The organism is Amycolatopsis ruanii (assembly GCF_003385175.1).
Taxonomy (GTDB): Bacteria; Actinomycetota; Actinomycetes; order Mycobacteriales; family Pseudonocardiaceae; genus Amycolatopsis_E; species Amycolatopsis_E thermalba.
Genome location: NZ_PQHY01000008.1, coordinates 1 through 57,671 on the forward strand (window position 1 = coordinate 1; position 57,671 = coordinate 57,671).

Annotated in this window: 36 protein-coding genes (1 of these 36 running past the window's edge); 12 read left to right on the forward strand and 24 right to left on the reverse strand. The window is 72.5% G+C overall.

The window, feature by feature from the left end:
• Both D0D28_RS06205 and D0D28_RS06210 read right to left on the reverse strand, forming a co-directional pair.
• Nucleotides 1–2,816: AfsR/SARP family transcriptional regulator (locus tag D0D28_RS06205; RefSeq protein WP_240323107.1), on the reverse strand; the 2,816-nt coding region annotated here is incomplete at its 3' end.
• A gap of 77 nt (nt 2,817–2,893) precedes the next feature.
• The gene (locus D0D28_RS06210) at nt 2,894–3,796 is read right to left on the reverse strand and encodes an SseB family protein (protein ID WP_158224412.1); all 903 of its coding nucleotides are present in this window, start codon (nt 3,794–3,796) and stop codon (nt 2,894–2,896) included.
• Nucleotides 3,797–3,860: 64 nt separating this feature from the next.
• On the opposite strand from D0D28_RS06210, the gene D0D28_RS06215 reads away from it, so the two are divergent.
• Complete coding sequence (locus D0D28_RS06215; protein WP_116110029.1) at nt 3,861–5,543, forward strand: right-handed parallel beta-helix repeat-containing protein; 1,683 nt, start codon at nt 3,861–3,863, stop codon at nt 5,541–5,543.
• Nucleotides 5,544–5,639: 96 nt separating this feature from the next.
• On the opposite strand, the gene D0D28_RS06220 is transcribed toward D0D28_RS06215, so the two are convergent.
• From D0D28_RS06220 to D0D28_RS06235, 4 genes are all read right to left on the reverse strand, one after another.
• The gene (locus tag D0D28_RS06220) at nt 5,640–6,158 is read right to left on the reverse strand and encodes a DUF6529 family protein (RefSeq protein ID WP_240323108.1); all 519 of its coding nucleotides are present in this window, start codon (nt 6,156–6,158) and stop codon (nt 5,640–5,642) included.
• 128 nt (nt 6,159–6,286) lie between these two features.
• The gene (locus D0D28_RS06225; protein WP_116110031.1) at nt 6,287–6,988 is read right to left on the reverse strand and encodes a hypothetical protein; all 702 of its coding nucleotides are present in this window, start codon (nt 6,986–6,988) and stop codon (nt 6,287–6,289) included.
• 36 nt (nt 6,989–7,024) lie between these two features.
• Nucleotides 7,025–7,441 carry a cupredoxin domain-containing protein gene (locus D0D28_RS06230; RefSeq protein ID WP_116110032.1) on the reverse strand — a complete coding sequence of 139 codons (417 nt, stop codon included), beginning with the start codon at nt 7,439–7,441 and terminating at the stop codon, nt 7,025–7,027.
• A 27-nt stretch (nt 7,442–7,468) separates the two neighbouring features.
• Nucleotides 7,469–7,915: a hypothetical protein gene (locus D0D28_RS06235; RefSeq protein WP_198958185.1), complete on the reverse strand. Its 447-nt coding sequence runs from the start codon at nt 7,913–7,915 to the stop codon at nt 7,469–7,471.
• A 262-nt stretch (nt 7,916–8,177) separates the two neighbouring features.
• On the opposite strand from D0D28_RS06235, the gene D0D28_RS06240 reads away from it, so the two are divergent.
• The 3 genes from D0D28_RS06240 (at nt 8,178) to D0D28_RS06250 (ending at nt 11,568) form a co-directional block, all read left to right on the forward strand.
• On the forward strand, nt 8,178–9,608 hold the full coding sequence (locus tag D0D28_RS06240) for an APC family permease (RefSeq protein ID WP_116110033.1): 1,431 nt from the start codon (nt 8,178–8,180) through the stop codon (nt 9,606–9,608).
• A 45-nt stretch (nt 9,609–9,653) separates the two neighbouring features.
• Complete coding sequence (locus D0D28_RS06245) at nt 9,654–10,139, forward strand: Lrp/AsnC family transcriptional regulator (RefSeq protein WP_094004934.1); 486 nt, start codon at nt 9,654–9,656, stop codon at nt 10,137–10,139.
• Nucleotides 10,140–10,215: 76 nt separating this feature from the next.
• Nucleotides 10,216–11,568: an aspartate aminotransferase family protein gene (locus tag D0D28_RS06250; protein ID WP_094004933.1), complete on the forward strand. Its 1,353-nt coding sequence runs from the start codon at nt 10,216–10,218 to the stop codon at nt 11,566–11,568.
• An 84-nt stretch (nt 11,569–11,652) separates the two neighbouring features.
• On the opposite strand, the gene D0D28_RS06255 is transcribed toward D0D28_RS06250, so the two are convergent.
• From D0D28_RS06255 to D0D28_RS06295, 9 genes are read right to left on the reverse strand one after another with little or no spacing between them, the layout of a single operon-like run.
• Nucleotides 11,653–13,050: an NAD(P)/FAD-dependent oxidoreductase gene (locus D0D28_RS06255; RefSeq protein ID WP_116110034.1), complete on the reverse strand. Its 1,398-nt coding sequence runs from the start codon at nt 13,048–13,050 to the stop codon at nt 11,653–11,655.
• The gene (locus D0D28_RS06260) at nt 13,040–14,686 is read right to left on the reverse strand and encodes an amidohydrolase (protein WP_094004931.1); all 1,647 of its coding nucleotides are present in this window, start codon (nt 14,684–14,686) and stop codon (nt 13,040–13,042) included. The genes D0D28_RS06255 and D0D28_RS06260 overlap by 11 nt, the downstream gene beginning before the upstream one ends.
• On the reverse strand, nt 14,683–16,368 hold the full coding sequence (locus D0D28_RS06265; RefSeq protein ID WP_116110035.1) for a CocE/NonD family hydrolase: 1,686 nt from the start codon (nt 16,366–16,368) through the stop codon (nt 14,683–14,685). The genes D0D28_RS06260 and D0D28_RS06265 overlap by 4 nt, the downstream gene beginning before the upstream one ends.
• Nucleotides 16,369–16,370: 2 nt before the next feature.
• Nucleotides 16,371–16,841 carry a DUF3237 domain-containing protein gene (locus D0D28_RS06270; protein WP_094004929.1) on the reverse strand — a complete coding sequence of 157 codons (471 nt, stop codon included), beginning with the start codon at nt 16,839–16,841 and terminating at the stop codon, nt 16,371–16,373.
• A 38-nt stretch (nt 16,842–16,879) separates the two neighbouring features.
• The gene (locus D0D28_RS06275; RefSeq protein WP_116110036.1) at nt 16,880–17,683 is read right to left on the reverse strand and encodes an ABC transporter ATP-binding protein; all 804 of its coding nucleotides are present in this window, start codon (nt 17,681–17,683) and stop codon (nt 16,880–16,882) included.
• Nucleotides 17,680–18,657, reverse strand: a complete 978-nt coding sequence (locus D0D28_RS06280) for an ABC transporter ATP-binding protein (protein WP_094004927.1) — start codon at nt 18,655–18,657, stop codon at nt 17,680–17,682. Before D0D28_RS06280 ends, D0D28_RS06275 begins: the two co-directional genes overlap by 4 nt.
• Nucleotides 18,654–19,553: an ABC transporter permease gene (locus tag D0D28_RS06285; protein WP_094005001.1), complete on the reverse strand. Its 900-nt coding sequence runs from the start codon at nt 19,551–19,553 to the stop codon at nt 18,654–18,656. The genes D0D28_RS06280 and D0D28_RS06285 overlap by 4 nt, the downstream gene beginning before the upstream one ends.
• Nucleotides 19,554–19,558: 5 nt before the next feature.
• Nucleotides 19,559–20,512, reverse strand: a complete 954-nt coding sequence (locus D0D28_RS06290) for an ABC transporter permease (protein ID WP_116110037.1) — start codon at nt 20,510–20,512, stop codon at nt 19,559–19,561.
• Complete coding sequence (locus D0D28_RS06295; RefSeq protein WP_162830991.1) at nt 20,512–22,161, reverse strand: ABC transporter substrate-binding protein; 1,650 nt, start codon at nt 22,159–22,161, stop codon at nt 20,512–20,514. Before D0D28_RS06295 ends, D0D28_RS06290 begins: the two co-directional genes overlap by 1 nt.
• A gap of 196 nt (nt 22,162–22,357) precedes the next feature.
• On the opposite strand from D0D28_RS06295, the gene D0D28_RS06300 reads away from it, so the two are divergent.
• A complete protein-coding gene (locus tag D0D28_RS06300; RefSeq protein ID WP_094004924.1) occupies nt 22,358–22,966 on the forward strand; it encodes a TetR/AcrR family transcriptional regulator in 609 nt (202 codons plus the stop codon).
• A gap of 239 nt (nt 22,967–23,205) precedes the next feature.
• On the opposite strand, the gene D0D28_RS06305 is transcribed toward D0D28_RS06300, so the two are convergent.
• The 4 genes from D0D28_RS06305 to D0D28_RS06320 all read right to left on the reverse strand — a co-directional run bounded on the left by D0D28_RS06305 (nt 23,206) and on the right by D0D28_RS06320 (nt 28,548).
• Nucleotides 23,206–24,636: a gamma-aminobutyraldehyde dehydrogenase gene (locus D0D28_RS06305; RefSeq protein ID WP_116110039.1), complete on the reverse strand. Its 1,431-nt coding sequence runs from the start codon at nt 24,634–24,636 to the stop codon at nt 23,206–23,208.
• A gap of 565 nt (nt 24,637–25,201) precedes the next feature.
• The gene (locus D0D28_RS06310; RefSeq protein ID WP_275895888.1) at nt 25,202–26,845 is read right to left on the reverse strand and encodes an MFS transporter; all 1,644 of its coding nucleotides are present in this window, start codon (nt 26,843–26,845) and stop codon (nt 25,202–25,204) included.
• Nucleotides 26,842–27,621, reverse strand: a complete 780-nt coding sequence (locus D0D28_RS06315) for an SDR family NAD(P)-dependent oxidoreductase (protein ID WP_116110041.1) — start codon at nt 27,619–27,621, stop codon at nt 26,842–26,844. The genes D0D28_RS06310 and D0D28_RS06315 overlap by 4 nt, the downstream gene beginning before the upstream one ends.
• 69 nt (nt 27,622–27,690) lie before the next feature.
• Complete coding sequence (locus tag D0D28_RS06320; protein WP_116110042.1) at nt 27,691–28,548, reverse strand: helix-turn-helix transcriptional regulator; 858 nt, start codon at nt 28,546–28,548, stop codon at nt 27,691–27,693.
• A gap of 268 nt (nt 28,549–28,816) precedes the next feature.
• Here D0D28_RS06320 and D0D28_RS06325 point away from each other — a divergent pair, with 268 nt between their 5' ends.
• Nucleotides 28,817–29,113 carry an alkyl sulfatase dimerization domain-containing protein gene (locus tag D0D28_RS06325; protein ID WP_143266171.1) on the forward strand — a complete coding sequence of 99 codons (297 nt, stop codon included), beginning with the start codon at nt 28,817–28,819 and terminating at the stop codon, nt 29,111–29,113.
• A gap of 162 nt (nt 29,114–29,275) precedes the next feature.
• On the opposite strand, the gene D0D28_RS06330 is transcribed toward D0D28_RS06325, so the two are convergent.
• Complete coding sequence (locus D0D28_RS06330; RefSeq protein WP_094004918.1) at nt 29,276–29,485, reverse strand: CsbD family protein; 210 nt, start codon at nt 29,483–29,485, stop codon at nt 29,276–29,278.
• 201 nt (nt 29,486–29,686) lie between these two features.
• On the opposite strand from D0D28_RS06330, the gene D0D28_RS06335 reads away from it, so the two are divergent.
• The 6 genes from D0D28_RS06335 to D0D28_RS06355 are packed head-to-tail and all read left to right on the forward strand — an operon-like array spanning nt 29,687 to nt 32,126.
• Nucleotides 29,687–30,157: an Asp23/Gls24 family envelope stress response protein gene (locus tag D0D28_RS06335; protein WP_094004917.1), complete on the forward strand. Its 471-nt coding sequence runs from the start codon at nt 29,687–29,689 to the stop codon at nt 30,155–30,157.
• Complete coding sequence (locus tag D0D28_RS36570; RefSeq protein ID WP_233157194.1) at nt 30,154–30,474, forward strand: hypothetical protein; 321 nt, start codon at nt 30,154–30,156, stop codon at nt 30,472–30,474. Before D0D28_RS06335 ends, D0D28_RS36570 begins: the two co-directional genes overlap by 4 nt.
• Nucleotides 30,471–30,647, forward strand: coding sequence for a hypothetical protein (locus D0D28_RS36035; protein WP_094004916.1), 177 nt, complete (start codon nt 30,471–30,473; stop codon nt 30,645–30,647). Before D0D28_RS36570 ends, D0D28_RS36035 begins: the two co-directional genes overlap by 4 nt.
• A gap of 5 nt (nt 30,648–30,652) precedes the next feature.
• Nucleotides 30,653–31,027, forward strand: coding sequence for an Asp23/Gls24 family envelope stress response protein (locus D0D28_RS06345; protein WP_116110043.1), 375 nt, complete (start codon nt 30,653–30,655; stop codon nt 31,025–31,027).
• Nucleotides 31,024–31,557: a DUF6286 domain-containing protein gene (locus tag D0D28_RS06350; RefSeq protein ID WP_116110044.1), complete on the forward strand. Its 534-nt coding sequence runs from the start codon at nt 31,024–31,026 to the stop codon at nt 31,555–31,557. Before D0D28_RS06345 ends, D0D28_RS06350 begins: the two co-directional genes overlap by 4 nt.
• The gene (locus D0D28_RS06355; RefSeq protein ID WP_116110045.1) at nt 31,554–32,126 is read left to right on the forward strand and encodes an alkaline shock response membrane anchor protein AmaP; all 573 of its coding nucleotides are present in this window, start codon (nt 31,554–31,556) and stop codon (nt 32,124–32,126) included. Before D0D28_RS06350 ends, D0D28_RS06355 begins: the two co-directional genes overlap by 4 nt.
• 1 nt (nt 32,127) lies before the next feature.
• Here the strand turns inward: D0D28_RS06355 and D0D28_RS06360 are convergent, their stop codons facing one another.
• From D0D28_RS06360 to D0D28_RS06375, 4 genes are all read right to left on the reverse strand, one after another.
• Complete coding sequence (locus tag D0D28_RS06360; RefSeq protein WP_240323109.1) at nt 32,128–32,496, reverse strand: MerR family transcriptional regulator; 369 nt, start codon at nt 32,494–32,496, stop codon at nt 32,128–32,130.
• A 385-nt stretch (nt 32,497–32,881) separates the two neighbouring features.
• Complete coding sequence (locus tag D0D28_RS06365; protein WP_116110046.1) at nt 32,882–33,808, reverse strand: SseB family protein; 927 nt, start codon at nt 33,806–33,808, stop codon at nt 32,882–32,884.
• A gap of 32 nt (nt 33,809–33,840) precedes the next feature.
• Nucleotides 33,841–34,182, reverse strand: coding sequence for a hypothetical protein (locus tag D0D28_RS06370; RefSeq protein ID WP_094004911.1), 342 nt, complete (start codon nt 34,180–34,182; stop codon nt 33,841–33,843).
• A protein-coding gene (locus D0D28_RS06375; RefSeq protein WP_116110047.1) for a toxin glutamine deamidase domain-containing protein crosses the window boundary here: on the reverse strand, nt 34,182–57,671 show its 3' portion. The gene runs 8,259 nt beyond the window's last position; the window shows 23,490 of its 31,749 coding nt (coding positions 8,260–31,749); its start codon lies off the right edge, out of view — the gene reads right to left on this strand; the stop codon is at nt 34,182–34,184. The genes D0D28_RS06370 and D0D28_RS06375 overlap by 1 nt, the downstream gene beginning before the upstream one ends.

Genomic DNA, 57,671 nt, shown 5'->3' on the forward strand with positions numbered 1-57,671 from the left:
GACGAAGCCCCACCAACGACCGCCGCCCCACCAACGACCGCCGCCCCGCCGACGACCGCCGCTCCGCCGAGCTTCGCTCGGATTTGGCCTCCGTCCGGTGAACCGAGCTCCTCCAGCAAGTCCAGCGCCGCCTGCCAGGCGCGCCTCGCGGCGGCGCCGTCGCCCCGGGTCAGGTGGGCGTCGCCCAGGCGGTTCAGTGTTCGGCTTTCGTAGTAGCGGCTTCCGTGGCGCCGGTAGAGCCCCACGGCGACCTCGTAGCAGCGCACCGCCTCGTCCAGGTTTCCCAGCGACTGCTGCGCGTACCCGACGCTGTCCCACGCATTGGCCTCCCCCACCAGGTTTCCCAGCTCGGCCTGCACCGCGATCGACTCCTTGCAGTACGCCAGCGCCTGCTCGTGATCCCCCAAGCGCGCGCAGCTCCAGCCCATGTTGTTCAGCGCGCTGGCCGCCCCGGACCGGTTCCCCGCCGCCTGGAACAGCTCCAGCGCCCGCCGCGCGTGGTGGAACTCCTCGGCGTAGTCCCCGAGCCGATCGCAAACCCACGTCAGCCCTTGCCGCACATCCGCCTGGTACCCGAGATCCCCCAGCTCCTCGAACAGATCCAGCGCCCGGTCCAGCTGCTCCCGCGCCTCCACGTCCCGGCCGAGCGCCGTCAGGATCACCGCCAGCCCCCGATGACTGTGCGCCAGCGCCACCGGGTCCCCGAGCCGCGTGGCCGCCTCCAGCGCCACCTGGTACGTCCGCGGCTCCCCCAGCCAGTGCCTGCCCTGCCGCACGAACGTGTGGCTCAACGCGCACGCCAGCTGCCACGCATGCGTGTCGAACCCGGTCGCCGCCGCCCGGTCGATCGCCGCCAGCAGCACCGGGTGCTCGGCCGCGAACCAGGCCCCCGCGTCGTCGGGCGGATCGGCCACCACGTCCGGCGCCGGCGGGTCCAGCACCAGCGGCTCGCGTTGCGGGCTCAACCCCGCCGCGCCCGCGTGCGCCGTGTGCACGTAGTGGTCGAGCATCCGCCGCACCGCCGCGGTCCGCTCCGCCTCCGAGTCCTCCTCGTGCGTCAGCTCGATCGCGTACGCGCGCAGCAGATCGTGGAACGCGTACCGCCCGGGCGCGCGCTCGGTGACCAGGTGCGCCCGCGACAGCTCGGCCAGCAGCGGCTTCACCCGCGGCACCCCGAGGAGGCTCGCCGCGGCCGCGACCGTCACGTGCGGCCCGGGGTGCAGCCCCAGGAACCGGAACAACCGCGCCGCCTCCGGGCTGATCGCGTGGTACGACCACGAGAACACCGCCCGCACGTCGGACGTCGCGTCATCGCCCTCGAACGCGTCCAGCCCGCCGCGCGCGGCGCGGCGATCGCCGGCCAGCTCCGCCAGCGTGAACCCCGGGTTCGTCGCGGCCCGCGCGGCGACGATCGCCAGCGCCAGCGGCAGCCGCGCGCACAGCGTGTTGATCGCCGCGACCGCCTCCGGCTCCGCCGCGACCCGGTCCGCACCCAGCCGCCGCGCGAGCAGCTCGCGGGCATCCGCGTCGGACAGCAGATCCAGGCTCACCGGCGCGGCGCCCTCCACCGCGACCAGGCTGGACAACTGGTTCCGGCTCGTCACCAGCGTGAAGCTGCCGGGCGCGCCGGGCAGCAGCGGGCGCACCTGGCCGGCGTCGCGCGCGTTGTCCAGCACCACCAGCACCCGCTTGTCCGCCAGGAGACTGCGGTACAGGCTGACCTGCGCCTCGACGCTCACCGGGATCCGTTGCGCCGGAACGGCGAGCGCGTCGAGGAACCGCCGCACCGCCTCCGCCGCGCTCATCGCGCACGCACCGGGATCGAAGCCGCGCAGGTTGACGTACAGCTGCCCGTCCGGGAACCGCTCCCGCACGCGGTGCGCCCAGTGCACCGCGAAAGCCGACTTGCCGACACCCGCGCCGCCGCTGACCACCGCCACCGACACCGACGGCCGCCCGCCGCTGCCGTCCAGCGGCAGCAGCGCGTCCAGCCGCGCCAGGTCGCGCATCCGCCCCGCGAACTGCGGCACGTCACCGGGCAGCTGCCGCGGCACCGGCCCCTCCTCGGGTTCGTCGCGCAGCAGCCGCACCTGGGTGTCCCGCAGCAACGGCCCCGGCTCGACGCCGAGTTCCTCGATGAGCCGGGACCGGACCGCGGTGTAGACCTCCAGCGCCTCGGGCGTCCGCCCGCACTTGTGCAGCGCCAGCATCAGCAGGGCCTGCAGGCGCTCCCGGAACGGGTTGGCCTCGGCCTCCTGCCGCAGCTCGGTGACCACCGCGCGGTGCCGCCCGGCGGCGAGTTCGGCGTCGAAGTAGTCCTCCAGCGCGCTCAGCCGCTTCTCGGCCAGCGCCGGGCCTTCCCGGTCCAGCAGCGATTGCGTGACCCCGCCCAGCGCCGGTCCCTGCCACAGGTCGAGGGCCGCGCGCAGCCGGCGGGCCGCCTCACCGACGCGGCCGGCGTCGAGGTCGTCCCGCGCCCTGGCGACGGCGTCGTCGAACTCGTGCAGGTCCAGCTCCCCCGGCCCGACCTCGATCACGTACCCCGGCGCGCGCCGGCTGATCACGTCGGCGCCGATCAGCTTGCGCAGCTCGGAGACGTACACCTGCACCTGTCCACGCACCGTCGCCGGCGGCGCGGCACCCCAGACCAGGGAGAACAGCTGCTCGTCGGGCACCACGCGCCCGGCGGCGAGCAGCACCGCCGCGAGCACCGACCGCTGCTTCGGCCCGCCCAGCCGCACCGGCCCGTCCGGTCCCGATACCTCGATCGGGCCCAGCAGCCGGTACCGCACCGGGCGGGACGGGGTCTCGGGCACAGCTCGTCATCACCTTTCCGCACGCGGGCCACCGCCCGGGTCATGGCTGCAAACAACCAGAAGACGCACCCGGACCGCTAGGAACCACCACCATCGGATGACAGGTCCGTCGCGATCAGGTCGGTGATCTCCAGCACCGCCTGTCCGGACAGGACCATCTCCGTCTCGGCGCCCGGGTTGACGCACAGGACGTGGCGCTCGTCCGGCCACCGGATGAACACGTTGAACAGCAGGTCGGTCGTGTAGTGCTGGTCCTTGCCCGCGACCTCCTCCAGCATGGCCACCGAGGAGAACACGGTGATCACCGGGATCTCGTCGGTGCCGGCGAGCCGCCACGGCAGCGGCGGGATGCCCGGAAGGTCGTTGGCCGGCACCGGTCCCGTGGTCGGGACCACCACCTCCCCGCTCACCAGCGCCCGCATGTACGCTTCCTCGTTCCGCTCCGCCAGCGCCGCGGCCAGCGCGTGTTCCAGAGCGTTGGACGGTGGCAGGTCGGTGCGCGGTTCCCGGTCGCCGGCGAATTCCGCGAGCGACAGCAACGGGACGAGACGGCGCACCTCGTCGCGGACGACGTCGCGCAGCTCCGACACCGGCGCGGTCGCCTGCCGTCCCTCGGCCAGTTCGGGCACCACGGCCGGGGGCAGGACCGCGGTGATGGGCAGGCCCGGATCGATGATGAACCGGGCCTCCTCCGCCGCCCCGGCGGTCAGCTCGGCGAACGTCGCCGTGGTGTGGCCGCGGGCGTCGGGTCCGAGGAACCGCCCGAGCACGGCGGGCGAGGTGAAGACCAGGATGTCGTGCTCGCTCAGGCCGAGTTGACGTGTCACCTCTTCTCGTTCGGGGGTGCCGGGATCGGGGAGCACCGGCACGTAGAAGGTCGCGTCCAGCACCAGCCGCGCGTAGCGCTGGGGGTCCCCCTCCTCGATCGCCGCCATCAGCGCGTGCTCGAGGTCATTGCCCGGCTGCCAGGAAGGTTCCACGCGTGCTTGCCTCTCTGGGGTACCTTTTGTCCTGCAAACCCTAGTCGGCCGAACCACGGAAGCCATGCCACGCACCCTCTTCGTCGCCCCTGACCAGCGCGGCGCCCTGCCCACCATCCGCGACGCGCTCGAGGCGGCCGACGACGGTGCGGTGATCTCGATCGCGCCCGGGGACTACCCCGAGCCGATCTCGATCAACCGGCAGCACGTGACCCTGTCGGCGCGCGAGGCGGGCAGCGTGACCATCAGCTCGCCGTTCCCGGACCAGCCGGTCGTGTCGCTGACCGACGCCCGGGTCGAGCTGATCGGGCTGAAGTTCGCCTCCGAGGAGCACTCCTCGGTCCGGGTGCGCGGCGGCGAGGTGAAGATCGTCGACTGCACCGCCACCGCGGGGTTCGCGCCGGGCATCGACGTCGCCGGCGCCGACCGCATCGAGGTCCGCAACACCCACGTGACGGGCGCGCAGTACGGGATCGTCGTCGAGGAGTCCGACGGGGTGATCGACCGCTGCGAGATCCGCGAGATCGCCGACGACGGCGTCATCCTGCGGCTCGGCGCGCGGGTGAAGGTGCAGCACACGACGATCGCCGGGTGCGGGTTCCGCGGGGTGTACATGTACCAGGCCGGCGACTCCGGCCTGGACCGCTGCGACATCTCGCAGACGGGCGACGCCGGGGTCGCGGTGGCGGACCAGAGTTCGCCCACGATCAGCACCTGCTGGGTGCACGACACGCAGGGCGCCGGGATCAGCGTCGGCCGCGGCTGCGGTGGCGTGATCGAGGACTGCCGCGTGGAGAACACCGCCGTGCCGGGCATCCACCTCGCCGACGGCGCGCGCACGGAGATCCGCGAAGGCGACCCGTCGCGCGGCAAGGTCCCGGTCGGCGCGGTCGCGACCACCGGCAACCACCAGGACCTGGAGACCGTCGACAAGCTGCTCGGCGAGCTCGACGGCATGATCGGCCTGGCGAGCGTCAAGGCCGAGGTGCGCGGCCTGATCGACGAGATCCAGGTCAACGAGTGGCGCCGCAGCGAGGGGCTGTCCGTCGGCACGGTGAGCAACCACCTGGTGTTCGCCGGCGCGCCCGGTACCGGTAAGACCACCGTCGCGCGCATCTACGGCCAGCTGCTCAAGGCGCTGGGGATCCTGCCAAACGGGCGGTTCAAGGAAGTCTCGCGGCGGGATCTGGTGGGCCAGTACATCGGTCACACGGCGGAGAAGGCGGCGTCGGCGTTCGACGAGGCACGCGGTGGCGTGCTGTTCATCGACGAGGCCTACACGCTGTCCCGCTCCAGCGGCAGTGGCGCGGACTTCGGCCAGGAGGCCATCGACACGCTGGTGAAGCTGATGGAGGACCACCGGGACGAGGTCGCGGTGATCGTGGCGGGGTACACCGGCGAGATGGGCGAGTTCCTCGACGCCAACCCGGGTCTGGCGTCCCGGTTCGGCAAGACGCTGGAGTTCGAGAACTACAGCCCCGAGGAACTGGTGTCGATCAGCCTGCACATGGCCCGCAACGACGACTACCTGCTCGGCGAGGACCTCGACGTGGCGCTGCTGGAGTGGTTCGCGCAGATGGAGCGGGACCAGAACTTCGGCAACGCGCGTGAGGCGCGCAAGCTGCTGGAGCGGATGCGCAAGGCCCAGTCGACGCGGCTGCGCTCGCTGGGCCACCGCCCCACCCGCGACGACCTGCGGACCCTCACGCTGGACGACCTGCGCGAGGCGGTCCGCGGCACGGGCTGACCGGGCAGCTGCCGCTCACGAGCGGGTCGCCGGCGGCCCCGGCCGCGCGGGCACGCCAGGTTTTCCCTCCTGATCGGACAGTCGAGCGGCCCGTGGTCACGTCGTCAGCCCGGTTTGCCGGAACCACCACGCCGCGCCGAGCGTCCAGGCGAGGACGAAGAGCGTGAAGGTCGCCCCGCCGGCGAGCGGCAGGACGAGCCGGGGCAGCCGTTTGCCGCGTAGCGCGAGCATCTTCGTGGTGAACGCCCCGTAGAACAGGCATCCGGCGAGCGAGTGCATCAGCGTGCGTGGCGTGGTGGCGTCGAACCCGAAGCCGTAGAGGCAGTAGAACGCGACCGGGAGGCCGGCCAGGAACGCGGCGGTGCCGGTGATCCGGTGCAGCAGGTGCGCCCACCGCGGTGCCGGTCGCCGGCCCGGCAGCTTCTGGTAGATCGACAGCGCGGTGACGAGCTGGGCGAGCACCTGCACGAGCACCGCGCCGGCCAGCCACGCCTTGAACGTTTGCACACTGGAGAAGCCCCACGTGGGCAGGCTGCGGGGTTCGCCGAGTGCGGCGCCGAGCAGGCCGAGGGTGAGGGAAACGGCCGCTCCGGCGAACAGCACTGCCACCAGCACCACGGCCGGTGTGCGGGACTGCCGGCTCCGCGGTGGTGTTGGGCCGGTGTTCATGGGATCTCCCGAGTGAGGTGTCAAGACCGGCCGGCCGGTCGGGTGACCGAGCCGGCCGGCCTTGGCCGACGGGACTAGCTGAGCTTCTTGTTCTCGGCGATGCCACCGGCGAGGGTGGCCGCGGTCATCGGCATGTGCTCGGCCGCGGTGCGCAGCTTGGCGAAGGCCTGGCCGTCACCGGCCACCACGGAGTCGATGGCGTCGAAGAGGCTCTGCACGTGGGGTTGCAGTTCCTGGGCGACGGCGCCGGCCGGCAGTTCCGGCACCACGGAATTGATGAGCTGCCCGAACGAGGTCCGGTAGCCGTCGAGATCGGTCTTGGCCTTGTCCACCTTGGCCTGATCGTCGGTCGCCTTGCCCAGGGTGTAGTCGACGAAGAAACCGATGTGCTGACGCCACGACTCCAGGAACGGCTGCTCGGCATCGGGATACGCCGAACCGACGGCCTTGGACAGCGCCACCGAGTTCGCATCCAGGGCCTCGACCGCGGCCTTCACCGTCGCGTCGTTCATGTCGCCGCCCTTGGACACCGCAGTCGTGACGGCGATCCCGGCGGCGTAGACGTGTTCGGTCAGCAGGTACGTCAGGCCGGAACGCAACTCCGCCGCGGCAGTCGTCGTGGCGGCCTTACCGGTGGCCGCGGTGGCCGCAGGCGCCGATGTCGGCGACGGTGGCGAAGGCGGCGGCGCCTGGGACTCTTCGCCCGAGCTGCACCCGGCGAGCACGAGCAGTCCCGCAGCGAGTAGTGCCGCCCCCCTGGGGAGTGGGTGTTTCATGATCTTACCCTTCCGTTGTTCCGGGTTGTGCTGCTGTCAAGGGGTGACGGTGACTTCACCGTTCATTCCTTTGTGGATCGAGCAGTAGTAGGTGTAGGTGCCGGGCTTGCCGAAGGTGAACGACACCTCCTCGTCCTTGGTCAGCGGCATGTCGATCAACCCATCGGGGTTTTCCGACGTGCGGAGGTTGTTGCCGCCGACGCTGAAGGTGCCGGTGGTGACGGTGTGCCCGAGCTGGTCGCTGACCTTCCACACCACGGTGGTTCCGGCTTTGACCGTGAGCTTCTCCGGGTCGAACTTCAGCAGCTTGGTCATCACCGTCGACCCGGGTGCCGGCTCGGCCTGCCCGGGTGCGGCCGGGGACGCGGGCGGCGCCGGGGATTCCGATCCTCCGCCGCACCCGGACAGGGCGAGGATCACCACCGGCACCACTGCGATCAACACTGTGCGCATTTCTCTTCTCTTTCCTGTTCGACGCAGTCAGGCGGCGCGGCCGGATCGGCGCTTGGCGAGCACGAGGAGTGCTGCGGCACCGGCCACCGCCACCACTTCGGCCACGGCGGTCAGCGTCTTGTCCGGGTACCAGACCGGCTCGTACATGTTCGGTATCGGACCGAGTTCGCCCACATCGACGTAGCGGTACAGCAAAACCGGCACCAGGGCGCCGGCCGCGACCAGGAGCGCGAACGCGGGGGCCCAGACGCGGTTGACCAGCAGCACCAGCAACCCGGCTACCACGGCGAGTACGGCGGTGACGCGGAACAACGTGCCCTGGCTGATCACGTCGGCGACGGTGTCGTATGTGGACGCCAGGTCGAAGTGCACGTACGCGTCCATCGCCAGCGCCGCCGCGGTGATCAGTCGCAGCGCGACGGTGAGAATTCTTCGGCCGGGCGCCGCATCCACCGGCGATGCTCTCAGTTTCACGATGCCTCCCGGGTGAGCGCGGTTCCACCGGGGGCTGGAGCGGTACGGATGATTCGACGCAGTCCCGCGTGCGGGATTGCGGCTATACCGATTCGTGACAATCCGGGCGCCGGCGCCGGGCGCCCTCACCCAGGCAAGCCGACAACGATATCAAGCGCCCCCTCAGCTCGGTAACACGAATTTAGTCGCCCAAAGGCTTGACGGCTTCGGTATCAGAACCTTCAATGGGGCAACGCTTCTCCTCACCTCACGGAGGCCGCGCATGACCGAAGGACATTCCCCAGGGCTTCGCGCCAACGCACTCGGCGCGGCGGACACCGCGATGATGGCCGTGGCCGGCAGCGCCCCCGCCTATTCGATCGCCGCCACCACCGCGACTCTCGTCGCGGCCGCGGGCCTCGCCAGCCCGGCCGCGCTGTTGTACTGCGGCATCCCGATGCTCGGTATCGCCTGGGCGTTCAGCTACCTCGGCCGGGCCGAGGTCAACGCGGGGGCGAGCTACGCGTGGGTCGGCCGGGCCCTGCACCCGGCACTCGGGTTCCTGTCCGGGTGGGCACTGGTGGTGTCGGCGACCTTGTTCATGGTCGCCGGGTCGCTGCCGGCCGGCGCGCTGACGCTGTCGCTGTTCAACCCGGACCTCGCCGGCAACACCGCGCTGGTCACGGTGGTCGGCGCGGGGTGGTTCCTCGTGATGGCGATCGTGGTGCTGCTCGGCGCCCACGTCACGGCCCGCGTCCAGTGGATCATGACCGGGGTCGAGGTGGCGATCCTGGCCGGCTTCGTCGTCGCCGGTTTCGCCAGGGCGCCGCAGATCGCGGTGCAGTCCTTCTCCTGGTCCTGGCTGGGCTTCGGCCACTTCGACGGGTTCGGCGGGTTCGCCGCCGCGGCGCTGGTCGCCGCGTTCTACTACTGGGGCTGGGACGTCAGCGCGAACCTCAACGAGGAGACGAAATCCGCGCGGCGCGCCGCCGGCGCCGGGGGTATCACCGGCGTGCTCGTGGTGCTCGGCCTGTTCCTGGCGTTCACGGTGATGGTGAACATGCTGCTGTCCGCGGACACCATCGCCGCCGACAGCGGCAACCTGCTCGACGTGCTGGGGCAGGCGATCTGGCCGGGGGCCGGCGGCAAGATCCTGTCGCTGGCGGTGATGCTGTCCACGATCGCCACGCTGGAGACGACGCTGGTCCAGGTCACGCGCACGATGTTCGCGATGGGCCGGGACCGCACCCTGCCCGCCGCGCTCGGGCGGACGCATCCGAAGTGGCGCACCCCCTGGCTGGCCACGGTGATCGTCGCCGCCGTGGCGCTGGCGCTGTTCGTGCTGTCCAACTTCCTCGGCTCGGTCGGGACCATCCTGACCGCCGCGATCAGCGCGATCGGCCTGCAGATCGCCTTCTACTACGGGCTGGCCGGGCTCGCGGTGGTGATCACGTATCGCCGCGAGCTGCTCAAGTCCGTCCGGAACCTGGTGTTCGTCGGGCTGTGGCCGCTGCTCGGCGCGGCGTTCCTGCTGTGGATCTTCATCCAGGCGGTGCTCACCAACGACGCCGAGGTGAACGCGATCGGGCTCGGCGCGCTGGCGCTGGGCCTGGTGCCGATGACGATCGCCTGGGTGCGGCGCTCGCCGTACTTCACGCGGCACCGCGAGCCCGTCGCGGACCCGGCTCCGGTGGCGGTGCCGGCCGACACGTAAGCCCCGGTTGTTGCCGCGCTCCGGCGGCGCGGCGATGATGCGGCCGTGCGCAAGAACTCAACCACGCCCGAGCCGTCCGTCGCCGCGCCGCTGGACGACGTGTCGAAGAAGATCATCGAGCAGCTGCAGGAGGACGGCCGGCGACCCTACGGGGCCATCGGCAAGGCGGTCGGGCTGTCCGAGGCCGCGGTGCGGCAGCGGGTCGCGCGGCTGACCCAGAGCGGGGTCGTCCAGATCGTCGCGGTCACCGATCCCATGCAGGTGGGGCTGTTCCGGCAGGCGATGATCATGCTCAAGGTCGACGGCCCGCTGGAGCCGGTCGCCGACGCGCTCGCCGAGCTCGACCACATCGACTACGTGGTGATCTGCGCCGGCAAGTACGACCTGCTGTGCGAGGCGGTGTGCCCCGACGACGACCGGCTGCTCGACCTGCTCTCCAACCGGATCCGGACCATCCCCGGGGTGCGTGACATCGAGACGCTGACCTACCTCAAGCTACGGAAACAGTCGTATCAGTGGGGTACACGGTAGTTTTTAGTTGCCTCCAGGGTCTTGATGTGCGATAAACGTAGGGGAAGGTACAGCCCGAAGCCCTGCGAGGACACTCATGACCCCGACCGCCGCACGCGACCACCTCTGGCTCCACTTCAGCCGGCTGTCCGCCTACGACAAGGACGAGGTCCCGCTGATCGTCCGCGGCGAGGGGGCCTACATCTGGGACGACCGCGGCCGCCGCTACCTCGACGGGCTCGCCGGGCTCTTCGCGGTGCAGGCCGGCCACGGCCGGCGTGAACTGGCCGAGGCGGCGGCCAAGCAGGCCGCGGAGCTGGCCTACTTCCCGCTGTGGTCCTACGTCCACCCGACCGCCGTCGAGCTGGCCGAACGGCTCGCCGGCGAGGCGCCGGGCGAGTTGAACCGCGTGTTCTTCACCGTCAGCGGCGGCGAGTCCGTCGAGACCGCGTGGAAGCTGGCCAAGCAGTACTTCAAGCTCACCGGGAAACCCGGCAAGCACAAGGTGATCAGCCGCCACCTCGCCTACCACGGCACGTCCCAGGGCGCCCTGTCCATCACCGGGATCCCCGGCGCGAAGCAGGACTTCGAGCCCCTCGTGCCCAGTGGGTTGCGGGTGCCGAACACGAACTTCTACCGCGCGCCGGAGCACGCCGACGACTACCAGGCCTACGGGCGGTGGGCGGCCGACCAGATCGCGCAGGCGATCGAGTTCGAGGGACCGGACACGGTGGCCGCGGTGTTCCTGGAGCCGGTGCAGAACACCGGCGGGTGTTTCCCGCCGCCTCCCGGCTACTTCGAGCGGGTCCGGGAGATCTGCGACACCTACGACGTGCTGCTGGTGTCGGACGAGGTGATCTGCGCGTTCGGCCGGCTCGGGCACGCCTTCGGCGCGCAGCGATACGGCTACCAGCCGGACATCATCACCACCGCCAAGGGACTGACCTCCGGGTACGCGCCGCTGGGGGCCGTGCTGATCAGCGACCGGCTGGCCGAGCCGTTCCGCCACGGCGACACGACGTTCATGCACGGCTCGACCTACGGCGGGCACCCGGTGTCCTGCGCGGTCGCGCTGGCCAACCTGGACCTCTTCGAGCGCGACGGTCTCTACGAGCACGTGCGCGCGAACGAGCAGGCGTTCAAGTCCACCTTGGACAAGCTCCGCGATCTCCCGATCGTCGGCGACGTGCGGGGCGCCGGCTTCTTCTACGGCATCGAACTGGTCAAGGACAAGGCGACCAAGGAGACCTTCACCGCCGAGGAGAGCGAACGGGTCCTGCGTGGCTACCTGTCGACGGCGCTGTTCGAGGGCGGCCTCTACTGCCGGGCCGACGACCGCGGCGAGCCCGTCGTGCAGGTGTCACCGCCGCTGATCTGCGGGCAGCAGCAGTTCGACGAGATCGAGCAGATCCTGCGGACCGCCTTCACCGAGGCGTGGTCGCGGCTCTGACCCATCCGGCCGGACCGGGTGGCCCGCGGAGGCCACCCGGTCCGGCCGGAAACCCCTCAACCTTCGGCAGCCGCCCCTCGCGGTTCACGAATCGAACCCGACCCCCAGCCGGTCCAAGGTGCGCAACCACAGGTTTCGCTGCCCGCCGCCCCGGTCCGCCCGGCCCAGCGACCACCGGGTCAACTGGATCCCGGCGTAGCGGAACGGCTCCGGCGGGAACGGCACCGGCTTCCGGCGCACCATCTCCAGCGACGTCAGCTCCAGGTCACGGCCGTAGAGCAAGCCCAGCATCACCTGTGCCCCGAACCGCGTGGCTCCGACGCCGAGCCCGGTGTACCCGGCCGAGTAGGCGACCCGGCCGCCACAAGCCCTGCCGAAGAACGGGCTGAACCGCGTGCAGGTGTCGATCACCCCGCCCCAGGTGTGCGTGAACCGGATCCCCGCCAGCTGGGGAAAGGTGACGAAGAAGTTCCGGGCGAGCTGGCGGCGGGTCCGGTCGCGCTGCTCCAGATCGGGCGCGATCCGGCTGCCGTAGTGGTAGATCGCGTCGTAGCCGCCCCAGAGGATCCGGTCGTCCGCGGTGAGCCGGTAGTAGTGGAACTGGTTTCCCGCGTCGCTCATCCCCTGCCGCCTGGCCCAGCCGATCGCGGCGAGCCGGTCCGCCGTCAGGGGTTCGGTGACCAGCGCGTGGTCGTACACCGGAGCCAGGTACCAGCGCAGGCGCTTCAGCAGCGGCCCGAACACGCCCGCGCACAACGCCACCTTCCCGGCACGCAGCACCCCGGTCGCGGTCACGATCCGCATGCCGGCCCCGTCCCGCTCGATCCGGTCGGCCCTGGTGCCCTCGTGGATGCGCACCCCGAGGGCCTGGCACGCGTTCTGCAGCCCCCGCGCCAGCCGGGCGGGGTCGACCAGCGCCACCCCGTCCGGGTCCGCCAGTCCCGCGAGGTAGGTGGGTGAGTCGACCTCGGCCCGCACCTCGTCCCGGTCCAGCAGGCGCAACTCGGTGCCGTGCCGCGCGGCGAGCGCCCGGGTTCCGGCGAGTTCGTCGACCTGCCAGGGCTGGGTCGCCACCGTCAGCTCGCCGGTGCGCTGCCAGTCGCAGTCGATGGCGTACCGGTGCACCGCGGACTCGATCGCGTCGAGGTTGGCCCGCCCCAGCTGCTCCAGCCGCTCGATCTCGGCCGGGAACCGCTGGACGCCGTTGGCGAGACCGTGGGTGAGGCTGGCGGCGCAGAACCCGCCGTTGCGCCCGGACGCCGCCCAGCCGATCTGGTGCGCTTCGAGCAGGACGACGTCGATCCCCGGGTCGCGTTCCTTCGCCAGCAGGGCCGTCCACAGGCCCGCGTACCCACCGCCGATGACGACGAGGTCACAGCGATCGGTCCCGAGCAGTGGTTCGCTGGGCGGGCGCCGCCAGTCCGGCTGGTCGAGCCAGAACGGCAGTTCCCGCGCGTCGCGCAGGGCGGAGTCAGCGTTCATCGTGCACGAGCCGCCCGTCGATGTAGGTGCGGGCCACCCTCGCGGCGCCGATCTCGCCGACCGGCCCGTCGAAGGGGTCCCGGTCGAGGACCACGAGGTCGGCGGGCCTGCCGACGGCGATCGTGCCCGTGTCCACACGAGACACCCACGCCGAACCCGCGGTGTAGGCGGCGAGCGCCACGGGCAGCGGCAACGCCTGGTGCGCGCCGAGCGGCGGCGTCCCGGCCGGCGCGTCGTAGCCGACGCGGTTCACCGCGACGTGCACCGCGGCCAGCGGATCGGGCGAGCTCACCGGCCAGTCGCTGCCCATCGCCAGCGTCGCGCCGCCGCGGAACAGATCACCGAACGGGTACTGCCGGGCCGCGCGCTCGTCGCCGAGGAACGGGATGGTCAGCTCGTCCATCTGCGGCTCGTGCGTCGCCCACAACGCCTGCAGGTTCGCGGTCGCACCGAGCCGCCGGAACCGCGGGACGTCGTCGGGGTGCACCACCTGCAGGTGCGCGAGCTGGTGCCGCCGGCCGGACGATCCGTTGGCGGCACGGGCCGCCGCGATGGCGTCCAGCGCGTCGCGCACCGCGCGGTCCCCGAGGGCGTGGAAGTGCACCTGGAAGCCGGCCGCGTCGAGCGCGATCGTCACCGCCTTCGCCAGCTCCGCGTCGAGGAAGCTCAGCCCGCGGTTGCCGGTGGGGTGCCCGCACCGGTCCAGGTAGGGCTCCAGCATGGCGGCGGTGAACGTCTCCGCGACCCCGTCCAGCATCACCTTCACGGTGCCGACGTCGTACCGGCCGCCGAGCCGGGCGGTCTCCTCGCGCAGCTTCACCAGTGCGGCGACCTGGTCGGCGACGCCGTCGGGCGGGCACGCGCGGTCCCACCACAACGCACCCGTCACCCGGGCCGTCAAAGTGCCCTCCCGCTGCGCCCGCAGATAGGCCGCATGGACCGACGCGCCCGGACCGTCCACTTCGACCAGTGCGTCCTGCCAGCCGACGACGCCGAGCGAGTGCAGGTGGCGCTGGGCCTCCCGCAGCCCCGCGTCGAAGTCGGCCTGCGCCGGGGCGGGCACCAGCCGTTCGACGAGCGCCATCGCGCCCTCGTGCAGCGTGCCGGTGGGCAGGCCGTGCTCGTCCCGCTCGATCCGGCCGTCGGCGGGGTCCGGCGTGTCCGCGGAGATGCCCGCCAGTTCCAGTGCCGGGGTGTTCACCCAGGCCGAGTGGTGGTCGCGGTTGGGCAGGAAGACCGGCCGGTCCGGCACCGTCCGGTCGAGGACCGCCGCGGTCGGGCAGCCGCGCGGGAACGCGCTCATCGACCAGCCGCCGCCGAGGATCCACGCCCGATCGGGATGAGCCGCCGCGTAGCCGCCGATGGCGGCCAGGTACTCGTCCGCGGTCGCCAGCCCGCTCAGGTCGCACCGCAGCCGCTCCAGCCCGCCCATCACCGGGTGGACGTGCGCGTCGACGAAACCCGGCAGCAGCAGCCGGCCGTGGAGATCGACCACGTCGCCGGCCCGGATCGAGGCGACCTCCGCATCCCCGCCCACCGCGACGATCACGCCGTCCCGCACGGCGACCGCGCTGGCCACCGATCGCGCCGCGTCCGCGCAGAAGACAGCGCCGTTCCGGAAGACCGTCGTGCTCATGAGCCGGTCCCCCGGTGGACGGTGAGGCTGAGCGCGGCACCGGACGGGCCGCCGAGCGTGATCGACTGCGTCGTCACCGACGCCGTGGTCTGGGCCCAGCGGTTGCCCTCCTGGCCCCAGAACGGCACGAACTCGGGCGCGTCGCTGCCGGCGATCGCCAGGCCCAGCGCGTGCCCGGCGGGCAGCCGGTAGCCGGCGTGCCCCAGGTCGACCTCGACATCCCGGTCGTACCCGGCGGCGAGCACGGTGACCTGGCCGCGCGCGATCAGGTGCGCCGAGCCGTCGGGTGCCACGTCGAACAGCTTCGCGAACAGGTCCAGCTCCGGGCCGTCGGCGCGGACCTGGGCCCGCAACGACACCGGACCCACGAGGTCCAGGGGCTCCGCCAGCGGCGGCCCGCCGAACACCAGCACGTCGGGCCGGTCCAGGTTGCCCCGCTGATCGGGGTGGAACAGCAGGTACGCGAAGGGATCGGGAGCCAGTGACGGCACCGGGCCGGTGGGATCGTGCTTCCAGGTCGCCTCCACGCCCGCGGCCGGGCGATCGGGACCCAGGACGCCACCAGGCGCCTTCCCGCGCGCCGCGGTGGCGTCCGACGGGTAGAGGGTGATCGTCGTGGTCTCCGGCGGCGGCCAGGTTTCGCTCACCCGGAACGACGGATCGGCGTTGGCGAGCTGCCAGCGCACCCGCGGGATGTCGGCCGGCTTTCCGGCACCGCGCAGGAAGACGTCGAAGAACTCGACCGCCGGGCCGAGGTACCGCGGCAGCGTCGCGCGTCGCTCCTCCGGCGTCGGCCGCGCGCCGCCGCCGAGCCAGGGCCGGTCGAAGTGCGAGTTGCTCTCGTGGTCGATGGCCTCGATCAGCAGGTACTCGTTGATCGCCCAGTGCGGGCGCCGCTGGATCTCCCGGTGGTCCTGCCACTGCCAAGGCGCGCAGTTGTCCCACCAGCCGATCGTCATCAGCACCGGGACGGCCGGGGCGTCGAACGGGCTGCCGTGGCGGAACCGGCGCAGCCGCACCGGGTTCGGGTACCACACGTCGTAGGACGCCGACCGGCTGCCGACCTGGGCGAAGAACTTCTCCACGGTGTCGTGGTAGGGCAACGTGGTCCAGTCCATCTGCCACATCAGCATGTCCTGGTCGTGGAACATGGTGAGCGGGTACATCCGGTGCACGCCCATCTCCACCTCGCGGGTGTGCGTGCCCGGGATGGGCGCGGCCAGTTCACCGAGCCGGGTGCCGGTGACCCGTGGGGCGATCGCCCGCAGCGCGGGGTGCGCGGTGGACACGGCCGCCCACTGGGTGAAGCCGTAGTAGGAGTCGCCCCACATGCCCACGATTCCATTGGACCACGGCTGCTTGGTGATCCAGTCGATCGTGTCGTAGCCGTCGTCGGCCTCGTTGACGAACAGCAGCCGCTCGCCCTCGGAGCGGAACTTGCCGCGCACGTCCTGGACCACCATGCGGTAGCCGAACCGCAGGAAGTACTCGGCCACCTCGGGCAGCGCGGTGTACCCGCCGTTCTTGTCGTAGGGCAGCCGGGTCAGGATCACCGGGCCCGGCGTGGTGTCGCCGCCGGGGAGGTAGACGTCGGTGGCGAGCCGGACCCCGTCGCGCATGGGCACCATCACCTCGGTGGCCAGGGGGCTGCGCTCGGCCGGGCCGATGCGTTCGATGTGCATGTTCAGTCCAATGCGAAGAAGCGGATGCGAACCTGGTCGATGGCTTCGGCGCGGGCCATGCCGACGAACACCGTCGAGTTGAGCCACGCGTGAGCCGGGGCGTCCGTCCGGAACACCGGGAAGGTGCGGTAGTAGTACTCGGCCTCGCTGACGTCCTCACCGGCCCGGAGCCGCTTTTCGACGTCGGGCCCGGCGCGGTACCAGCCGCGGTTGTGGATGTCGATGGTGCCGCCGTCGTCGGCCCGCAGCAGGTACCGCGCGTCGAGTTCGGTTTCCTTGCCCTTGCCGCGGGTGGTCGACCAGTCGCCGCCGTAGGGGAGCACCACGCCGGTCAGCCGCGGCCCGGACACGGTCCCGCCCGTGATGGGCGTGAACATCACCTCTTCCTCGGATGCCCGCCCGACCCACAGCGGCTCGGCGATGTCGACGCGTGCCTCGAAAGCGAACTGCAACGTCGGCTCGATCAACGGCATGGTGGCAACTCCTCTGGTGGGGACGAACGAAAAACGGGTCACGCCGGCCGCAGGGTGGGCCGCCAGCCGGGGCGCGGAACGGAGTCGAGCAGGCGGCGGGTGTAGGGGTCCCGGGGTGCGTCGAGAACGGTGGCGGCGGGGCCGTGCTCGACGATCGCGCCGTGGTGCATGACCGCGACCTCGTCGGCGATCTGCCGCACCACGCCGAGGTCGTGCGAAATGAACAGCAACGCCACGCCGGTCTGCTCGCGGGCGTCGGCGAGCAGGTTGAGGATCTGCGCCTGGATCGACACGTCGAGCGCGGCGACCGCCTCGTCCAGGATCAGCAGCCGGGGTTCGCTGGCCAGCGCCCGCGCGATCGCGACGCGCTGGCGTTGGCCGCCGGAGAGCAGCCGCGGGCGGGCCCGGGCGTGGTCGGCGGTCAGCCCGACGAGGTCGAGCAGGGCGGCCACCCGGGCGCTCCGCTCGTCGCCGGTCAGGTCGAAGTGCAGCCGGAGGCTCTCCTCGAGGCAGCCGCCGACCGTCTGCCGGCGGTCCAGTGACTGGTAGGGGTCCTGGAACACCATCTGCACGATCCGGGCGCGGCGGCGGCGTTCCCGGGTGCCCGGCCGCCCGGTGTGCCACGCGTCCCCGTCCACGGCCACGGTGCCCGCGGTGGCGCGCTCCAACCCCGCGATGATCCGGGCGCAGGTGGACTTGCCGGACCCCGACTCGCCGACGATCGCCAGGCAGGTCCGGGGCTGCACGGCGAAGCTGACGTCGTCGACGGCCACCAGCTCGCCGCGGCGCGGGCCCGGATAGACCTTGCGCAGGTTCCGCACGTCGAGGAGGGGGACGCTCATACCGGGGCTCCCACCTGCGCGTGGTGGCAGGCGACGACGCTGTCCCCCACGGTCCGCGACGCCGGATCGTCCTGCCGGCACCGCTCCGTCGCGAGTGGACAGCGGGGTGCGAAGGCGCAGCCGCCCGGCACCTCCCACGCCGCGGACGGGCGACCCGGGACGGTCGCCAGCCGCGCACGCCGCTCCCCCGTCGTGGGCCGCGCGGACAGCAGGGCCCGGGTGTAGGGGTGGGTGGCGCGGGCGTGGAGGTCGCCGGTGGCCGCGGTCTCCACGATCCGGCCCGCGTACATGACGGCGGTCCGGTCGCAGACGGCGGCGGCCAGATCCAGGTCGTGCGTGATGAACAGCAGGGCCAGGTCGCGCTGGCGCCGCTGCTGGTCGAGGATCGCCATGACCTCCTCCTGCGTGGTCACGTCCAGCGCGGTCGTCGGCTCGTCGGCGAGGATCAGCCGCGGCTCGATCGCCAGCGCGGCCGCGATCATCACCCGCTGCAGCAGTCCGCCGGACAGCTCGTACGGATGCTGGCGCAGGCGCCGGTCCGCGTCCGGGATCCACACGTCGGTGAGCAGCTGCCGGGCCCGCCGCAGCGCGTCCCTGCGGCGGACGCCCCGGGTGAGCACGAGACCCTCGCAGAGGAAGTCGCCGACCGTGCGCACCGGGTTGATGTGCGCCCGCGGGTCCTGGAAGATCATCGCGATCGAGTGGCTGCGCATCCGCCGCAGACCGGCCGGGGTCAGGCCGGTGACCGAGTCGCCGTCGAACGTGATCTCACCACTGGTCTCGGCGTTGCCGGGCAGCAGCCGGATGATGGACCGGGCGGTCATCGACTTGCCCGAGCCGGACTCGCCGACCAGGCCCACCGCCTCCCCGGCCCGGATGTCGAAGCTCACGCCCCGGATGATCGGCCGGACGTCCGTCGTGGACCGCCGGATCGACACCCGCAGGTCGGAGACCCGCAGCAACGGCGCTGTCATGATGACTCACCAATCTCGTAGTGGACCGCCAGCCGCTCCCCCACGAGGTTCACGGCCACCACGGCGACGACGATGACGATCGCGGCGTACAGGGACTGCTCCGGGTGCCCGCCGAGGATCGCGGACTTGCCGTTGGCGACCATGACGCCCCAGCTCGGGTCCGGCGGCTGCGGGCCGAGCCCGAGGAACGAGATCGCGGCCAGGTCGAGCATCGCGTAGCCGAACCCGACGGTGGCCTGCACCAGCAGCAACGGCATCAGGTTGGGCACCAGGTGCCGGACGCAGATCGCCAGGCCGGACACGCCCTGCAGGTGCAGCGCCTCGATGTAGGGCAGGTTCCGCTCGCGCAGCGCGGCCGAGCGCATGACCCGCGCGGTGACCGGCAGGAACGCGAGGGACAGCGCGATCACCGGAGCGAGGAACCCGGCACCGAAGATCGCCGCGGCCAGGATCGCCAGCACCACGCCGGGGAAGGCGAACAGCACGTCGAACACCCGGGACAGGACCGCGTCCAGCCACCCGCGGCGCCATGCGGACAACACCCCCAGGATCGTCCCCAGCGTCGCCGCGATGACCGTCACCAGCAACGGCCCGAGCAGGCTCAGCCGCGAACCGTGGATGAGCCGGGACAGCAGGTCCCGCCCGGTGTCGTCGGTGCCGAGCGGGTGCGCCGCCGACGGTGGCGCGAACACGTTGCTCGCGTCCACGGCGTTCGGGTCGTGCGGCGCGATCCACGGCGCCAGCACGGCGGCGGCGACGAGCAGCAGGCACACCGCGGCCGCCACCGTCCCGATCGGACCGACCGCCGCGACCGACCGGAGCCGGCCGAAGCCACGGCGGCGCGGGACGCCGGCCGCCGGGACGGCCTCGGCCGCCAGCAGAGGGGTTTCGGGCATCCCGGTCACACCCCCGTCCGCAGCAGGCGCCGGTCCAGCACCGCGCTCACCAGGTCGACGACCGTGTTCACCACGACGAACGCGGCCACCATGAGCAGGGCGATGTCCTGCACGACGACGAAGTCCTGCTTCTGCGCGGCGAGCACCAGCAGCGACCCGATGCCGCTGACACCGAAGGCCTGCTCGACCACGACCGTCCCGGCGATCAGCCCGGCGACGGTGAGTCCCGAGACGGTCAGCACCGGCGCCGCCGCGTTGCGCAGCACGTGCCTGCGCACGATCGACGGCATCCGGACCCCACGGCTGCGAGCGGTCTCCACGTGCTCCCCGTGCAGCTCCGACGACAGCGCCGACCGGATCACCCGGCTCACGTAGGCGATGTAGGACGCGGTCAGCGCCAGCGCGGGCAGGGTCAGGTGCTCGATCCGGTCGCCGAAACCCGTCCCCGACCCGAACACCGGCAGCCAGTTCAGCTTGGTGGCGAACAACCAGATCAACACGATCGCCGCGACGAACGTCGGCACCGCCATCAGCAGGCTGGTGGTCGTCGTGATGACGGTGTTGACCGCCTTCCCGGCGAGCGCGCCGGCGATGCCGGTGGCCAGACCGAAGAAGATGATCAGCAGTGCCGCGTACCCGACGAGGAACAGCGTGTTCGTCAGCCGGGCGGAGATCAGGTTCGACACCTGGTCGCCGAACGACATCGACTTGCCCAGATCCCACTGGAACACGCCGGACAGCCAATGCCAGTACCGGGCCCAGAACGGGTCGTCGAGGTGGTACTCCGCGCGGATCGCGGCCAGCGTTTCCGGGCTGGGGTTGCGGCCACCCGCCAGCAGTGCGGCGGGGTCGCCGGGGCTGAGGTGGAGCGCGCCGTAGATGATCAGGCTGGCGGCCAGCAGGGTCACCACCAGCGCGCCCAGGCGCCGGGCGACGAACCGGCCGATCTGGGCGCCCATCAGGCTTTCCCGACGGCCGCGGCCCAGGCCGAGCCGATGTAGGCGAACGACGCGGGCGCGCCGGTGATGGTGTTGCTCATATACAGCCGCTCGTGCAGCTGGGCCAGGCTGATCTGCAGCCGCGCCGGGGCGAAGACCTTCTGCGCGGCCACGAACTTCTCCGCCGCCACCTGCGGGTCGGCGGCCTGCTGCCCCTCGGTCATCAGCCTCTCGACCTCGGCGTCGCGCCAGCCCGTCCAGTTGAACACGCCGCCGGGGAGGACGAACCCGGGCGAGTAGTAGTAGACCCCCGGCACCTCGATGTAGCCCTGCGCGATCACCAGGTCGACGGTCTGGCGCTTGGCCGGGTCGTAGAACAGCTCGCTGAACTCGGTGGGTTGCATCTGCCGGATGTCCAGGGTGAGGCCGATCTGCTTCGCCGCGGCCTGGACGATCGTCGCGGTCTGCAGGCCGGTCTGGTCGCCGGACGGGATGGCCAGCGTCAGGGGTTCCGCGGCGGGCGCGGCCTCCCTGATGAGCGCCTGCGCCCGGGCGAGGTCGGGCTTGGAGGTGTCGGGCAGGGCGGCGTAGCCGGCGTCGAACACCGGCTTGGCCGGGTCGCCCGCCCACGACAGCGGCGGCGTGAACGTCTTCAGCGGCGCGCCGGCGCCGTGCAGCACGTTGCCGATCAGGCTGGTCTTGTCGATCGCCAAGTCCAGCGCCTCCCGCACCCGCGGGTCGGCGGCCGGGCCGGTGGTGGTCGCCGGGCAGATGCTCAGCGACTGGGTCGACGGTCCGAAGTAGAGCTTCCCGCCGGGCGAGCCGCGCAGGGTGTCGAGGCTGCCGATGGGCGCCTCGTAGGTCCCGTCGATCTGACCGGCGACCAGCGCGGTGGTCAGGGTGCTGTCGTCGGTGAAGAAGACGAAGTCGAACTCCTTCGCCTTCGCCTTGGTCCCCCAGTACTCGTCGTTGCGGGTCACCACGACGCGCTCGCCAGGGACCCAGCGGCCGAACCGGAACGGCCCCGTGCACATCACGCCGACGCTGGGGGTGCCGTAGCCGTCCCCGGCTCTCTCCACAAAGGACTTTTCGCTGACCGCGCTCACCGAACCGGCCATGCTGTCCAGGAACTGCTCGTCGGGTCTGGTGAAGGTGACGGTCACCTGCATCGGCCCGCTCTGGACGATGTCGGCGACGTGCTTGAAGACGTCGGCGTGGGCGGGCCGGTTTCCCGGGTCGAGGTTGCGCCGCAGGCTGTGCACGACGTCCGCCGCGGTGAGCGGGTTGCCGTTCCAGAACTTCACGCCCGGCCGGATGGTGAACACCAGAGTCGTGGGGTCCGGCCGCGTCACGCTCTCGGCCAGACCCGGTTCGACGGAGAAGTCCGGGGTGAGCCGCATCAGCGGCTCGCACAGGTTGCTCACCACCGTGTTGGGCGAGTAATCCCCGGCCTTCACCGGATCCACCGTCGCCGGCTCGCCCATCGGCAGGGCCCAGGAGACCTTGTCGATCTCGCCGGCGGCGGGCGGGGTCGAGACCACGAGGTCGGCGGGGGTGACGGACCCGCTCGTGCCACCGCCTCCGCAGCCCGTGGTGACCGCGAGGGCGCCGGCCGACACGAGCACCGCGGCACGACGGATCCGGCGGCGCGAAAGATGCTTTCTGGTCACGGGAATCTCCCTCCGAGGCGGTGCCCGGGTCCACGTCGATCCGGTCGCCCTCGGTCGAGGATGAGTGGCATCATTCTGTGCCCCCGGCCATAGTTAGTCAATACCGACTAACAAAAACTCGTCCAGCGCTCCGGACGCGCCACGGCGGCCGGATATCCTCTACCGTGCAGACGAGGGACCGGGAAGGGAGAGCACGGTGGGCCGGAGCAGTCTCGCCGCCGAACGCAAGGAGCAGATCCTGAGCGCGTTCGCCCGCTGCGTCGCGCGGTCGGGGTTCGCCCGCACGTCACTGGAGGACGTGGCGGCGGAATCCGGGCTGGCACGCGGGCACGTGCGGCACTACCTGGGCAACCGGCACGACCAGGTGGCCGCGCTCGCCGAGTGGATCAACGCGCCCGGACGGGAGGCCTTCGACCGGGTGCGCGGGATCGACGACGACCGGAAACGGGCCGACGGCGTGCTGGACTACCTGTTCCACCCGGGGTTCTACGGACCCAGCGACGAGCTGGCCGTCTTCCTGGCGCTGTTCGAGGAAGCCCGCCGCACGGAGGACCTGCGCAAGAAGTTCGTGGACGAGTACCACGACATCCTCGACACGCTGACCGGCGCGCTGATGGGCGGCCACGCCCTGCCCAAACGCGAGGCGAGCGACATCGCGTACCTGATGCTGTGCGCGGCGGTCGGCAACGCGCACCTGTCGGAGACCGGCGTCAGCCCGGTCCGGGCGCGGCGGGTGGGCGGGCTGTGCCGCCGGGTGTTGCGCATGCTGCTGCCCGCGAACGGGAAGTCCGCCGCGGGCAGCTGAGGGGTCGTAACAGAATGATCTTGGTGTGTTTTGATGTCTCCCGCTGTCGATCTTGTGGTGGGAGGCCAAGCTGAACGCGGCCGGACTGATCGACTGGTCCCGCGCCGCGATCGACGACTCGCATGTCCGGGCGCTAAAAGGAGACCGAAAACCGGGACGAGCCCGGTCGATCGAGCCCGCACCGGCTCAAGAAACACTCAATCCGTTAGGACCTCTGAGGGGAGCGAGCGCCTGAGGGGTCAGCCGATCGCGCTCATGACGTGCTTGACGCGCGTGTAGTCCTCCAGGCCGTACATCGACAGGTCCTTGCCGTAGCCGGAGTGCTTGAACCCGCCGTGCGGCATCTCGGCCACGATCGGGATGTGGGTGTTGATCCACACGCAACCGAAGTCCAGCCGCTTGGCCATCCGCATCGCGCGGCCGTGGTCCCGGGTCCACACCGACGACGCCAGCCCGTAGCGGACGGAGTTGGCGTGCCGGATCGCCTCCTGCTCGTCGCCGACCCGCTGGACCGTGATGACCGGGCCGAACACCTCGTCGGTGACGATCTCGTCGCCCTGCCGCAGCCCGGCCACCACCGTCGGGGCGTGGAAGAACCCGGCGTCGCCGACGCGCGACCCTCCACTGTGGACGCGGGCGTGATCCGGGAGCCGGTCGAGGAACCCGGCGACCTTGTCCAGCTGCGCCTGGCTGTTCAGCGGCCCGTACGCGACGTCGGGGTCGTCGGGGCGCCCGGTGCGGGTGGCCTTGGCCTGCTCGGTCAGCGCGGCCAGGAACTCGTCGTGCACCGCGTCGTGCACCAGCACGCGGGTGGCCGCCGTGCAGTCCTGGCCCGCGTTGAAGAACCCGGCGGCGGCGATCCCCTCGGCCGCGGCCGGGATGTCGGCGTCGTCGAACACCACGACCGGCGCCTTGCCGCCCAGCTCCAGGTGAACCCGCTTCAGGCCGGCCGCGGCGGCGCCGGCGACCTCCATGCCCGCCCGCTCCGAGCCGGTGACCGACACCATCGCCGGGGCCGGGTGCGCGACCAGCGCGCGGCCGGTGTCGCGGTCCCCGCACACGACGTTGAGCACGCCGGGCGGCAGGAACTCGGCGGCGAGCTCGGCCAGCAGCACCGTGCTGCCCGGCGTCGTCTCCGCGGGCTTGAGCACGACGGTGTTGCCCGCCGCGAGCGCCGGGGCGATCTTCCACACCGCCATCATCAGCGGGTAGTTCCACGGGGTGACCTGAGCGCACACGCCCACCGGCTCCCGCCGGACGAACGAGGTGTGGCCCGCCAGGTACTCGGCGGCGGCCTTGCCCTCCAGGACCCGGGCGGCGCCGGCGAAGAAGCGGATCTGGTCGACCGCGGGCGGCAGCTCCTCGTCGCGGGTGAGCGCGAGCGGTTTGCCCGTGTCGGCCGATTCGCACCGGACGAACTCGTCCGCGCGCTGCTCCAGCGCGTCGGCGATCCGCAGCAGCGCGCGTTGCCGCTCCGCCGGGGTGGTCTCCGACCAGGTCTCGAAGGCCCTCGCGGCGGCGTCGAACGCGGCGTCCACGTCGGCGGGCCCGGACAGCGCGGACGTGGCGTGGACGGCGCCGGTCACCGGGTCGACCAGGTCCAGGGTCCGACCGTCAGCGGCGTCGACCGCCTTGCCGTCGACGAAGTTGCGGATGTGCTGCGTGTCCATGTGACGCATGGAACACCACTAATTCAGCGGAGTCAACGCCTTTCGGCAACTAAATTCGTTGCGGTGGGCTGGGACCTCGAGCCGACCGAGATCGAAGACGAGTGGCCGCGGCGACGGCCGCGAGGGTGTGGTCGGCACGGACTTCGTGCCCGGGCAGACCAGCGGCTGGGGGTCAGAACGCGCATCGGCGGTCACCCGCCCAGCGGTACCCCGACCTGCCCGAGCATGAGCTGGTGAGCGAGCCCGGCGGCCGCGGCCGATTCGCCGGCCAGGTGGCCGAGGAGAACGTGGTGTGCCGCAGCTGCGATCGCGCCGACGCCACGGTACCGGGGCCCGCAGCACGGCCTGGTAGACCAGGACGGCCGCGAGCACACCGGTTGGTGAGTGACGCTTGGGTGTCACTCCAGCCGGGGCGGTGCGCACCGCAAAGACAACGACCCCTCCCGCACCCGGAAACCAGCTCCGCCAACCGCCACAAGCTGCCGAACAACCCAACGCCGAGATCCCGTCCGATCACCACGCTCGGACGGGATCTCGTCAACCGCTCACCGCATCATGGAGGCCGTCAGGGTTCCGGAGTTCGTTCCGCGGCAGGTCGAGGACCGCTTCCCACGCGGCCCGCCGGGTGGGGCGCCCGATGGTCCCGGCGCGGCTCGGCGCCTGCCGCGGCACGCGACTGTCCGCGCCTCGGTCCGGCGAGCATGACGTAGATCAGAACGGACAGCACCGCACAGATGGCGGCGCTTGCCCACAGCACCGTCTGCCACGCGCCGGTGAGCCCGCTGGTGACGAAGTCGGAGAACTCCGGCCGGATTTCGGCCGGCACCTCGGACAGCGGGCCGGTGAGGTCGCCGGCGTTCACGCTGTCGGCCAACTCGCCGGCCCTTCCGCGATAGGCGGGAAAGCCGCCCAGGCCGTCACCCAGCGAACCTTGCACGAGGTCGACCAGCACCGTGCCGACCACCGCGATGGCGATGGCCTCGCTGCCCAGCCGCAGCACGTTGAGCAAGCCCGCCGCGGTGCCGGTGGCCTCGGGCGCCACCACGGTCAGTGCCGCACCGTCGATCAGCCCGAAGTTGAGGCCGAGCCCGACCCCGAGTGTGATCAGCGGGCCGGACAGCGCCGTGAGGCTCATGCCGGCCTGCAGGACCGCTGCGAGCCAGGTGACCCCGCCGGTCAGGCACACCAAGCTGAGGCCGAGCACGTGCCGCGTGGTCAACCCCCACCGGATCAGCTTCGCGGCGAGGAGCGGGGTGACCAGGATCGGCAGCGTCATCAGCAGCATCGTGGCGCCGGCCGTCTTGCTGGAGGCGCCGTTCGCGGCCACCAGGTAGTTCGGCAGGAGCGGCAGCAGGATCACGAACGAGAAGGAGACGACCACCGGGATCAGGCACAGCGCCATGAACTTGGCGTTGCGCAGCAGTCTCAGATCGAGCATCGGATGCCGGGCGCGTCGCTCCACCAGGACGAACGCCACCATCAACACCACCGAACCGGCCAGCAGCCCCACGACGCCGGCACTGCCCCACCCCCACCGCGGGCCCTCGACCACACCGAGCATGAGGAGGAAGAGGCTGGTGACGAACGTCGCGGTGCCCACCGAGTCCACCCGGGCCGTCACCGCGCCCCGCGATTCGGGCAGGAACGGGACGGCGAGCAACACCAGCAGCATCAGCAGCGCGTGCAGCCCGAAGAACCAGCGCCACCCCAGGGCGTCCGCCAGCGTGCCCGCGGCCATGGCTCCCATGGCCAGCCCGCCACCCGTCACGATGCCGACGGCGGCGAACGCCCGGGTACGCGCCGCGCCGTCGAAGCTCGTGGCCAGGATGGCACTGCCGCTGGTCAGCAATGCGGCGGCACCGACACCGGCGAGGCCGCGCATCACGTCGAGCAGCAGGATGTCGCTCGTGGCCGCGCTCACCAGCGACGCCACGGTGAACAGCACCGCGCCCCCAATGAACACGCGGCGCCGGCCGAACCGGTCGGCCAGCGAGCCACAAGCGAGCATGAAGCTCGCGAAGGTCAGGTTGTAGCCGTGCACGACCCACTGCAGGGCGTCCAGTGACGCACCGGTATCGCGCCGGATGTGCGGGAGCGCCACCCCCGACCCCGTCACCGAAGTCGGAAGGATCAGCAGAACCAGGAGTATGGCGGTGCAGGTGATCGCGGGCCGTGCGCTGCCCGTCCGTCCGCCCGTGGGCAGCCTCACGCCGGCACACTCCGCGGTGACGCCACGGGCACGGCGCCGACGAGGCCGTCGGCGATGACGAGGTCCTGGCCGGTGATGTAGGAGGCGTCCTCGGATGCCAGGAACGCCACGGCCGCCGCCACGTCGTCCGGGTGCCCGAGGCCGCCGAGAGCCACCTCAGCGGCATTCCGGGCTTCGGCGCCGGGCTCCGGGTTGGCGTCGCGGTACATCGCCGTGTCGATGTAGCCGGGGCTGACCGAGTTGACCCGGATGCCGCGTGGCGCGAGGTCGGCTGCCAGGGTCCGGGCGAGGTTGTGTGCGGCGGCCTTGCTCGCGGAGTAGACGGAGGCGATGGGCAGCCCGCGGTAGAGGGTCCACGACGCGTTGATGACCACGGCACCGCCGTCCCGCATCAGGGGCAGCATCGTCTGGACGGTGAGGAAGACGCCCTTGAAGTTGACACCGACCACGTGGTCGAAGTCGTCGTCGGTGATCTCGGTGGTGGTCTTGAAGATTCCGACACCCGCGTTGGCGAAGATCGCATCCAGGCTGCCGCGCCACGTCTCGACGCGCCGCATGAGGTGACGGAGGTCGGCGCGGGAGGCCACATCGGCCGCGACTGCGAGCACCCGCTCGGGCTCGGTGTGCAGGCGGGCGGCGGCCTCCGCCACGCGCCCCTGGTCGCGTCCGGTGATGACGACGTAGGCGCCTTCGTCGAGGAGCCGGCGCGCGGTGGCGAACCCCATGCCTCTGGTACCGCCGGTGACCAGGACCGTCTTGTTGGTGAACCGCTTCATACGCCGATCGTCGACCGGCCGCCGCGCGCCTGGGAGTGCCGGTCGGACCTGGGTCTGCCACCACCACCCTCAGCGCTCGGTCTGCTTCTGCGCGGCCAGCAGGGCGGCAAGCCGGGCCTGGGTGCCGGTGTCCGGTGCCGGCGTGTACAGCAGCAGCCGGTGACCGGGCAGGCCGGAAAGCGGCAGCGCAGTGTACTCGAAGACGAGCTCGCCGGACTCCGCGTGCCGGACGGTCTTGATGCCCTCGGTCGCGCTACCGACCGGGTGCTCCGCCCAGATGTCGGCGAAGGCAGGGCTCGCCGCGCACATGTCGGCCGCAAGCCGGCCGAACTCCGGATCGTCCGGATAACGGGCCGCGTCCGCCCGGAACTGGCCGACGATCGCCCGCGCACCATCTTCCCAGTGGCACAGCGACGCGCGGAAGGCCGCATTGGTGAAGAAACTCACCAGGCAGCTGTAGTCGTCTTCGCCGTACCCGAACACCAGATTCGCGGCGCGGTTGACGGCGACGAAGTTCCAGTGCCGGTCGATCACGTAGGCGGGGCGTGGCAGCCAGCCGTCGATCAGCCGCCGAAGCGCGGGAGAGACCTCGCGGTTCGCTTGCCGGTGCGGCGGCGGGTTGAGCCCAGCCAGGAGATACAGGTGTTCGCGCTCCTCGTCGTCGAGGCGCAGGACCCGGGCGATGGCGTCCAGGACATCCGCCGAAATGTTGATCTCGCGGCCCTGTTCGAGCCAGGTGTACCAGGAGACTCCGACACCGGCGAGCACTGCCACCTCTTCACGGCGCAGCCCCGGCGTACGCCGCGCGCCGCCCGCGGGCATCCCGACATCCTCGGGCGCCAACCGGGCCCGCCGCGAGCGCAGGAACGCGCGAATCTCGGCGCTGCGTCGCTGTCGTGCGTCTGCGGGGAGCCGGGAAACGTCCATTCCTCCATGGTAGAAGCCACCGCGCTCGCCGAGATCCCGTCCGGTCAATCCGACCGGACGGGAGCTCGCCAACCAGTCATACCTGGTCGTCAAGGCCCGGTAATCCGAGCTGTCTCGAGAACGGCCGGCGAGTGGTTCCACCAGCCATTCGGCCGTGCAGTCCCGATCCCGAGGGGGGAGGTTGACGGAGACGGTGAACTCCTCGCGTTCGCGGAGGGCGTCGTCCGAACAGGTCGAGGGCGGTGGCGCTGGCCGGTGGAGGGTGCGGATGGCAGCCGCGGGCGCCGGCCATGCTCGCCTCCGGGCGCTCGAACTCCTCGCTTGCGGGGAACACCGGCTGGCCGGACATTTCGCCCAGATGGCGGTGGACGCCGGCCCGGACGGCACGGAGGCGCACCGCGTCCGGGCCGAGGTGTTCCACGCGCTGGAGAAGACCGCGACCTCCACCATGGCCAAGGGCGTCTACGGCTGGACGGTCGCCGAATCGACCGCGGTCCTCGACGGCGCCTGCCGCGACGAGGAACTGCGCACCCGGACCAGCGGCCGCACCCAGTGGGCGTTCTGAGCACGTTCGCAGCGCACTTCCCGCGCCGTTGAGGCGCGCGGATCTGGTCTACCTCGCCGGGTGGCGGCTGTTGCTGGTCACGGTGTCGAGCGGGCCAGACGGGCGCAACGGCCGCGGGAGGACCGGTGGCCGCCCTGTGCGTGCCACCGGTCCGCCCCTCGGTCAGGCCTTGCCGACGGCGCCCCGGATCTTGTCGGCCACGTCGCCCGCCGCGTCCTTCACCTTCTCGACCGCGCCCTTGGCCGCGGCCTTGACCTGGTCGGTCTTGCCTTCGGCCTGCAGCTGCTCGTCGCCACTGAGCCGGCCCGCGGTCTCCTTGGCCTTCCCGCCCAGGTCCTCGGCCTTGGCCTCGAACTTGTCGCCCAACGACATGGGGTTCTCCCTTCCTCGGTATCCGTACGCCCCGAAGGACAGCGGCCGCGCGGATCCGTCACGGGCGCACCGGTGCACCTCACACCGGAGATCCAAACCACACGATCGGGTCGTGACGTTCTTCCCGCCGTGGGTTCTCTCCAGTGTGGACATCGCGACGACGTCCACCGAGACCCACCGGACTTGCCGAAGGAGAAGGACATGACCAACGCCACCGCCACCACGACCGCGAAGCACTCGGGTGGGGATGTGGAGAAGTCCGGCACCAGCGCGCTGGTGACCAAGCAGGGCACCACGACCATCGCCGACACCGTGGTGCAGAAGATCGCCGGCCTGGCCACCCGCGAGGTTTCCGGCGTGCACGACCTCGGCGGCGGAGCCGCGCGGGCGTTCAACGCCCTCCGCGAGCGCATCCCGGGTGCCTCCGCCTCGGCCGGGCAGGGGGTGTCGGTCGAGGTCGGTGAAAAGCAGGCCGCCGTGGACCTGCAGATCCTGGTCGAGTACGGCGTGTCGATCGCCGACCTGTCCCGCGCGGTGCGCCGCAACGTGATCACCGCGGTGGAGCGGATGACCGGCCTGGAGGTCGTCGAGGTCAACATCAACGTCAGCGACGTGCACCTGCCCAGCGACGACGAGGGCGACGACCAGGCCGACACCGGCCGCGTCCAGTGACCGCCGGCGTCGGGATCGACGCCGACCGCATCGCCACCGCCGTGCAGGCCCAGCCCACCGTGGCGGATCTGCACGGCGGCCGGTTCGGCGAGATCGCCACCTACCTGCCGCACCGCCGCGTCCGTGGCATCCGGATCCGGCCCGGCGAGATCACCGTCGGCGTCATCGGCCGCTACCCCGCGACCGCCGACCGGATCGGCGACGACGTCCGCACCGCCGTCACCGCGCAGCCCGGCACGGCGGGCCACGCGGTCCACGTGCACATCGCCGACCTCCTGCCACAGGACAACGGCCCAGCTGAAGGGACACTGCCATGAGCACCACCCACATCGGACTGCTGACCGGGCTCGTGCTCGGTCTCGCCGGAGCCTTCGGCGGGTTCGGCGCCTTCCTCGTCGTCCTCGTCCTCGGCGCGCTGGGCCTGCTGGCCGGGCGTTATCTCGACGGCAAGCTCGACCTGTCCCAGCTCACCGGCCGCGACCGGGGGTGAGACCGATGACCACCACGACCCCGGTCGAGGAGCGCGGGCAGACCGTCCTGTCCGAACGCGCGGTCGAGCGCATCGCCACCATGGCGCTGACCGAAGTGGACGGTGTCGGCGGCGCCGCCCGCCGGGTACTCGGCATCGCCGTCGACGGTGAAGACCTCGACCGTGACGCGCAGGTCACCGCCCGCGTGCGGGGCGACGAGATCACGCTGCAGGCCCGGCTGTCGGTCGCCTACCCCGCGCCGGTCACGGCGACGACCGAAGCCGCGCGACTGCACCTGGTGCGGCGGGTGGGTGAGCTGACCGGCCGCACAGTGTCGCGTGTGGACATCACGATCACCGCCCTGCACTCCGACGTCAGCGCCCGTAGGAGGGTCCAGTGAAACGCCGTCCCCGCCGCAGCCTGCCCGCGGCACTGGTCGCCGTGATCCTGCTCGCCGCGGGCGCGCTGGTCGCGGTCACCGCCGTGCAGATGCTCCTGAACGAACCCACCTGGATCAGCTACGACCAGGCAGCCCGCACTCTGCACGGTCTGCTGTGGACGGACACCCCGGTGCTCGCCGCCGGCATCGTCGCCGCCGCACTGGGTGTGCTCCTGCTGCTGTGCGCGGTCGTCCCCGGCGCCCGCACCGTGCTGCCGCTGGCCGCCGGCGACACCGCCATCGACTCCGGCGCCTCCCGCCACAGCTACCGCGGCACCCTGCGCGCCGCCGCCGACGTGGACGGCGTCGACGGGGTGAAGCTGAAAGTGCGCGGCCGGTCGCTCACGGCGCGAGTGCGCACCGAGCGCACCAACACCACCGGGCTGGCCGAAGCCGTGGAGCACTCCCTCGCGCACCGGCTCGACCAGATCGCGCCCGCGCGCCGGCCCGCCGTGAAGATCAAGCTCAAGGCCGCGAGGAGCCAGTCATGACCAGCCTCAACCGCCCCGCCCGCCTCAACCGCACCCTGCTCGCCCTCTGCGGGCTGGTCCTGCTCGCCGCCGGCGCGTTCACCCTGGGCACCCACTTCCGCCTCCTCACCGTGCTCGCGCCGGACTCCCCACTGGTGCCCGGCACCGCATCGCCACCCACGTGGGCGCTCTACGCCGCCGCCGCGGCGGGGATCGTGGTGGCGCTGCTCGCGCTGCGCTGGCTGCTGGCACAACTCGCCCACCGGCCCAAGACGACCACGTGGCGCTTCGAACAGAACCCGGACACCGGCCGGACCGAACTGGGCGCGAGCACCGCCATCGCCCCGCTGCTGGCCGAAGTCGAGACCTACCCCGGAGTCCACTCGGCCCGCGGCACCCTCGCCGGGCAGCAGGACAACCCCACCCTGGCGCTGGTCGTCACGGTCGAGCAGGACGGCGATCCCACCCACATCCGCCACCGGCTCGACACCGACGGCCTCCCCCGGCTGCGCCAGGCCCTCGACCTGGAGGCCCTGCCCACCACGGTCGAGTTCCGGTTCAGCACCAAGACGGTGAGCCGCATCCAGTGATTCAGCGGACCGGGCACAGTGCTGGGGGTTGAGGTCTCTCGTCATGGGATGCCGGTGCCGGGCAGCAGGAGCCGGTCGCCGTCGGCGGGCTGTCGCAGTGCGTCGCGCCGGCGATCAGGTCGGCGATCCGCTCGGTGATGCGCCGTCCGACACCGTCGAGTGCGGCGGCAAGCTGCTCGGCCTCGGCGTCGACCAGGGACCCGGCTTCGGCCAGCGGTACGCCGGCCTCGGCCGGGGTCCGGACCTGGACCAGCCGCAGCAGGTCGGCGGATCCGTAGCGCCGGTAGCCGGAGCTGTCGCGTGGTGATTCGTCGAGCAGCCTTTGCCGGTGCCACACGGTCTTCACCGTGGCCCCGGTGAAGGCCGCCACCTGGCCGGCGGAAACTCCGTCACCAGGTCGGTTTCCGCCGCCGGTCAGCGAGTTTGCTGCCATCGGGCGTGCTGACGGCAACACCACTGACTACGGTGCATTGATGTACTGCGCGGCTCCTTGGCGTCGGCTCGTCTTCAGCGACAAGCTGAGGCCAGACTGACCTGCTGCCGCTCCGGGCGGTCCTGCTGGGCGGCGCTGGCCACCCCGGGGCGACCGCCCCGGCCACCAGCGCGACAGCCGGCGCCGTGACCGCCACCCGACGGGAGACCAGCGGCGTTCGTGCCCTCTGCTGGAACCCGGCGACCGCCGAAGCGGGACGAGCCGTGGGCGTGATGTTCTTCGTCAGGCGGCCAGGCGTGGGTCGAGCAACGCCAGGACCACATCAGGCTCCCGGCGCGGCACCGTTTCCGGACTGGCCGTCCGCGGGACCACCGGCCGCCGCCGCTTCGGCGATCGCCGATACCAGTTCCGGCACGCTGCTCCCGGGGAGCGTCAGCTCCATGCTCGTGCCCGGGTTGAAGCACAGCACGTGATCCTCGCCCGGCCAGTTCAACAGCACGTCCAAAAAGGACACGGTCGCGAGCGGGGCGCCGCCCGGCGCGACCGCGTCGAGCACCTGCTCGGAGCTGAACACCGGCACCACCGGCGTCTCGTCGTCGCCGAGGATCCGCCACGGGAACCCGCCGGTCTCGATCACCGCCGGGTCGGGGACCGGCTCGGCGGCCGGCAGCACCACGTCGGAGCCGATGAGCGCGAGCAGGAACGCGTCGAAGTCCAGTTCGGACACCGCGTCGCGCAGCCGCTCCTCCAGCTCGTTGATCGGCTGCAGCGCCGCGGCGGCCTCGGCGTCCCCGCCCAGCTCCTCCAGCACCAGGCGACGGACCTCGGAGAGCACCTCGTCGACCATCGCGTCCTGCACGTCCTCCACCGGGACCAGCTCCTGCCGCCCCTCGGCCAGGTCCTCGACCTCGCCGAGCACCAGGTACACGCCGATCGGGATGCCCGGGTTCACCACGAGCTGGGCGTGGTCGGGGTGGATCTCGCGCAACCCCGCGATGGTCGTCTCCCGCCAGCTGTCCACCACGCCGCCGAGCGCCCAGTCCAGCGACTCCTCCGAGGTGAAGACGATGACGTGGTTGCCCTCGGGCATCGGCAGGCTCGTCGGCCACGGGTCGCCCGGCTCCGGCGTGGCCGGCACGTACAGCGGGGCCTCGCGCAGCAACTGGGCGTAGCGCCGGCTGTCACTGTCCTGCAGCGCGGCCAGCATGCCGCTCTCGACCTCGTTGGCCGGGCGCCACTGAAAGTCCACTCCAGACACTTCCTCTTCGTCGTGTTCCGCCGTCAGAACCGGACTTCTTCGATGTCGCCGTCCGCGTCCTCGGGCGGATGGACGAGGGTGAAGTCTGGCAGCCGCGCGTCGAGCTCCTCGACAGGGGTGTCGATCGGGAGGAACTCCACCCCATCGGGCACCCACGTGCGCGAGACGTGGATGCCGAAACCACAGTGCCCGCAGGAGAACTGCGCGTACCCGATCCGTTCGGTCGCGTCGGCGACGAACACCAGGCGCAGCTCGTGGTGCCCGCAGTTCGGGCACGCCAGGTCGGGCCGGTCCGGCAGCGACTCGTAGTAGTCCCCGTAGGCGCGCTGCCAGTCCGCGTAGGACGCGTGCTGCTCGACGGCCATCAGCCTTCCCGTTCCTGGTTGAGCGTGTGGTCCTGCCACCACTGCCGGTCGGCGGCGTGTGCGTCGTCCTCCCACGCCCGCCACTCCGCGGCGGTTTCCTGGCGGCGCCAGCCCGCGCGTTCCATCTGGACCACGTGGACGTTCTCATGGTACAGAGTGCGCGCGAGGACCTCCTCGTTGACGAAGGCCGCCGGCGTGATCTCGATCCGCGCGCCCCGCCCGGCGAGCAGGGTCTCGCCGTACATGCCGCGTTTGGCCTTGTTGATCGTCACCTTGGCCTTCGGGTGCACCTGGATGCCGTACTTCTGCGCGACCAGCCGGATGTTGTCCGGCGTGACCTTCAGCTTGCCGCTCTCCCAGTAGTCGAACCGCGGGTCCAGCCGCTCGGCGGGCCACGGCTTCGGCTTGGTGTCGCCGTCCTCGAAGCGCAGCAGCCGGTCCTCGGGCCGGGTCGTGGTGCTCGGACCGGGCTCCCGGCCGGGTTCAGCGGTGTCCGGCAGCGGCGAGACCCCGTGCACCAGCGGCGCCCCGGGAGCGAGCATCCGCTCGAACACGGGAATGGTGGGCTTGACGGTCAGGCCCGGGATGACCAGCCGGATCTCGCCGTTGTCCCACACCGGCGTGGCCGCCACGTACACGTCGTGCTTGACCTGCGGCATCGACGCCAGCAGCGGCATCTTCGCGTCCGCGAGCGCGGGCAGCAGGTTCTCCAGCGCGCGCACCGCGGCACCCTGGCCGGGCAGGGACTGGGTCACCGGCAGGCCGGACACGGCCGCCAGGACCCGCTGCACGTGATCGGCGTTGCCGTGGTACCCGGCGGTCATCAGGCCCAGGTGGATGAGCGCGTTCTCCACGGTCCGCATCCACCGGGCGGCGTGCTGCGAGGGCATCCACGGGAACGAGTTCGGCACGGCCACCTCACGCACCACGCCGTCGACGAGCAACCGGACGAGGACGTGATCCGAGTCCGGCAGCGGGCGGACCAGCTGCTGCCGGACGTGGTCCGGTCGCGCGGCCGCCACCGCGCGCAGCACCTCGAAGGCCACTTCCGTCTGCATCCCGGCCCGGCTGAGCCGGCTCGCGTCCAGCGTCTCGAAGAGCGGGCGGTCGTCGGGCACCCACGGCATTTCCCGCAGCTCACCGGTCATCGTGGGGGCCAGCGGGTGGTGCGCGACGGGATAGGGGCTGGCCGGGTGCCGCGGGTCCTGGCGCGAGTACACGGAGTCCAGCAGGTTCCCGAACGCGCGGTGCACCAGCACCATCCCGCTCTTGTCCGGGTCGTAGAAGAACTCGTGGTCGGTCAGCAGGTCCAGCGCCGCGGGATCGTCCCGGTACGCGGCGGCGAACGCGGCCCGCGCCGCTTCCCGGTCCTGGGCCAGCCGCTCGGCGGGGTCCTCGGCGGTGCTCCGGCCGAAGGAGGGCACCGAGACCGCGCCGGGCTGGTAGCGCCGGAGGTCGATCACGTTCTCCTCGGCCAGGCGCAGCCCGTGCTTGCGGAGGAGCTCGGCGAGCACGGGCTGCTGCTTCGCGAACTCACGCAGCGCGTCCTCCCCCGGCGACACGAACGCTTGCTGCAGGCTGACGGGCGTCAGGTCGCGCGGCGCGGCGTACCGCGTGGCGCCGGGAGCCAGCCCGTCCGGGACGAGCGCGCCCAGTCCCCGGTCCCACTCCGCCGCCAGCGCCTCCTCGACCGCCGTCTCCGGCGGCAGGTCCGGGTGCGCGTCGACCGCGCGGGCCCGGAAGGTGTGGAGGCCGCGCCGCATCAGGGCCTGGTCGCCGCCCACCGCCTGGAACCAGGCGACCAGCTGGCGCCGGGCCCGCGGATCGGTCAGGTTCCGGTAGGTCTCGCCCAGTTCGCCCAGGTGCTCGGGATCGGCCTCGGAGGTGGTCAGCCCGACGGCCCGGGTGACCCACTCCGCCAGCTCGTGGTCCTCGGCCGCCCGGACGTACTCGGCGGTCGGCGGGAGCTGGCTGACCGGGCTGCGGGTCGTGCCGGGCAGCGGCACCGGCTTGCCGTCGCGGTCGATCATCAGCACGTCGGTCCCGAATCGCATCGGGTAGCCGGGGCGGCGTGTCATCCGCTCCTGGGGCAGCATCTTCCGTGGCTGGAACCGCGAGCTCTCCGCGGCCGTCACGGCGGACTGAGCGGCATTCGCGACGCGTGCGGCCCCGTCGACCACCTGGCCGGCGACCTTGCGGACCCCACGCCGCCGGAACGACGGGCGCTTGCCACTGATCACCTCGTCGGTCAGCCAGTACAGGGTGCCTTCGTGGTTGATCACGATGACCCCCGCGTGCGGGCCGTGCGGGTGGTCGGTGAGCCGGTGCAGCATCAGGGCCATCGCACCCGGCCTGTCCCGGAGGGCGAACTCGACCGCACCCTGGGCGTGGATCCCCGGGTCCCCGCCGGGATAGGTGCGGAACCGCGCGCCGATGACCTGTTCCACCCGGCCCGCGGCGCCCAGCTCGGAGCCGAACGGCTCGCCGTCCCGGATCCCCCGGAAGGCGGCCATCGCGGGGAGCTTGGGGATGCCGAGGTGGTAGATCGACCGGGCGGCGAGGAAGGCCTCGAAGGCCGAGATCCCCGGCCGCCACAACAGGGGGGCCCACTTCTTCGGGTGAATCCCCGCCAGGAAGGCGCCCGTCTCGTCGCGCATGATCTCCTGCAGCTTCTCGAGCATCCGGTGGATCACCGCCCGCAACCCGTCCGGCTCCTCGTAGGGCGCGCCGACCTCGGCGCTGGTGTCCGTGGCGCCGTGCGTGGAGTTCAGCGCGGCGGCCAGATCGGGCCGGACCTCGGCGAGGCGGAGCTGCTGGGCACGCGTCAGCTTCTCGGCGTCGATCGTCTTCAGGACGCGGTTGATCCACTCCTCGTCCGTGATCCCGCTCTCCGGGTACCGGACCGGTCGCGCGAGGACCGCCTGGGAGGTGAAGAAATCGAGCTCGTTCTCCCACATCCTGGTGAGCAGCTCGGCCACGGGGACGCCCTGCCACTCGGCGGTGTTCTGCATGCTCCGGACCGCCCTCGCGAACGCGGCCGGTTCGCGGGTCGTGTGCGCGAGGGCCCGCAGCTGCAGCCGGGCCAGCCGGTCGTTGACGAGCGAGTTGTAGAGGGAGGCGACCTCGGGCGGGAACGACGTGGGGTACGCCGCGACGTCCTCGTTGAGCAGCTCGGCGAGGTGGATCTGCTCGGCCAGGCTCTTCCAGGCGGCGCGATCGGTCTTCGGGATCGCCTCGAGGTAGCTCCGGGTGGGCGGGCGGGAGCTGATCTCGGACAGCTCCAGCCCGTTGATCGGCACGGCCGCGGCCACCGCCGAGGACCTGCTCGGTCCGCTGTGGACGATGACGTCGAGGGCGTACACGCCGTCCTCGTGCCCGTAGAGCGGTTGCGACGCGGCCCTGCCGTGCGCGGGGTCGAGGAACACGGGTGACTGTCCGTCGCGGGCGGCGACGGCGGTGACGTGGGGTTCGGCGCCGTCGCGGTGCACGACCACGTAGGCGAACGCGTTGCCACCGGTGCGGGCCAGGGCGTTGACGACCGTCTGGTACGCGGCGGCGATCACCTCCGCGCGCTGGGCCTCCGGCACCTGCCGGAAGTCGGCGAGGCGCTGGAACCGGCCGCCCCGGTCCTCGATGCGGCCCACCTGCTCACCGCCCAGCGGCTTGCCGGGGTCGCCGTCGGCGAACCCGTCGAACGTCCGCCGCGCGGCCACATCGATGTCGAGGCCGATCCAGTAGTCGTGGAGCACCATCGCGGCGTCCGGGTGCGCCAGCGGCCCGGCCGGGTCGGCCGGCCAGGGCGCGAGCAGCCGCACCGCGCGTGCCAGGTCGTCCGCGGTGCGCTCGCCGTTCTCGCCGAGCATCGCCTGGGCGATCGCCAGCCGGGCCCCGGGTGAGGGCACCAGGCCGGCGCGCTCACCGAGCACCCGCGACGCGCGCGCCGGCGGGAACGGCGATTCGCGCGTCATTCCACGGACCTCGCCGCGGACGACGTTGTGCACCGCCCACTCCGGCTCCGGGAGGCTGAGTTGCTCCTCCGCGGGCAGCTGACGCAGTTCCTCGCGGGTGGCGAGGTCGAGGAGGTGGTCCCGCTCGGCGAGCAGGGCGCGGGTCAGCGGCTGCAGGTGTGCCTGGGCGATGGCGTCGAAATCGCGGCCCTCGGGCAGCGAGATCGCGATGTCCCCGGCCTGTTCGCCCAGCTCGCCGCTCACCGCGGAATCCCCGTGCTCGGCGACGGCTTCGGCCTGCTGGAGCGCGAGCACGTCCAGGGTGAGGAGCCGTCCGGCCAGCGGGGCGTCGACCGCGGTCGCCTCACCGGGGCCACCCGGTTTGCCGCGGCGCAACCGCTGGAACCGGGTCTCCGGGCGCAGCTCGTGCCGGACCCGGCCGAGCCGGTCCGCGAGGTCCCGCATGGCCTGGTCCCGCCCGGTCCCGGGCTCCAGCCGGAGCCGGATCGTGCCGGTCGGCCTGGCGGGCCCGCCGGCGAATGCCGGCATCAGCCGCGGGCCGCGCCGGGTCGCGGCGTCGGTGTAGTCGACCGCGATCGGCACGCCCGACAGGTCGGCCTGCACCTGTCCGTCCACGACGGACACGTTCAGTTCGGGCAGCACCCGGGCGAGTCCGGTCAGTGCGAGGTGGAGCTGCTCGCGGTCGTGCCGGACTCGCTGCTCAGGGTCGTCCCCACGGCCGGTGCCGGTTCCCCCGTGCGTTCCACCAGCAGCGTCGTCCACCCGTTGCGGCGCGCCAGCGGCGTCGGGAACTCCACCGACAGGACCGGCCAGGCGCGGCCCGTCACCGGGTCGGTCAGGGTCAGCCCCGGCTCGATCGGGTCCCCCTCTTCCCGCCCCAGCAGCCGGATCCCCGGAAACACCGCCAGATCGTCCATCTTGGTCACCTGGAACGTCGTCAACGCTGTCTCCTCCTGTGTCGAACAAGTACGGTACGACGTCGCGGTGCGTCATCGGGACCGGAACGTAGTGGTCCGGGTCGGGCAGCAGCAACGGGCGGGGCCCGGTCCGGAGGTTCTGGACCGCGATCGCGCTGTTGCGCAGCGCGAGCTCCTCCAGGCCCGCCACGTGCCGCTTGAGCGGCGCGATACCCAGCCGGAGCTGGGCGAGGTGGGTCTGCTCGTGTCCCAGGACCTCCGCCAGCTTCGCCTCCGTCCGGAACGCGGCCGGGCTGAACCAGATCGCCCGTTCGGCGGTCACGGTCAGGGCGCTGGCCCCCTCGGCGGCGAGCAGCGCCAGGAACTCCGGATCGTCCTTGATCACGATCTCGGCGCCGGTCAGGTCCGCCCCGACCCGCGCGGCGACCCGCCGCACGGTCTCCACCGTGGCGGGCAGCGGTCCGGCCGAGGCCGGCTCCGGCGCGGCCGGCTTCGCGCCGGACTCCGCGTCGAGGGTGACCACCGTGCCCAGCCCCTCGTCCCATGCGCGGGCCAGGGCCTGCTCGACCACCTCGTCCTCGCCCACCAGGCGGAGGTCGCCGTCGAAGCGATCCAGCGCGAGGGCGCGGAACGTCTCCAGCCCGCGCACGAGCAGACCGGCGTCGCGGCCCGTCGCGTCGAACCAGGACAGCAACTGGGCCCGGGCCCGCGGATCGGACAGCCCGTCGTGGACCGCGGACACCTCCACCGGCAGGTCCAGTTCCGCCGGACCGCGCCGGAGGAGCTCGACCGTCCGCCCGACGACCGCGTGGAGGTCGTCATCCGCCATGGCACGCAGGTAGGCGGCCGAGGGCGGGACGGTGCTCAGCGGACTCGGCGCGGCGCCGGGAACCGGGACGGGCGCGCCGGTCCCGTCGATGACCACGACGTCGATGCCGTGCTCGAGGTTCTGCAGGACCGGCAGGGACTCCTCGACGCGAACGCCCTGATCGTCCCGGACCACGTAGCGGACGGACTCGCCGTGCCGCGCCGCGATGACCAGCCCGGTGGAGTCGTCCACGGACCCGCCGGACCGGTTGATCAGGACCGCCACGGCCTGCGGACCGGCCGCGGCGAGCGCGGCCTCGATCCGCCTGGTGAAGTCGCGCCGGACGCTGAGGCCCCACGAGGGCAGGTTCTGGATCCGGACACCCCGCTGCTGCTCGACCCGTCCGGAGGCGCCGAGCTCGTACCCCTGCCACCGGCCCGCGTCGTAGCTGTCCAGCGTCGGCTTCGCGGGCAACTTCGGCACACCGTCGACGTGGGTCGAAACCACCGCCGAGAACGTCTCGAACGGCTCGGCGCCCATCCCCAGGATCAGTGGACCCCAGATCGCCGGGTCCGGGGAGCCGCTCAGCGCCTTCCGCAATTTGTCCTGAGCGGCCTTGGTCACCGGCCGCAGGCCGTCCGGCCGGTCGTACGGGGCGCCGACCTCACGGGAGGTGTCGTCGGCACCGTAGGTCGAGTTGAGCAGTGCCCACAGATCCGGCCGGGCCTGCGCGAGCTGCCGCCGTTCGGCCTCCGTGGTTTCCGCGAGCACCAGCTTCCTGACCTTCTTCAGCCAGGCCTCGTCGCTGGTCGCGCCCTCGGGATACCGCATCGGTGTCTCGGTCACCTGGACCAGGGGCCCGAGTTCGGCGTCCCAGTTCTCGGCCAGCAGCGTGCTCAGGGGGATTCCGCGCCACCGCGCGGTGTTCTGCAAGCTCCGCACCGCCGCGATGAACGCCTCCGGGTTCGCCGCGGCGCCGATGGTGTACCCGAGTGCGCGCAGTTCCAGCCGGGCCCGGCGATCGCTGCCCAGGCGGTTGAACTCGGCGGCGACCTCGGGCGGGAAGGACAGCGGGTACTGCGCGACGTCGGCGTTGAGCAGCTCGTCCACGACCACCTGCTGGGCCAGCTCCATCCACCGCACGCGGTCGGCGGCGGGCATGGCGTCCCGGTAGGCGGCGGTCGGCGGCCGGGTGCTGATCTCCGACAGCGGCAGGCCCGGGATCGGGACCGAGCTGTTCCGCGGTCCGGTCTCCGTGGAATCGCCGTACACCACCACGTCCAGCGCGATCACGTCGTCGGAGTAGAGCGGGGACTCCGACGCCGTCCGGTTCACCGGGTCGAGGAAGAGCGGCTCGGCATCTTCGAAAGCGGTGACGGCGGTGACGAGCGGCTCGTGCCCGGCCCGGTGCACGACCACGTAAGCGAAGGCGGGCCCCGGTTCCCGGCGAAAGCCGTTCCGGGTCCGCGGCACATCGGCGGGCGGCGCGCCGCGGACGGCGTCCACCACCCGCTGCCAGGCGGCCTCGACGGCGCCGGCGCGATCGAGACCGTCCGGCAGCGGGTCCCGCACGTCGAACAGCCGCTGGAACCGGCCGCCGCGGTCCTCGATCCGCCCCTCTCCCCCGAGCTCGCGCCCCACCGCCCGCGTGACGTCCCCGTCGCGGAAGCCGTCGAACGTGCGCCGCGCCGCGGCATCGGTCCCGTGACCGACCACGAAGTCGTGCACGGTCATGACCGCGTCGACGTCGTTGAGCCGCGCGGTGGGGTCGTTGCCGGGTCCGTTGACGAGCCGGACGAAGCGACGCAGGCGCTCGTTCGCGGACTCCTCGCGGCGGTGGAACGACTTGTCCACGATCTCGCGGTAGGCGTCCGGCGCCGGGAGCAGCCCGCCGCGCTCCCCGATCACCCGGCTCGCCTGGACGCTCGGGAACGCGTGCGTCTCCGGTTCGGGCCCCTGGGCCGGAGCGGCTCGCCGCACCGTGTTGTGCAGGCTCCAGTCCCCGTCCGGCAACGTCTCCTGCAGGTGCGCGGGCAGTCCGGTGAGCTGTTCCCGGGTGGCGAGGTCCCTGAGGTGGTCCCGCTCGGCCAGCAGGGCGCGGGTCAGGTCGCTCAGGTGACGCCGGGCGATGGCGTCCCAGTTGCCGTGCACCGCGTTCGCCAGCTCGTCGGCCTCGGCGTAGAAGTCTTCCAGCGACACGTCGTAGCCGGACTCCGCGATGGCCTGGGCCTTGTGCTCCGCCATGACGTTCAGTGAGGCGAGCAGTCCGGCGACGTGCGGGCCGACCGCGTCCGGCGCATCGGGCGCGGTGCTGCGGAACCGCACGGACTTGCGCACCAGGCCCGCCGGGCGCAGCTCCTGCCTGGCCCAGCCGAGCTGGTAGCCGAGGTGGCGGGCGGCCCTTTCCGGCGTCGCGCTCGCCTCCACCTCGATCTCGATCACCTTCCGCCTGCCGGAGCGGACGATGCGGCCCCCCGGCGCCGGGTCCTCGGTGAACACCACCCGGACGGGCACGTCGTCGAGCAGGATGGTCCAGTCCCGCCGTCCGTTCATCCACGCGGTCAGCCCCGGGATGATCTTCGACAGCGGCGCCACCGCGTGGAAGGCCCGTGTCTGCTCCGGCCACGAGTGCACCCAGAACCGGGACGCGCTGGAGCCGGTGTCGAAGAGGTACTCGACGACCTCCTCGTCGTCGCCGGTCTCCGGCAGCAGGCGCGGCTCGGTGATCGGCGGGTGCGCGGGCCGGCCGTGCAGGCGGTCCACCGCGGCCTGGCCGCCGGCCCCGGCGATCTCCTCCAGCAGCTCCACCACCGGCCGCACCGGCCGGATCCCCTGCCTCAGCTGGTCGACGTGCGTCAGCTCGTGACCGAGCACGCGCACGAGGGTGTCGATCGACTCGAAGGCCTCGGGAGCCAGCCAGATCTCCCGGCCCTCGTACCGGGTCGGGGTGACTCCCTTCTGGTCCTCGCTCCGCATCAGCCGGAGCAGATCGGGGTCGTCGATGACGCGGAGCGTGACCCCGGTCAGGTCCAGGCCCGCCCGGGCCGCTGCCTGGCGGGCGGTCTCGACCGACGGTTCGACCGGGCCGGCGGGCAGCGCCGGCGCCGATGACCCGGCCTCGCGCACCTGCTGGTCGAGATCGGACCAGGCCCACTGCTCCGGAAGCTGCTCGACGCGAACACCGTGCCGCGCGAGCACCTCGGCCGCCGACTTCGTGCCCTCGGCCAGCACCTCCCGCAGCACCTCGACCGTCTTCGGCGCGTACCAGCCGGCCGCCTCCGCGAACTCCAGCAGGTCCAGCATCTGACGACGGCTGTACTCGGCCGTTTGCCTCGCGAAGTACTGGGCCAGCTGGTCCCGGTCCGCCGACAGCACCACGCCGTCGTAGGCGTAACCCTGGCGGTACAGATCGAGGTCGAGGGACTCCCCGCGCCCGGCCCACATCGTCGTGCGCATGTTCGCCCAGCTCGACACCGCCGCCCACACCATCTGCAGGGCGAAGTTGCGCAACTTCGGCTCCGGCCGGAGCACCTCCGTGGTGCCGCGGTTGACCGCGCCGCCGACGTTCCCCGGTCCCAGCTCGTTGACCAGCAGCGTCCGCCCGCGGGGCATGCCGGCCGCGCCGCGGTGGAACACCTCGGCGATCGGGGAGATCGCGTCCAGCGCCTCGGTCACGTCCTCCCCGACGACGAGGAAGCTGGAGTCGGCGGAGTTGCGGACCACCCGCGTGCGGTCACCGGGCACGCCCGGCAGGAAGTGGACCCGCAGGTGCTGCCGGTGCGCGCCGCGCAACTTGGCGAACAGCTCGAAGGGCCCCGGCCGGGGCACGCGGTCGATCCGCAGCACGAGGTGGTTGTCGCCGTGGTCGACCACCTCGGCCAGGTGCTTGACCCGGCGCGCCAGCTCACCGGTGTCCCGCATCCGGCGGATCTCCGCGATCGCCGTGCCGGGCGGGGCGGCTTCCGGCCCGCGCCGGGCGAGGATCTCCCGGGCTTTCGCGCCCAGCACGGGGTCGTCGAGGTGCCGGCCGAGCAGCGCCCGGAGCCGGCTTTCGGTCTCCCGCGCCTCGGTGGCGGTCGCCCACGCCACGTCGTCCATCACACGCGGGGTCGCACCGGTAGCGGGCATCTCCTTCCGCATCTTGACCCCGTACCGGTCGACGGTGGCCCGGGCGGTGACAACCCTCATGGCGCCGTCCGCGGTCCGCTGGGCGGCCTCCGCCGCGGACTGCCCGGCCGCGACGGTATTGCCTTGTTCGAGGCTCGCCACGGCGTTCACGGCGCCACTGCCCATCGCTCGCCCGAACGCGGCCATGGCGAGCTGCCTGCTGCTCCGGCGGTGCAGGAACCGCTCGCGCGCGATGAGGTCGTCGGTCTGGCGGTGGATCCAGGTCGTGAGGTCGTCCGCGGCAATGCGGCCGGCCCACTGCGCGGGCAGGTAGGTGTGGAACTCCCGGACGTCGGTGACACCCCGCTTGTAGATGGCCGAGTGGGTCGTCATCGGCGCGACCGTGGTGGGCAGGTCGTCAGCGACGCGGAAGGTGAACCGCAGCTCGCCCGGCACCTTCGGGGTGTGCAGGCGCGGGTGCGCGGTGACGACCACCGTCAGCCCGTCGCCCTCGCGGATCGCCGCGGCGATCTCCGCCGGGGTGAACGCCTCACCCGAGTCCTTCCGCTTCGCCTGCTCCTCGGCGGCGGCCGCCGTTTCCCGGGCGGCCCGCTCGGCCTCCGCCCTGGCCTCGACGAGCGCGTCGGTGGCGTCCCCGGCCTTCTCGGCGGCGGCGACCGCGTTCTTGGCGGCCTCGCACTCGGCCGCCGCCCGTTCGGCCACGAGCTCCTCGGCGGTCAGGAACCGCGCCGCCTTCACCCCGGGACGGGTGATGGCGCGGGCGGCCAGTTCACCGGCGGCCCGTGCGATCAGCTCGGCCGGATCGGCGGGCACCAGGGGCCGCTCCGGTTCCGGGGGCAGATGCGAGTCGATCTCCGCGCGGACGCTCCGGACGATCCCGTGTGCGGTGTCCATCAGCCGCAGCGCGGTGTCGGCCGCCTGGATCTTGGCGCCGACGCCGATGATCTCCTGGAAGCCCTGGCGCTCCCGGACGCCGTCCTCCCACAGCTTGAACGACAGCATCAGGTCCGACCAGGTGCGGAACCGCGAGTACATCATCCCGCCGCGGGTCCCGGCGCTGCCGGCGACCAGCGGCGCGATCAGTTCCGGGCTGCCGGCGGCGATGTTGAAGGCGGCGGTGATCGCGGCTTCCAGGGGCAGCGTCGGGAAGTGCTCCTTGGCCAGGGTCGTCAGCGTGGGCTGGATCCACATCTGCTCGCCCTTGACCACGACGTCCACCAGCTGCTCGGACAGGGCGGCGCGAACCGCGTCCGGCCCGCCGAGGAAGGCGTTCGGCGAGATGCCGATCCAGTAGCGCTGTTCCCGGGCAGGGACGTGACCGCCCTTGAGCATCTGGTACGAGCGCTCCAGGCGGCCCACCACCAGGGAGACCTTCAGCGTTTCCCCGCTCGGCAGTTCGAGCACGAGCGTTCCGGCGTCCCGCACGGACTGCGTGCCCGCGTCCCGCGACGCGATGCGCTCGTCCTCCCAGCGCACCGACCGCATCCGGGCGAACGTCTGCCGCAGATCGGTGCTGTACAGATAGGTTTCCGGGAACGCGCCGTCCGCGATCCGGGCCGCGACCTCCGCGCCGGCGCGGCTCATCAGCTCCTCGAACTCGGCCAGTTGCGCGGTGGTCAGCTGGGCCGGCCGCTCGGGCGGGGCGACGTCCGGCACGGGGGTGCCGGCGAGTTCGGCCAGGGGCCGCAACGCGGTGCTCGTGTCGTACTCGCCCTGGGCGAGCGCGCTCGCGTTGGCGCCGAAGCCGCGTCCCATGAGTGCCGCGTCCTGGCGGCGGAACTCGTTGTACGCGTCGACCAGCTTGGCGTAGGAGATGTGGTCCGCGACCGGGCCGGCGAGGACGGACCACACGAGGTAGGCCGCGCGGCCGGCCAGGTAGATGCTGCTGAGCCCCTGGCCGCTCAGGATGGCCGCCAGCGTCCCGGCGGCCACGCCGGCACCGCCGCCGAGCTGCGCCATCAGGTTGGCGCGGATCGGCACCCCCGCCGAGGGCTGCTCGGACCGGTAGGCGGCGATCTGCGCCGGGAGGATCCGGTCCCGGGCGGCGTCCGCTTCGGCACGGGTCGCGTCCGGCCGCACCACGACGACCACCTGGGACGCCTCGATCAGCGGCACCGGCACCGCCGCCGGAACCGGCAGGTCCCGGCCCTCGGTCGGGTCGGACCCGTGCCGCTGGATGAACGCCTCGAGGTCCGCCTCGGTGGAGATGGTCACGCCGAACCGGTCTTCGATCCAGTCGGCCTTGGTGCGCAGGCGGAACTCCGCGGCCAGCGGGTGCGTGCCCGCCTCGATCTCGGCCAGCGAGGGCCCGACCTCGGTCCGCAGGGTGAATGCGGCGCGCGGCAGCCTGCCCCCGGACGACTTGTCGGTGCCCGACCACCAGCTGACCTTGTCGACGTTGTGGTACGACCGCTCGGCGGCGTCGACCGGGTCCGGCCGTTCCTGCTGGTCCACGGGCGTGTACAGCGCCATGACCGGGAGTTCGGCCGTCTGCGTCACCCGCACGTGGTAGATCCGGTCGTCGAGCACCCCCTTGGTGTCCGGGAAACCGAGCCCCTGCTCGCGCAGGCTCCGCAGCCAGTGCGCGAATCCGGGCGCCGGGTGCTCCTCCGCCGTGCGGAGCTGCGCGAGCAGCTTCAGCGTCGCGAAGACGTCGGTGCCGCGACCGCGGAAGCGGGGGTGGGTCAGCAGGGCGTCCTCGACGAGGAGGAACCGCTCGTCACCGCGGCCGACCGCCTGGTTCAGCCCGAGGCCGTGGTCGCGACCCGCCGCGTCACCGCTCACCAGGCGCTTGAGGTCGTCCTCCAGCGCCTGGAGCTCGGCCACCGCCTGCGGGTCGGCGTGGCCGGTGAAGTCGCGGGCCCTGGTTCCGGCCAGGCCCCGCGCGGTGAGGGAATGCACGACCCGCTGGTGCTGCTCGGCGAGGCCGAACAGCCGTTCCAGGGCAGCCAGGTCGCGTTCGGACAGTCCCGCGACCGTCAGCGGGCCGTCGCCCACCGGATCGGCGCGCAGCATCTTCCGCGTGTCCTGGGCCGGGTCGATGCCCTCGTCGTGCACGGCCAGGCGCGGGTTCTCCTGGTGCACCCGGTCGAGCGCCTCGGCTTCCCGCGCGAGTTCCGACAACGCCGCCGCGAACGGGGTGTGCAGCTCGTCGGCGCGCCGCAGGGCACGGTCCAGCCCCCGTCGCGCGGCCTCGGCGCGCCGGTCGGCGGTGGCCGGCGAGACCGGCCTGCCGTCCAAATCCGGCAGCGGTTCGTTCGCCTGCTCGGCCGCGCGGGCCTGCTCGGCGATCCCGGTCCACAGGGTGAACCGGACCAGCGCGACGGCGGCGCGGGCCAGTTGCGCCCGGTGGTCCTCCCGGCGGTTCCGGATCTCCTCCAGCAGCCCGGCCAGCCGGCGGTACCGGTCGGTGAGGGCGGCCTCGGTCCGGCTGTCCCCGGCCTGGTGCCGCGCGATCAGCTCGTCGAGCTGCCCGGACAGCCGCTGGACGCGGGGTCCCATCGCGTCCAGCAACCCGGTCAGCGGCGCCGCCAGTTCCTCGGCCCGCTCGACCGCGGCGACCGGGTCGCCGAGCCGCTCGGTCACCTCGGCCAGCGACGCCCAGCCACGACGGGCCGCGTCGGCGAGCGTGACCAGTTCACCGAGCTGCGCGCGCACCGCCCGGTCGGCCGCGAACGCCCCGGCCGCCGTGTCGTGTGCGCCGTGGAACAGGAACGGGACGACCTCGCCCTCGGGGGCCGGCAGCTGGTCCGGCTCCACGATCGGTGGACGGGCGTGGCGGCCGTGCAGGCGGTCCACGGCCGCGTCGCCGTGGGCTTCGGCGTTGCTCTCCAGCAGGGGGACGAGGTTCGCGGTCGGCCGGACGCCCAGGCGCAGCTGGCCGACGTGCGCCAGCTCGTGCCCGAGCACGCGGGCCAGCGTGTCCACCGACGCGAACGCCTCGGGCGCCAGCCAGATCTGGTCCTCGGTGAACGTCGGCGTCATGCCCAGCACGCCCTCCTCGCGCATCAGCGCGAGGATCTCCGGGTCGCTCACGATCCGGATCCGGACGTCGGTGACGTCCAGGCCCGCCTGCACCGCCACCGCGCGGGCGGTTTCCACCGACGGCTCCAGCGGGCCGGACGGCAGTTCCGGCCGCTCCACGTCGGGCTCGGCGGTGAGCGGGCCGGAGACGTGTTCCTCCACCGCCAGCCGGACCTGGCGGACGGTGAAGACGCGGCCGGTGCCCCACAGCTCGTGCGCCCGGTTCAGCTTGGCGGTCAGGTCCGCCACCAGCTCCGCCTTGCGCTCGGGGGACGTGTCCCGATCGGCGAACGCCTCCGCCACCCGGATCGTGTCGTCGATCGCGGACTTGATCTGGAAGTGCGCGCGGTGCCGCGGCAGGTCGTCTTCCCAGCCGGCGATCGCCTCGGCCGGCATGACCTCCGCCCAGCGGCGGAGCAGCCGGGCCTCCTCTTCCGCCGTGTACCGCATGAGGTGCAGGTGCCGCGCCATCTCGGCGACCGGATCGCCGTAGAGCGCCAGCTCCCAGTCCAGGAAGGCGGCGCCGTCGTCCCGGACGAGGACGTTGCCCCGGTGCAGGTTCATGTGCACCAGGCCGAACGGCCGCCGGGTCAGCTCGCTCCAGCCCTCGCGCACGGCCGCCAGCGGCCGCTCCGGCACGGCGAAGACGTTCAGCAGGTCGCCGTGCTCCGCGACGGCCCGCGCGTGCACCTGCTCGGTCAGGTCGGACAGCCGCCGCCCGAACGAGGCGGTGTCGCCGCTGAGCGGCCAGCCGTCGGGCAGTGGCGGCAGTTCCGCCGCCCGCACCCGGCTCGCTTCGGCGAACAGCCGCGCGATGGCGTCGAGCGTGTGGTCCGGCACGGGCTCCCCCGGCGCCAGCGTGCGGCCCTCCTCGAAGGTCTGCACCTGGTTCGCGCCGAGCGACTGCCACATCTGGGAGACGTTGGGCAGCTGGGTGGCCATGCCGGGCAGCACCGGCCGCAGCCGGGCGAGCAGGTCCGCCTCGTGCCAGACGCGCAGGTCCACAGAGGACGCGCCGTCGACCGGGATGCGGACGTTGACCGGTCCGAAACCGGTTTCGACGCGCACGTTGCGGTTGTAGAAGCCTGCCGCGCCCGGCTGAGACCGGGCCAGGGCGATGACCGTCTCGCCCCACCGTTCACGCAGCGCCAGGTGCTCCAGGTCGCGGTCGGCCGGGTGCACGTCCAGCTCCCGCATCTCGGTCTCGATCCGCACCAGCAGCTCCTCGGCCTCGCGCCGGGCCAGTGCGGGCGGCTCGTTGTCGCGCACGTGCTGGTCGAGATCGGACCAGGTCCACTGCTCCGGCAACTGGTCGGCACGGACACCGTGGCGCACGAACACCTCGGCGGCCGACTTCGTGCCCTCGGCCAGCACCTCCCGCAGCACCTCGACCGTCTTCGGCGCGTACCAGCCCGCCGCCTCCGCGAACTCCAGCAGGTCCAGCATCTGACGACGGCTGTACTCGGCCGTGCGCTTGGCGAAGTACTGGGCCAGCTGGTCGCGGTCCTCGGACATGACCGCGCCGTCGTAGGCGTAGCGCCAGCGGAACTGCTCGCTCTTGAGGAAGTCGCCGCGGCGGAACCAGCTCGCCGAGATCACGTTGACAGTGGTCGAGACGATCCCGGACAGCGCCTGCATGACCATGTTCCGCACGGTCGGGTCCGCCGGCGCCGCCTCCCCGGGCCGCTTCGGCTTCGGGGCCGGCCGCAGCACCTCGGTGGTGGCGCGGTTGAGGAAGCTGCCGACGTTGCCCGGGCCGAGCTCGTCGAGCATCAGGTTGAGCGCGCCGGGCACGCCGGTCGGGCCGTGGTGGTACACCGCGACGATCCGCGAGATCCGGTCGAGCGCCTCGTCCACGTTCTCGCCGACGACCAGGAAGTGCGAGTCGATCGCGTTGGCCAGCACCCGCGTGGGCTCGCCCGGGATGCCGGTGACGAACCGGAAGATCAGCTGCTGCCGGTGCGCGCCGCGGAGCTTGGCCCACAGTTCCTTCGGTCCGGGTTTGGCGACCTTGTCGATGTGCAGGACGAGCTCGCCGTTGCCGTACCGCAGCACCTTCGCGAGGTGCTTGACGCGTTCGGTGAGTTCGCCGCTTTCCCGCATGCGCTCGAACTCCTCGAACAGGGCGCCGGGCTTGGGCAGCTCGGCGCGGCGGTCGAGGATCTCCTGCGCCGTCTTGCGCAGCGCGGGGTCGTCCAGGTGGCTGCCGAGCAGCTCGCGCAGGTCGGCGTCGGTCTCCCGGACCTCGGTGGCCAGGGCCCAGGCCCAGTCGTCCATGACGCGGGCCGTCGCCACCTGCGGGTTCAGTTCCTTGAGCATGCGGGCCGCGGTCCGCTCGATGGCGTTGCGGGCGGTGACCATCCGCATCGCGCCGTCGACCGTCCGCTGCCCGGCTTCGGTGGCGGACTGCCCGGCCGCGGCGGTGTTGCCCTGTTGCACGCTGACCGCGGCGCTGACCGCGCCGCTGCCCATGGCGCGGCCGAACGCGGCGATGCCCAGCTGGCGGATCTCGCGGCGGTGCATGAACCGTTCCCGCTCGATCAGGTCGTCGGCGTGCCGGTGCATCCAGCTTTCCAGGCGCTCGGCCGTCACCCGGGTGCCGTCGGCGGTCCACTGCGCGGGCAGCCGCATCACGAACTCGCGGACGTCGGTGTTGCCGTTCTTGTAGATCGGCCCGTGGGTGAGCATCGGCGAGACGTGTCCCGGCAGTTCCGCCGTGGCGCCGATCTTGACGCGCAGCTCGCCCGGCACCTTCGGCGTGCGCAGGCGCGGGTTGGCCGAAATCACCACCGTAAGCCCGTCACCCTCGCGGACCGCCGCGGCGATCTCCTCCGGCGTGAAGGCCTCGCCCGCGGCCTTGCGCTTAGCGGGTTCCCTGGCCGCTTCGGCCTTCTCCTCGGCGACGCGCTCCGCTCGGATCTCGGCCGCCTTGGCCGCTTCCAGCGCGGCGACGGCGGCCTCCGCGGCCACGACCTTCTCGGCCAGCACGTCGGGCGAGGCGTTCTCCTTCTCGGCCGTGCGCACCTCGTCCGCGGTCTGGTCGACCGCCTTCTCCGCCGCGGCGACGGCCTTCACGGCCTTCTCGTGTTCGGCCTGCGCCTTTTCGGCCGCGACCTCCTCCGCGGTCAGGAACCGCGCCGATCGGATGCCGGGACGGGTGATCGCGCGGGCGCGGAACTTCTCCGCGGCCTCGGCGACCAGGCCGGGCACCGTGTCCGGCGCGAGCTCCACCGCGGGTTTGGCCGGCAGGTGCCGGGCGATTTCGGCGGCGACTCCGCGGTTGACCGCCACACTGGCGCCGACGAGCTGGACCGACGTCTGCGCCATCTGGATCTTGGAGCTCGCGCCGATGAGCGCCTTGAGGCCCTGGCGTTCCCGGACCGCGTCCTCCCACAGCTTCCGGGCCAGCGCGTTGTACTTGAAGTTGAGGTAGCGCGACGACATGAACCCGCCGCGGGACCCGGCGCTGCCCATGATCAGCGGCGTGATCAGCTCGGGGCTGCCCGCGGAGAGGTTGAACACGGTGGTGATCGCGGCTTCCAGCGGCAGGGTCGTGAAGTTCTCCTTCGCCAGCGACTGCAGGGTGGGCTGGATCCACAGCTGCGAGCCCTTGGTCACCACGTCCACCAGCTGCTCGGCCAGCGCGGCGCGGATCGCGGCGTCCCCGCCGAGGTAGGCGTTGGGGGACACGCCGATCCAGTAGCGCTGTTCCGAGGACGGCACGTCGCCGCCCTTGAGCAGCTGGAACGAGCGCTCCACGGCGCCGATGACCAGCGAGACCTTGAGCGTCTCGCCCGTGGGCAGCTTCAGCACCAGGGTGCCGGCGTCGCGCACGGACTGCGTGCCCGCGTCCTGCTCGGCGATGCGCTCGTCCTCCCAGCGCACCTCCGTCATCTCCGCGAAGGTCTTCCGCAGCTCCGCGTTGTGCAGGTAGCTCTGCGGGAACCGCTGCGCCGCCACCTGCTCGGCGAGCTCCGCCCCGAGGCGGGTCATCCGCTGCTGGAGATCGGTCAGCTCGTCACCGGTGAGCAGCCCTGGTGCTTCCGGCGGCGGCGCGTCCGGCACCGTGGTGTGGGTCAGCTCGGCCAGCGGCTGCAGGGTCGTCGCCGTGTCGTGCGCGCCCTGGGCGAGCGATTCGGCGGTGGGGCCGATGCCGCCGCGCATGATGAACGCGCGCAGGCGGCGCATCTCGTTGGCGGCCTCGGTCTGCTTGGCCATCGAGATGTAGTACGCGGCCGGGGCGACCGCGGTGGACCAGCCGAGGAAGACCCCGCGGCCGATCAGGTAGATGGCGCTGAGTCCCTGGCCGAGCGCGAGCGAGGCGAGCGTGCCCGCCGCGACACCCGCGCCGCTGCCGAGCTGGACCAGCAGGGTGGTCCGGGCCTGGACACCGGCCGTGGGCAGCTGCGAGCGGTAGGCGGCGACCTCCTCGACCAGCAGCCCGCGCAGCGCCGGGACCACCTCGTCGCGGCCGGCGTCGGGGCGGACGGCGACGATCAGCTGGCCGCCGTCGACCCACATCACCGGCACGATCGCCGGCATGTCCAGCTGCACGCCCTCGGTGGGATCGGAGCCGTGCTCGGCGATGAACGCGTCCAGGTCGGCGCGCGTGGTGATGCGGACGCCTTCGTGGTGCTGCTCGATCCAGTTCGCCTTGGCCCGCAGGCGGAACTCCTCCGCCAGCGGGTGCGTGCCCGCCTCGATCTGCTCCAGCGACGGGCCGACGTTGAACTGCAACGTGAAGCCGGACCGGAACAGGCGGCCGCCGCGCGAGGCGTCCGTGCCCGACCACCAGGTCACCTTGACGACGTTGTGGAACGACGGCTCGGCGGAGGCCACCGCGTCCGGCGGCTCCTGCTCGTCCACCGGAGTGAACAGCGTCTTGATGGCGAACTCGTTGCTCTGCTGCAGGTTGATGGTGTAGAGCCGGTCGTCGAGGACGCCCTTGACGTTCTTGTCGCCGAACTTCTCCGTCAGCGTCGCTTCGAGCGCGTACGCGAGCCCGGGTGCCGGGTGTTCCGCGGCCGTGCGCATCTGGGCGAGCAGCGTCAGTCCGTAGTAGACACTCCCCCGGCGGTCGCGGAAGCGCGGGTGGACCCGCATGACGTCTTCGAGCAGCTTGAAGCGGTGGTCGCTGCGGGCGATGCCGACGCTCAGGCCGAGGCCGTGGTCCTCGCCGGTGGCGTCCCCGTTGACCAGGCGCCGGAGGTCGTCCTCGACCGCCTCCAGTTCGGCCACCCCGCGCCGCACCGCGGGCTCGACATCGGTGAGGCCGGTGAAGTCGCGGGCGCGGGCGCCCTCGTGCCCCTGCTCGTTGAGGAACCGGACGACCCGCTGGTGCTGCTCGACGAGGTCGAAGATCCGCGCGACGGCGGCCAGGTCGCGCTCGGACAGGGTCGCCGCGGTCTGCTTGTCCTCGCCGAGGGGATCCGGGCGCAGCGCCCGCGACCCGTCCTGCGCCGGGTCGAGGTCCTCGCCGTGGGCGGCCAGCCGCGGGTGCTCCTCGTGCACGCGGCGCAGCGACTCGATCTCCCGCACCAGCTCGGACAGGGCCACCTCGAACGGCCGCCGCAGCTCCTCGGCGCGCTGGACCGCGCGTTCGAGGTTGCGCTGCGAGATCTCGATGTACCGCTCGGCGGTCGCGGACGAGATCGCTTCGCCGTCCAGGTCCGGCAACGGCTCGTTCGCCGCCTCGGCGGCGCGGGCCTCCTCGGCCGTCTGGGTCCACAGGTGCAGCCGGACCGGGGCGGGGTCGGCGCGCTCCAGTTGCGCCTGGTGGTCGTCCCGGCGGTTGCGGACGAGCTCCAGCACCCCGGCGAGGCGGCGGTACCGGTGGGTCAGGGCGACCTCCGTCTCGGTCTCCCGCGTCTCGTGCCGCGCGATAAGTTCGTCGATCTGCGCCGACAGCGCGTCGAGGCGGGGTCCGAGCGAGTCCAGCACGCCGGTCAGCGGGGCGGCCAGTTCCTCGGCGCGTTCGACGACGGCGGCCGGCTCGTCACCGCCCTCGGTGGCTCTGGCCAGGGCGGCCCAGCCGCGCTGGTGCGCCCCGACCAGCGTCGCCAGCTCGTCGAGCTGGGTCCGCACGCGCCGGTCCGGGGCGAAATCGGGCTGCGTCGCGGGTTCCGGTGTCTCGGGCAGGTGGTGCATCGCTTCGGCCGTCGCGAGCTCGGCGGCGACGTCGCGCTGGGCGAAGCCGTCGGTGACCGCCGCGCCCATGAGCTGGCCGACCATCCACGCGGCGAACTCCGGGCCGTGGGCGTGCAGCGCGGCCTGGATCCGCTCGGGCGCGCCGGCGGGGATGTTCCTGCCCTGGTGGTACAGGTCGAGCAGCGTCCGCGCGGTGCGGGCGAGGCGGACCTGCTCCGCCTGCGGCAGGCGCGCGATCTCCGCGCGGGCCGCCGGCACGAAGTCGGCGTCCGAGCCGGGCAGCAGCGCGGCCGCGGGCAGGCCGGCGGGCAGGCTGTGGAACGCGTCGCCGATCGCGGTGGGCTCGGCTTCGGCGAACTGCCTGCGGACCGGGCCGGTGACGAAGTGGTCGCCCAGCACCAGCAGGGCGGCGACCTCGCGCAGGCGCAGCAGGTCCGCCTGCGTCAGGCCGGCCGGGATGCCGGCCCGCGCCAGCCAGGCCGTGAACGCGGGGAGATCGTCGGCGCGGAACCCGAACCACGGCGCCGCGTCGGCGAGCGTCCGCGGGACCGGGCGCGGCGGGGTCGCGTTCAGCGCGGCGTTCAGCCCGGTGCGCAGATCACCCTGCCAGCGCTGCGCGAGCCGGGCCAGGTACTCGGCGCCGTGGATGTGCGCGACCTCCACGGCCTGGGGCAGCAGGTCGCCGAAGGTCCGGTGCAGCGCGGGCAGATCGAGGTCCTGGGTCAGCAGCGCGTAGGCGTTGTCGCCGTGCGCCACGGTTTCCCGCAGGACGTCGAAGGGCACCGACGGCGCGCGGCGGGCCGGCGTCACCGGGATCTCCGCGCCCTGCCACGCCGGGTCGAACCGGTTGACGGTGAACGGGTCCTCGCCGCGCCGGGTGGTCCGCGGGGCGACCGAACCGTCCGGCGCCGGCTGTTCGGCCAGCATCCGGAGGGTCTTCTCGGTCAGGTGGTCGGCCTGCACCTGGCGGATGCCCAGCCCGGCCGGGAGGTCGGCGGCGATCCGGTCCAGGAAGCGCGTCATCTCGGCGAGGTCCCGGACCGGGGTGTCGCCTGCTTCGCGCTGCCGGGCCATCGCCTCGAGGATCATCAGGCGGCCGGCGAGATCCGGCGTCAGCCCGGGCTTCTTGCGGCCGAGCAGCCCGGCGAACAGGCCCTGGCGCTGCTGCTTCAGCTCGTGCAGCGACCGCCCCAGGTGGTAGGCGATCTCGCGGCCGACCTGGCGGGGGCTCAGGCCCGCGGCGAGTTCCACCTGGATCCGGTGGTCCCCGTCCTCGGCGATGACGGACGACCGGGCGACGACGGGTTCGCCCGTCTCCTCAGCGGTGTTCAGGAGCTCGCCGGAGCTCAGGAAGATCGTGACCGGCGTGCCGTCCACGCGGAACTGGACCACGCTGCCGGTGGCCGTTTCCCGCGTGCGGTCCGGCAGCGCGTCGCCGAGCAGCCGCACCGCGCCCAGGACCTCGGCGGCGCTGGTCACCACGGGCCGTGGCGCGGGTGCGGGCGCGGGTGGCTCACTCGTCGGGTCGGGCGCCGGAGCGGGCGGCGGGTCGGACTGCTTGGTGCCGAACACGGTGAACCCGCCCGGCGCCGGGTGCACCTGAGCGTCCACACCGGACCCGGCGAGCGCGGTGACGATCCGGGACGTGTCGGCACCGGCCCCCACCGCGATTTCCACTGTGGACGCCAGGGGCATCGCCGCACCCAGCAGGCGCATCGCCTCCGGCGTCAGCGACTCGGCGGGCAGCCGGTGCAGACGCACCCGCACGGGACGGTCCGCCGACGGTGCCGAGCCCTGCGCGGCGGCCAGGTGACGGCTGTGTTCGTCCCGCGCGTGCGCGAGCATCGCACGCAGCCCGGCCTCGTCGCCGTCGCCCCGGGCCAGGGCCGCCTCGATCCTGGACACCGCCTCCGCGTACACGTGGGCGAACCGGGCCGCGTCGTGATCGCCCTTCACCATCTCGACGGCGGCGCTGCCCGTCCAGACGCCGCGGAAGTCCACCTCGGTGGCTCCCAGCGCGATCGCCTGCGCCGTCAGGTCGGCGAAGTGGGCGGCCACGTCCTCGCCGGTGGTCATCACGAGACGGCCGCCCTCGGGCAGGACGTCGAAGGCGTTGGGCAGCGCGCCGATCGCCGGTCCGGTGAACGCGGTCTCCCGCACGCCCGCGAAGTGGACGGAGGTGAAGTCCCCGTGCGGCAACGACGACGCCGCGACATCCTCGGCCACGTCGAGGCGCGGTCCCGCCGGCAGATCGGGGTAGACCGGACGGCCGCGCTTGGACCAGCCGACGACGCGACCGTGACCGTCGTAGCCGATCTCGGCGCCGACCTCGGTGAAGTACCACTCCAGCGCCTCGCGGACGGCGTCCACCGGCACGCCCGGTTCGACCTCGACCACCAGCCGGCCGTCGTGGCGCAGCTTCGACCAGGCGGCGTCGACCACGCCGGCCACGCCGCCGGTCTCCCGGTCGGGCCGGACGCCCCGCAGCACGATCTCCGGGGCGGGTTCGCCGTCGCGGACCCTGATCGCCCCGGCGTCGGCGCCGTCGAGCACCACGGCCGGCGCCGCCGGGACCGCTCGGGACACGGCCGCCGCTCCGCCGGTACCCGTGGCCCCGGCCGGTTCCCGGTACGCGGTCCAGGTCCCGATCGATCGCAGCACGTCCTTGCCCGGCCAGGGATCGGTGAACCCGAGACGCACGTGCGGACGGCCGAAATCGAAGATTTCCCGCGCGGTGGGGTATCCCGCGGTGCCGAACTCGTGTTCCGCGGCCCGGAGCAGGAGTGCGTCGGCCTGCACGATCGCGCGCCGCGTCCGGGGTTCGCGGAGCGTTCCGTACGTGACCTCGAACGGCTGGTTCCGGCGTACCGCGGTGGCCATCGCGTTCCGCATGTCCCGCAGGTGAGCCAGGGCGCGGGCGGCGTCCTGACGGCCCCGCTCGCCCGGGTGCCAGCCGTATCCGGCCTCGACGAGGTGCACGCCGCGCTGCCCGGACACCTCCTGGGTGACCTCCGCGACACCCGCTTCGCGGTAGATGTCATCGAGCAGTGGTGTCACCCGGGCCAGTCCCCGCGCCCGCGGCGGCGCGTCCGGGGCACCGGGGTACCGGTGCTCGGCCCGGATTCGTCCGTCCGCCTCCCGGTGCAGCCGCACCTCCAGGGTGGCGGCGTGCGGCTGCCCGCGGTCCAGGTCGACGACCACCGTTATGGTGTCGCGCCCGCCCATGCTGACCGCCCGCACGTCGACGACATCCGCCAATCCGCCGAGGCCCCGGAACCAGTCGCGCACCGCGTGCTCGAACCCGGGCGCCCAGATCCCCTGGTGCGGGAAGAAACCGGCGAGCCCCGCCGGGCGGTCGCCGGGCTCCGGCGGTGCGACGAGCACGGGCGCGGCGGGGGCCTCCCGCTTGTACCCGGTGATGACGGTCTTGCCCGTGGTGGTCTCCGCGGTCACCGCGATGCCGGCCGTCTCCAGCGCGACCCGGATCATCCCGGCCGG

Bases quoted from the DNA above. Each gene is read 5' to 3' on its own strand.
- D0D28_RS06260 (WP_094004931.1), bottom strand. From the start codon at position 14,686: ATGAGCACGACGGTCTTCCGGAACGGCGCTGTCTTCTGCGCGGACGCG.
- D0D28_RS06240 (WP_116110033.1), top strand. From the start codon at position 8,178: ATGACCGAAGGACATTCCCCAGGGCTTCGCGCCAACGCACTCGGCGCG.
- D0D28_RS06370 (WP_094004911.1), bottom strand. From the start codon at position 34,182: ATGGCCGTCGAGCAGCACGCGTCCTACGCGGACTGGCAGCGCGCCTAC.
- D0D28_RS06250 (WP_094004933.1), top strand. From the start codon at position 10,216: ATGACCCCGACCGCCGCACGCGACCACCTCTGGCTCCACTTCAGCCGG.
- D0D28_RS06325 (WP_143266171.1), top strand. From the start codon at position 28,817: ATGGCAGCCGCGGGCGCCGGCCATGCTCGCCTCCGGGCGCTCGAACTC.
- D0D28_RS06330 (WP_094004918.1), bottom strand. From the start codon at position 29,485: ATGTCGTTGGGCGACAAGTTCGAGGCCAAGGCCGAGGACCTGGGCGGG.
- D0D28_RS06270 (WP_094004929.1), bottom strand. From the start codon at position 16,841: ATGCCGTTGATCGAGCCGACGTTGCAGTTCGCTTTCGAGGCACGCGTC.
- D0D28_RS06315 (WP_116110041.1), bottom strand. From the start codon at position 27,621: ATGAAGCGGTTCACCAACAAGACGGTCCTGGTCACCGGCGGTACCAGA.
- D0D28_RS06345 (WP_116110043.1), top strand. From the start codon at position 30,653: ATGACCACCACGACCCCGGTCGAGGAGCGCGGGCAGACCGTCCTGTCC.
- D0D28_RS06215 (WP_116110029.1), top strand. From the start codon at position 3,861: ATGCCACGCACCCTCTTCGTCGCCCCTGACCAGCGCGGCGCCCTGCCC.
- D0D28_RS06280 (WP_094004927.1), bottom strand. From the start codon at position 18,657: ATGACAGCGCCGTTGCTGCGGGTCTCCGACCTGCGGGTGTCGATCCGG.
- D0D28_RS06320 (WP_116110042.1), bottom strand. From the start codon at position 28,548: ATGGACGTTTCCCGGCTCCCCGCAGACGCACGACAGCGACGCAGCGCC.
- D0D28_RS06255 (WP_116110034.1), bottom strand. From the start codon at position 13,050: ATGAACGCTGACTCCGCCCTGCGCGACGCGCGGGAACTGCCGTTCTGG.
- D0D28_RS06275 (WP_116110036.1), bottom strand. From the start codon at position 17,683: ATGAGCGTCCCCCTCCTCGACGTGCGGAACCTGCGCAAGGTCTATCCG.
- D0D28_RS06290 (WP_116110037.1), bottom strand. From the start codon at position 20,512: ATGGGCGCCCAGATCGGCCGGTTCGTCGCCCGGCGCCTGGGCGCGCTG.
- D0D28_RS06355 (WP_116110045.1), top strand. From the start codon at position 31,554: ATGACCAGCCTCAACCGCCCCGCCCGCCTCAACCGCACCCTGCTCGCC.
- D0D28_RS06230 (WP_116110032.1), bottom strand. From the start codon at position 7,441: ATGCGCACAGTGTTGATCGCAGTGGTGCCGGTGGTGATCCTCGCCCTG.
- D0D28_RS06225 (WP_116110031.1), bottom strand. From the start codon at position 6,988: ATGAAACACCCACTCCCCAGGGGGGCGGCACTACTCGCTGCGGGACTG.
- D0D28_RS06285 (WP_094005001.1), bottom strand. From the start codon at position 19,553: ATGCCCGAAACCCCTCTGCTGGCGGCCGAGGCCGTCCCGGCGGCCGGC.
- D0D28_RS06265 (WP_116110035.1), bottom strand. From the start codon at position 16,368: ATGCACATCGAACGCATCGGCCCGGCCGAGCGCAGCCCCCTGGCCACC.
- D0D28_RS36035 (WP_094004916.1), top strand. From the start codon at position 30,471: ATGAGCACCACCCACATCGGACTGCTGACCGGGCTCGTGCTCGGTCTC.
- D0D28_RS06305 (WP_116110039.1), bottom strand. From the start codon at position 24,636: ATGGACACGCAGCACATCCGCAACTTCGTCGACGGCAAGGCGGTCGAC.
- D0D28_RS06335 (WP_094004917.1), top strand. From the start codon at position 29,687: ATGACCAACGCCACCGCCACCACGACCGCGAAGCACTCGGGTGGGGAT.